The organism is Pseudarthrobacter sp. fls2-241-R2A-127 (assembly GCF_030209355.1).
GTDB lineage: Bacteria > Actinomycetota > Actinomycetes > Actinomycetales > Micrococcaceae > Arthrobacter.
In genome coordinates this window covers 113392-169544 of the sequence record NZ_JARVSF010000012.1, presented here as the reverse complement: position 1 = coordinate 169544, position 56153 = coordinate 113392, and the positions used below count along the sequence as shown (strand labels likewise).

Genomic DNA, 56153 nt, shown 5'->3' with positions numbered 1-56153 from the left:
TCCGTACCGTGCCGGTCACCGTGGTCAAGGATGCGGCCAGGTCCGCTTCGGCCTGTTCCATGGTTTCGAGCAGTTGCGCGGTGTGTGCCACGAGCACCTCGGCCTGGGGCGTGAGCTGCACGCGGCGACCGGTTTTCCGGAGCAGCTCGACGCCAACTTCCTTCTCCAGGAGCGCCAGCTGCTGAGACACCGACGACGGGCTGTACTGGAGTGCCTCGGCCACCTCCGCGAGGGTTCCGCGGATGCTCAATTCGCGCAGGAGCCGCAGCCGGCGGACGTCAAGCATAGCGGATTCCTAACTGAAACTAATGAATATTGGTTAGAAGGATTCACTTTATCTAATGCAAGTGCCCACGCATACTGTTGGAACCGAGTTACCCCCGTCACAGCCAATCACTTGGCGTGCCGCGGCGGGGTCGCCCCAAAGCAGGAGTTTCTGATGAGTAGAGACATGACCCAGTCGATTATGCGGCGCAAGCCCATCGACGACATCGAAGAAGAAAGCAAGCACAGCGGCCTTTTCAAGTCCCTCGGGCTGTGGCAGCTCACCGCCATCGGTGTTGGCGGCATTATCGGCGTCGGCATCTTCTCCCTCGCGGGACTGGTGGCGGCCGGCAGCGAAGGAACTCCCGGGGTGGGGCCCGCGGTACTGATCTCCTTCCTGATCGCAGGCCTCGCCTCCGCGGCTGCGGCACTCTCGTACGCGGAATTCGCCGGCATGATCCCCCGCGCCGGCTCCGCCTACACCTATGGGTATGTTGCCCTCGGCGAGGTCATTGGCTGGTTCATCGGCTGGGACCTGCTGCTGGAATACATCGCGATCGTCGCTGTGGTGGCCATCGGCATCTCCGGCTACCTGGACGCCTTCCTCGCCGGCATCGGCATCCACCTGCCGGCCTGGATGACCTCCACCTTTGACGAAGGCAAGGGCGGCATTATCAATGTCCCCGCCATTCTGGTCTGCCTCTTGGTCACCTGGATCCTGTCCCGCGGCACCAAGGCGTTCGGCCGGTTCGAACTCGTGGCTGTGGGCATCAAGGTGGTGCTGATCCTCTTCATCATCGGCCTGGGCGTGTTCTACATCGACACCAACAACTACAACCCGTTCATGCCCAGCGGGTTCGGCCCCGTGGTTGCCGGCTCCGCCACGGTCTTCTTCGCCGTGTTCGGCTATGACGCCATGAGCACCGCGGCCGAGGAAGCCAAGGACGGCAAGAAGCACATGCCCAAGGCCATCGTGCTCTCGCTCATCATTGCCATGCTGCTTTATGTCGCCGCCACGCTTGTCCTCACGGGCATGCAGAACTACAAGGACATCGACCCCAAGGCTGGCTTCGCGTCGGCCTTCACGTCCGTGGGGCTGCCGGTCATTGCCACGATCATTTCGGTGTTCGCCGTGCTGTCCATCCTCACCGTGATGCTCACCTTCCTCCTGGGCGTGACCCGCGTCTGGTTCTCCATGAGCCGCGACGGCCTGCTCCCGGGCTGGTTCGCGAAGACGGACCGCAACGGCACGCCCCAGCGCGTCACCTGGATCGGCGGCATCGCGTCCGCGTTCCTGGCCGGAGTCTTCCCCATCAAGGCGGTGGCCGACCTGACCAACATCGGCATCCTGGCCGCGTTCGTCGTCGTCTGCCTGTCCGTGATCATCTTCCGTTACAAGCGGCCCGATGCCCCCCGCACCTTCCGGCTGCCCCTGATGCCCGTGATCCCGGCGTTCGGTGTCCTGGCCTCGGCCTTCCTGATGCTGCAGTTGCACTGGGAAACCTGGCTGCGGTTCGTGGTGTGGCTCATCATCGGCTTGGTGATTTACTTCGGTTACGGCCGCAAGCACTCGCTGATGAACCCCAACAGCCCGCGCCACCAGGAACTCGCGGACATGCACCGCCCCCTCACCTGACCCCGCCCCCGACGCGCCATCACCTACCGCACGTTTCCCCCCCACGCCCCATCACCTACCGCACGTTTTCCTACAACGCGTTATCAGGTGACGCGGCGTCCTGCCGAACCCTCTCCCACATTCCGTGGGGGAGGGTTCGCTGCTTCCGATAGAAGGTGATGGCGCGTCGGGTGTTGGCTGGCGTCAGGTGATGGCGCGTTGGGTGTTTGTGCGCATCGGGTGGTGGGGCGTCGGGTGTTGGGTGGCGTCAGGTGATGGCGCGTCGGGTGTTTGGCGGCGTCAGGTGGTGGGGCGTTCGGCGACGCGAAAAGCATTGGTTTTTCTAACCTGTATACGTTGGAAAAGATCGCTTTATCTTATGTGATTCGAAGCTCATACTGGTGGAAAGACCTCCTCCCAACCCCAGGAAAGATCGGGAAAACCATGACCCACGTTGCAATGGAACCGGCAGTCTCAGTCCCTGCCACGCCGCAGACGGTCGACGTCGATGTCCCCCAGGCGAAGGCTCTCGCCGACGAAGCGGTCGCCTTGGTGCGCCGCTGGCTGACGGAAGCCTCAAAGGTTCCCGTTGACCCTTCTGCCGAGCAGCTCGCCGGCGTCCTGAAGGACCCCAACGGCCTGGAATTCACCGTCGGGTTCGTGGACGGCGTAGTCCGTCCCGAAGACCTGAACGTTGCCGCCCGGAACCTTGCCAAGCTGGCGCCGAAGGTTCCGGCCTTCCTGCCCTGGTACATGCGCAGCGCCGTGGCCCTCGGCGGCACCATGGCCCCCGCCCTGCCCCAGGTGGTCATTCCGATCGCCCGCAAGGTCCTGCGGGAAATGGTGGGCCACCTGATCGTTGACGCCACCGACGCCAAGCTGGGCCCCGCCATCGCCAAGATTAAGAAGGACGGCATCAAGCTCAACGTCAACCTCCTGGGCGAGGCCGTCCTCGGCGAGCACGAAGCCTCCCGCCGGCTCGAGGGCACGCACACGCTGCTGGCCCGCCCCGACGTCGACTACGTCTCCATCAAGGTTTCCTCCACCGTGGCACCGCATTCCGCCTGGGCCTTCGACGAGGCCGTGGAACACGTCGTCGAAAAGCTCACCCCGCTGTTCCAGCGCGCTGCCTCCTTCGCCGGCCCGGGCAAGAAGGCCAAATTCATCAACCTGGACATGGAGGAGTACAAGGACCTGGACATGACCATCGCGGTCTTCACCAGGATCCTGGACAAGCCGGAGTTCAAGGACCTCGAAGCCGGCATTGTGCTGCAGGCCTACCTCCCGGACGCCCTGTCCGCCATGATCCGCCTGCAGGACTGGGCCGCCGGGCGCCGCGCCAAGGGCGGGGCCGGCATCAAGGTCCGCGTGGTCAAGGGCGCCAACCTTCCCATGGAGCAGGTGGAATCGTCCCTCCACGACTGGCCGCTGGCCACTTGGGGCTCCAAGCAGGACTCGGACACCAGCTACAAGCGGGTCATCAACTACGCACTGCACCCGGACCGCATCAAGAACATCCGGATCGGCGTGGCCGGCCACAACCTGTTCGACATCGCCTTCGCCTGGTTGTTGGCCAAGCAGCGCGGCATTGCGGATACCGCACAGCAGAACATCGAGTTCGAAATGCTGCTGGGCATGGCGCAGGGCCAGGCCGAGGCCGTCAAGAAGGACGTCGGCTCCCTCCTGCTCTACACCCCGGTGGTGCACCCGGCCGAGTTCGACGTCGCCATCGCCTACCTGATCCGCCGCCTCGAAGAGGGCGCCAGCCAGGACAACTTCATGTCCGCCGTGTTCGAGCTCAGCGAGAACGAGGGGCTGTTCGAGCGCGAAAAGCAGCGCTTCCTCGCCTCGCTGGAGGCCCTGGACAACACCGTTCCGCTGCCGAACCGCCGCCAGGACCGCAGCCTGCCGCCGGTGCCGATGCCGCACACCGGTTTCGACAACACCCCGGACACCGACCCGTCCCTGCCGGCAAACCGCGACTGGGGCCGGGCCATCCTGGACCGGGTCCCGTCCTCCACCCTCGGCAACGCCTCGGTCAAGGCCGCGTTCATCAACGATGAAGCCAAGCTCAATGCGGCCATCGAAACCGCCGTCGAAAAGGGCAAGGCCTGGGGTGCGCTGTCCGGCGCCGAGCGGGCCGAGATCCTGCACCGGGCCGGCGACGCGCTGGAGGCCCGCCGCGCCGACCTGCTCGAGGTCATGGCCAGCGAGACCGGCAAGACCATCGACCAGGGCGATCCCGAGGTCAGCGAAGCCGTGGACTTCGCCCACTACTACGCCGAGTCCGCACGCAGGCTGGACACCATCGACGGCGCCACGTTCGTTCCTGCCAAGCTCACCGTGGTCACCCCGCCCTGGAACTTCCCGGTGGCCATCCCGGCAGGGTCCACCCTTGCGGCACTCGCCGCCGGCTCCGCCGTCGTGATCAAGCCCGCCAAGCAGGCGGCACGCAGCGGTGCCGTGATGGTCGAAGCGCTGTGGGAAGCCGGCGTCCCCAAGGACGTCCTGACCATGGTGCAGCTGGGGGAGCGCGAACTGGGAACGCAGCTGATCAGCCACCCGGCCGTGGACCGCGTGATCCTCACCGGCGGCTACGAGACCGCCGAGCTGTTCCGCTCCTTCCGCAAGGACCTGCCGCTGCTGGCCGAAACCAGCGGCAAGAACGCCATCATTGTTACCCCCAGCGCCGACCTGGACCTGGCCGCCAAGGACGTGGCCTACTCCGCGTTCGGCCACGCCGGCCAGAAGTGCTCCGCGGCCTCGCTGGTGATCCTGGTGGGCTCCGTGGCCACGTCCAAGCGCTTCCACAACCAGCTGATCGACGCAGTGACCTCACTCAAGGTGGGCTACCCGCAGGATCCCACCAGCCAGATGGGTCCGATCATCGAGCCCGCCAACGGCAAGCTCCTCAACGCCCTCACCACCCTGGGCGAAGGCGAAAGCTGGGCCGTGGAACCGACAAAGCTCGACGACACCGGCCGGCTCTGGAGCCCCGGCGTGCGCTACGGCGTCAAGCGCGGTTCCTACTTCCACCTCACCGAGTTCTTCGGGCCCGTCCTGGGCGTGATGACCGCCGCGACGCTGGAAGAAGCCATCGCCATCCAGAACCAGATCGAGTACGGCCTCACCGCGGGTTTGCACTCCCTCAACTCCGAGGAACTGGGCACCTGGCTGGACACCATCCAGGCCGGAAACCTCTACGTGAACCGCGGCATCACCGGCGCGATCGTGCAGCGGCAGCCGTTCGGCGGCTGGAAGAAATCCGCCGTGGGCGCCGGCACCAAGGCGGGGGGCCCCAACTACCTGGCCGGCCTGGGCGACTGGGTGCCTGCCACCAGCACCGCCACCGCTTCGGTGACCCACCCGGGTGTGCGCCGGATCCTCGATGCGGCGGGCAGCGCCATCGAGGCCACCGGGCTGGAGTCCCTCCAGCGGGCCTTGGCATCCGACGCCGCAGCCTGGGCTGAAGAGTTCGGCACCGCCAAGGACGTCTCGGGTTTGAGCGCGGAACGCAACATCTTCCGCTACCGGAACCTCCCGGTCACCATCCGCCTCTCCGAAGGTGCCCCGCTGGCGCACCTCATCCGGACCGTGGCGGCCGGCGTGCTGGCAGGCTCGGCACTCACCGTCTCCACCGCCGTCGAACTTCCGGCCCGGCTGCGCGCCGTGCTCACCGCGCAGGACATTGACGTGACGGTGGAGTCCGACGCCGGCTGGCTGGCTGCGGCAGGACGCCTCGCCTCCGCGGGCAAGCTGTCCGGCGGCCGGATCCGGCTGATCGGCGGCGACGCCTCCGCGCTTGCCGACGTGACGGGCGGACGGCCCGACCTTGCGGTGTACGCCCACCCGGTCACGGAAGCCGGGCGGGTGGAGCTGCTGCCGTTCCTGCACGAGCAGGCCGTGAGCATCACCGCGCACCGGTTCGGAACTCCTAACCACCTCTCCGACGCCCTGATCTAGGCCCGGCACAAAAAGACCGGTGGTGAGCTTGCTGCTGCAAGCTCACCACCGGTCTTTTAGTTTCGGGAAATGCCTGGGCTGCTACCCCAGGTACCAGCCGGGTGGAGACCAGGTGATCGGGACATTGTGGGCCGAGAATTCCTCGCAGTGGGTGCAGGTGTAGGCCACTTCGCCGAGTGTGGCCACGCTGCCATCGCGCCGGTACGTGGGCGGGATATAGGACTCAAGGTAAACGAATTCGTCAGTCCGGCACTTGTCGCAGGTGGGCTTTCCTACGTATCCGGTGTCAACAGAGGCCCGTCCGCTGCCCAGGGTGTTTTGGCGGGTAGCGGGGCGGGGTTCGGCGTACGGGCGGGCGTGCGCAGAGCTGAGATGGGTGTTCCTGGCTGTCGTCATTGGCTGCCTGTCCCAAACGCGGGTCGGCATGCGGCAGCGCGTTTGTGGTGAGTGAACGCGGCCTGCTGCTTGACCTTGGTAATAGAGCATAGGGGATGGCACCTCCCCTATCAATGGACACGGGCCCCCTAATTCGGCCAAATGCTGGAATTTGGGATGCTGCGGGGTTAAGTTTGGCGGTTAATGGTCCTGCCCACAATCGATTGGGTGAGGGCGTCAATCACCTCGGAGTTCGCCAACGGGTTCCGGATCAACGTGAAATCCACATCCCCCACAGCGGGAAGATCGAAGCGCCGGGTGATGATCTTCAGGTCTTCGGGGACCAGCGATGTGGGCATGACGGCAACGCCGATGCCCGCCCGGACCGCCGCGAGCACTCCGCTGATCTGGCGGGTGGTGCAGGTGATCCGCCAGGTCCGGCCGTGGGCTTCCAGCGCATCGATGGCCAGTTTCCGGCTGAGGCTCGGCGACGGGTAGGCGATCAATGGCACGGGTGTTCCGGGTTCAAGTGAGGTTTGTTCAAGGCCCACCCAAGAGAACGAATCATGCTGGACCACCGTGCCGTCCTTGGCCCCTGCCACCCACTTCACGAAGACCAGGTCCAGTTGGCCTGCATTGAGTTTGCGGTACAGCTGGTCGCTTTGGCCCACCGTGAGTTCCAGGTTGATCTGCGGGTAGATCTGCCGGAATTCGCGCAGGATCCGCGGCAGCCCGGTGATGGCGAGATCATCCGCCGTGCCGAACCGCAGCCGCCCCCGCATCGCGGAGCCCGAAAAATAGCGGGCGGCGGCGTCATGGGCAGCGAGGATATTCCGGGCAAATCCGGCCATGGCATCGCCGTTGTCGGTGAGCCGCACGTCCCGGGTATCCCTGGCGATCAGGCTCCGCTTGGCGGCCGTTTCAAGCTTGCGGATGTGCTGGCTGATGGTCGGCTGCGCCAGCCCCAGGCGTTCGGCGGCCTTGGTGAAGCTCAGGGTATCGGCCACCGCCAGGAAGGAGCGCAGCTGGGCTGGTTCAAACATGTCGTGGCTCCCGCGGCATCCAGGTTGGCGTGTATTGCGTTTTGCAATACGAGTTATAGGGACCATACCGCTCCATAATTGCCTCCGCCAGCCTAGCGTTAAGGACATCCCAGACCGCCCGCAATTTTGAGGACACACCTGTGGCACCCCCACCGCCTTCGTCGGCCTCCGTCACCCAGCCAGTTATCGACGCGGCGGGCTCAGCGCCGCCGGACAACCAGACCCAGCCGCTCGCCGTCGTCCCTGAAAAACTCCCTTGGCGGCACACCTTCATCTCGCTGAAAGTGCCCAACTTCCGGATCTTCGCCATGGGCCACTTCATCGCCGTCATCGCCATCTGGATGCAGCGCATCGCCCAGGACTGGTTGGTGCTGCAGCTCTCGGGATCCGTAACGGCCGTGGGGTTCACGGTGGCCCTGCAGTTCATGCCGTCCCTGGTTCTTGGCCCCTGGGGCGGGATGATGGCGGACCGGTTCGCCAAACGGAAGATCCTTATCCTGTGCCAGAGTGTGGCCGCCATCCTTGCGGCGGTGCTGGCCGTCCTGGCCCTGACCGGCGTGATCATGGTGTGGCACGTCTACGTCATCGCGTTTGTCCTGGGCCTGGTGACCGTCCTTGACCAGCCCGCCCGCCAGGTGTTCGTCAACGAGCTCGTGGGCCCGAAGTACTTGCGGAACGCCATCAGCGTCAACTCCACCACCTTCCAGCTGGGCGGCCTGATCGGTCCGGCCATCGCGGGCCTGCTCCTGACGGCAGTGGGGGCCGGCTGGGCGTTCGCGGCGAACGCGCTGGCCTGCTGCTCGACGGTGACCATGCTCCTGCTCCTGCGCAAGGACCAGCTCTTCGTCAGCGCCCCGACGCCCAAGAGCAAAGGGATGCTCCGGGAGGGACTGCGCTACGCCTTGAGCAAGCCCACCATCTACTGGCCATGGCTCATGGCCGGGTTCATCGCAGTGTTCGCCATGAGCCTGCCGGTGCTGCTTGCCGCCTTCGCGGACCACGTCTACCAGGTGGGAGCCGGCGGGTATGGACTCCTCAACGCCCTGGTGGCACTCGGAGCACTGTCCGGCGCCGTGGCGTCCACCCGGCGCCGGCAGCTCCGCCTGCGGTCCGTGGTGTTCTGCGCAGGGATGTACGGCCTGATGCTCTGCCTGGCTGCCCTGGCCCCGTCCATGGTGTCGTTCGGGGCCGTGATGGTCCTGTCCGGGTTCTGGTGCCTGATGTTCCTCACCGGGTCCAACCAACTGGTGCAGGTCAGTTCCAACATGGCCATCCGCGGCCGGGTCATGAGCCTGTACATCATGGTGCTGATCGGCGGGCAGGCGCTGGGCGGGCCCATGCTGGGCTGGATCGCCGAGCATCTGAACCCTCACGCCGCGCTGTTGGTGTCCGGTGGCGTACCCGCGCTGGCCGCGCTCTCGGTGGGGGCCGTGCTGGCCCGCAAGGGTGGCCTGCAGCTCCGGATGGACCTGAAGGGGCGCCGCCCGCTGCGGATCGTCAGCCGGCACGCCGGCGCCTAATACCGCCGGCGCCTAATACCGCCGGCGCCCAGGGAAGGCAAGCCGGCGCCGCCGGGGGCAACCGGGCGCGGTGCCGTGCACGGTTGCCCTTCGCGGGAGCTGCCTAAAGAGCTGCCAGGTGCAACGCCCGGTGCGGGTACTCCGCGGCGCGCTCCTGGAATTGCAGCACAGCCTCGTTTCGAATGACGCCGTCGCGGATCTCGATGGCCCGCGCTATGGTGTCGTTCGCGTCCCACGCGGCCGGTCCGCCCATGACTGTTTCGAGGAACGGCTGGAGCGCCTGGCTGATCTCCCAGCTTGAGGAGTTCCAGAGGTAGGACGGGCTGTGGTCCACAGCGTAGTAGTTGATGTGGTCGCCGACCGTGATCATCGGGGCCGCAAACGTGGTGGACTTGGCCCAGCTGAAGCCCATGCCGTCATCGCAGGAAACATCCACGATGAGGCTGCCCGGGCTGAACGCTGCCAGGTCCTCGGTCCGCAGGTACGTGAGCGGGCTGTTCGGGTCCTGCAGGGTGCAGTTGACCACGATGTCGCTCTCGGCGAGGAACGGTGCCAGCGGAACCCTGCCCCGTTCGGTGATGACCTGGCTCAGGAAGGGAGCCTCGTCGTCGTGGTCGAACTGAACGATGTTCACTGAATGGATGGGGGCGCCAACCGCTGCCACGCCGCGGTTGGTCAGCACCTGGACGTCGTGGATTCCGTGAGCGTTCAGCGCCGTCACCGCCCCGCGCGCCGTGGCGCCGAAGCCGATCACGACGGCGCTCAGCCGGCGGCCGTAGTCCCCGGTGGAACCTGTCAGCGCCAGCGCGTGCAGGACCGAGCAGTAGCCGGCCAGCTCATTGTTCTTGTGGAACACGTGCAGGCCGAACCCGCCGTCGCTGGCCCAGTGGTTCATGGCCTCAAACGCGATGAGGGTCAGTTTCTTGTCAATCGCCAGCTGGGTGATGGCCCGGTCCTGGACACAGTGCGGCCACCCCCAAAGGACCTGCCCGTCCCGCATGTCCGCCAGGTCTTCCGGCTGCGGTTTGGGCAGGAGGACGACGTCGGCCGCGGCCAACAGTTCTTTCCGGGCCGCCATGCGTCCCACCAGCGTGGAGAGGTGGCTGTCCGGGACGCCGAAGCGTTCGCCGTAGCCCTGCTCGAGGATGATGCGCTGCCGCAGTGCGGGGGCGATCCGTTCGACGTGCAGGGGGTGGATGGGTACGCGGCGCTCGTCCGGTTTGCGCGTGGAGGCCAGGACGCCCAGGCTCAGCCGGGGTTCGTGGCCGCTCACTTCTTCTTTGCGGCCTTGGTGGACGTGATGTCCAGGGAGCTGGCCGGCGCTGCGGCGGCCTTCTTGTCTGCGCGCTTTTCCTTGATGGATTTACCGGACTTTTTTGATGCCGTTTGACGCGGGGACTTATCAGCCATGATTGCTCCTGTAGCGGAACCGAAAAGGTTCCTGGCTACCGACCCTACACCCCTGCGCCTAATGGTCGCCGGGGAGTCTGTGACATGTGGGGGGAGGGGGTTCGAGAGCGGCTGACGGGAATCGAACCCGCGTATCAAGCTTGGGAAGCTAGCGCTCTACCATTGAGCTACAGCCGCAGTGCCGCCACTCGCGCGGGGCAGAACTTAGCTTAGCGCAGATCGAGGGGCTCCCCGGCAACCCGGCAAGCGGGCGTTTCCGTGTCCTGCAAACCCCCGGCGTCATCCAGTAACTCTTCAATAACGTCGGCCCTGCCGGCTAGGTCCGGCGGACCGGCGCTGGCTAACCTGATCCGGGTAGCGGCCACGTTGGGGGAGGCAGCTACTGCGGCAGCAGACGTCAACCACAGGAATAATCTTCATGGCAATCGCAGAATATGAGGTCCTCATTGGGCGCGACGCCATGGCCGTCTACCAGTACCTCCTCGACGCCACCAACCTGCCCTCCTGGCGGCACGACGTCCGCAGCGTCAAGCTCGTGCAGGGCCCAGCCGACAGCAAGGGGGCCGTTTACCGCAAGATGGTGGCCGGCCGGTCAGGACTGAGCATCCCGGCAGAGCTGGAAATCACCAACGTCCGGCCCGGCGCCGAAATCGAGTTCCACATCGTTTCCGGCCCCGCCACCCGGTGGGGCGGGTACTACCTCAGCACCGAAGGTGAGGGCACCCGCGTCCGGTTCGCCATGGAAGCCAAACGCGTGGGCCGGTTCGGCATCCTCAACCGGCTGGGGCTCCTGGACGGGATGCTCCAGCGCCGCGTCAGCTCCGACGTCGCGCAGCTGGAGCAATTGAAGGACGTCTTGGAACTCCAGCCCGCCCTCTGAAACCGGCGGTGGCCGGCACCGCTGACATCCCGGGACTATTGAGCCAACCGCTGGCCGGTCCACGTGCCGGCAATGTTCGACGGCGACGCGAGGCTTCCGGAGCCCAGGTCCCAGTACTGCACGGTGTCATTGGCCCGGCGGAGCGCCACCCCGGTGGAGTTCAGCCCGGTGACGTTGCGCAACGCGCGGATCCCCGTAACGTCCGTCCAGCCCGTGGCCACGGTGGGCCTTGCTTCGGCGCGAAGCGCGGTGGTGCCCCACCCGCGGTACAGGGTGACACTGCCGTCAGCCTTCAGCGCCAGGATGTCCTGGAAACCGTCGGCGTCGTAGTCCACCATGGCCAGCCGGGAAGCGGAGATACCTGTGGCAACAGTGACGCGGTCGGCGATGTCCCCGGTGCCCTTGTTGGGGTAGAGGAACAGGTTCCCGGAGCCGTCGAGGGCCAGGATCTGGGGCATCCTGTTGTTGGCGCACCAGCCTCCGACCGCCAGGGTCAAGGTGTTCCAGCCGCCGGTGCCCAGCGTGATGGGCGCCTGGAATCCACCGGTGGCGATGCCCCGGTAGAGGGCCAGGTTGCCGGTGGTCCACTGGACCAGGACATCATAGGTTCCGTCGCGGTCCCAGTCCGTCACGAAGACATCCTTGGCACCGGCGAACCCGGAACCGATCACCTTCGCTGCGCCATAGGTACGGGACCCTGTGGAGGCCCTGTTCAACAGTTGCCCTGCGGAATCGACCGACACGAGGTCGGCCGGGCCCGTGATGGCGGCGGCGGAAAGGTTCAAGGTGGGCGGCATATGCCGTACCGGGGCATCGCACAGGCTTGGCGGGGGTGCCGGGAACGCCCCGCCTGAGCCTGCACCGCCCGGGGAATCGAGGGTGCCGGCGGGCAGCGTGGTGTAACCGAAGAAGTTCACCACGCCCCAGATCTGGTAGGTGGAGTTGGTGTAGGAGATGCCGGCTCCCATGACGTTGAACCTGGGGTCCAGCAGCATGGCGTTGTGCCCCGGGGAGCCCTTCCACCATTCCACGAGCTGGGCGGCGTCGCGGTCGGTGCGGATGGCGATGATCTCGCCGGCACCGTTATTGGGGTTCAGCGCGCGCGGGTCGGTCCAGAAGGAGGCCCGGTGCTCCACCACCTCCCGCGTGGCGATGTTGTCCGACCACTCCTGGGACATGCTGGCCACGGTGGGGTTGTACTTCACCTTGTTCAGGCCGTTGGCCACCCGGTACTCGTTGATCCGGGTGAAGACAGTGAGGATGGCGGCCGCATTGCTGTCCGGGACCAGCGCCTCGGTGGACGGAAGCGCGCTGGCCGGTTCGGGTGCTGCCAGCGCGGCCGCGGACGGGTTGGCAAGTTCCTGGTCGGGCGCCCACAGCGGAGGGATGGACGGCACGCCGGCGGCCGTCGCTGCGGGAGTTGTGGCGGGGAGGGGCCCGGTGGATGGGGCCGATGTGGAGGCAGCCGCAGCTGTTGATGACGTTGCGGGGCCGGACGAAGCGGTGGTCCCCGGGGTGGGCGCGGGCAGCGGCGAAGCGGCACGGATGTCCGGATCCACGGCGGGGGTGAGGTTGCCGGTGCCTGCATCCGCGCCGGCGGACCTGCCGGCGTCGCGCACCAAAGGAGACGCGAGGGTGATGCTCGCCGTGCCGGCGGCCTGGCCCAACGGTGGCGCAGGAGGAGCTGTGGCGGACGATGAGACCAGCGCCAACGCACAGAGCATGCCAAGAAAAGACGGTGCCACCAATTTATTCACAACATCCCCAGCTCTGTCATGCCTACCCGGGAGACCATTCCGGCGGCTTTCATTCGCAACATTAGCCCCACGGGGCCACAGCAACAACGGGAAAGTGCGGGTGTGGATAACCGATACGGTAATTTGGGACCCGTGCTGATCTCTGACCGCGACATTCGTGCCGAAATTGATTCCCAGCGGATCGTGCTGGAACCTTATGACCCCGCCATGGTCCAGCCATCGTCCGTGGATGTCCGGATCGACAAATTCTTCAGGTTGTTCGACAACCACAAGTACGCGCACATCGACCCCGCTCTGGAGCAGCCTGAGCTGACGCGGCTGGTGGAGGTGGAGGAGGATGAAGCGTTCATCCTCCATCCGGGGGAGTTCGTCCTGGGGTCCACGTATGAAACCGTGACCCTGCCCGATGACGTCGCAGCCCGCCTGGAAGGCAAGTCATCCCTGGGCAGGCTCGGCCTGCTGACGCACTCCACCGCAGGTTTTATCGACCCCGGTTTCTCCGGGCACGTCACGCTGGAGCTGTCCAACATGGCAACGCTGCCCATCAAGCTGTGGCCCGGCATGAAGATCGGCCAGCTCTGCTTCTTCCGTCTCAGCTCTGCCGCGGAATACCCCTACGGCCAGGGGGAGTACGGCAACCGGTACCAGGGCCAGCGCGGTCCCACTGCCAGCCGCAGCCACCTGAACTTCCACCGCACCCGCATCTAGCACCGGTTTCCCGAAGCCCCGCAGCCGATCCCCCGGGCTGCGGGGCGGCAGCCTTAGACCTGCGGTGCGACGGCGGGCCGCCGGATGGCTGCCTTGGCAAGAGGCTCAACATAGCGGGCAGCCAGCGGGCCAAGCACCGCCATAAGCAATACATAGGCGGTGGCAAGTGCCGCCAGCTGGTGCGGCACCGCCCCGGACGCGACTGCCAGGCCGGCGATCACGATGGAGAATTCGCCGCGGGCGATCAGCGCGGCGCCGGCCCGGAAGCGGCCCGGGCGGGCGATCCCGGCCCGTTTGGCCGCCCAGATACCCGTCAGCATCTTGGTGGCCGCGGTAGCCGCCGCCAGGACCAGCGCCCAGCCCAGGACCGGCGGGATGGACGTGGGATCCGTATTGAGCCCGAACGCTACGAAGAAGATGGCGGCGAAGAGGTCGCGCAGCGGTTCGAGGATGCGGGTGGCGTTGTGGGCCGTGGCGCCGGAGATGGCGATGCCCAGCATGAAGGCGCCCACCGCCGCGGACACCTGCATGGCCGATGCGGCGCCGGCCACCAGCAGGGCGGCGCCCAGGACGTTGAGCAGGAAGACTTCGGAGTTTTCGCTGTGGACGGCTTTGGAGACGTGGTGCCCGTGCCGCAGCGCCACCATCAGGACCAGGCTTACCACCGCCAGGGCGATCCCCACGGTGGTGAGGCCGCCCAGGAAACTCACGCCGGCGAGCGTGGCCGTGAGGATGGGCAGGTAAACGGCCATGGCGAGGTCCTCGAAGACCAGGATGGACAGCACCACCGGGGTTTCGCGGTTTCCAAGCCGGCCCAGGTCCGTCATGACCTTGGCGGCAATACCGGATGAGGAAATGTAGGTCACGCCGCCCATCACCATGGCACCTACGCCGCCCCAGCCCAGGAGCAGCGCCAGCCCGGCACCGGGGAGGAAGTTCAGGACCAGGTCCAGGACACCGGCCTGCCATGATCGGCGGAGGCCGGTGAACAGCTCGGCGGCCGTATATTCCAATCCGAGCATAAGCAGCAGCAGGATGACGCCGATTTCGCCGGAAAGATGGGCGAACTCGTGCATTCCCTCCAGCTTGACGACGCCACCGGCCCCGAACGCGAGTCCGCCCAGCAGGTAGAACGGGATGGGGGACATTCCAATCCGGCCGGCCAGCCTGGCCAGCAGCCCGAGGCAGAACACAACGGCCCCCAGCTCAATGAGGGTCTGGGCCAACGGGTCCATTCGACTTAACCGTGGCGCAGGATATTGGCCGCCGAGTCCAGGCCTTTCTGGGTGCCCACTGCCACCAGCAGGTCGCCGGCGTGGAGGACGACGTCGGGCCCGGGCGAGGGCAGCACCTCACCTTCACGCATGATGGCCACGATGGAGACGCCGCACCGGGTGCGGATACAGGCCTTGCCCATGGGCTGGTTCTGGAACGGGGAGTCCGCGGCGATGGAGAACTGGCGGGTGACGATGCCCGGGACGTCCTTGTGTTCCTCGGCGAGCTTCATGGCCAGGTGCGTGCCGCCCAGGAGGTTGCCCAGGGTGGCGGCTTCATCGCTGGTCAGCGGAATCGAGGCCTGGCAGGTATCGGGATCGTCCCAGGTGGAAACGATGAGTTCGGTCTGGCCTTCGCGCAGCTCCACGACGCCGATGCGGCGTCCCGATGCCGTCATGAAATCCTTCCGGCGGCCCAGGCCGGGCAGGTTGGTTTCGTCCACGTTCATGGTTCAAGCCTAGTCTGCCTGGCAACACCTGGGCCGGGGCCCTGAGCGGTGCCGGAGGGCGCGTCAGGCCGCAGGGACCACGGCGATGGGGGCCTTGTCCGGAGACTTCACCGGCAGCAGGACCAGGAGTCCGGCCAAGAGCACCACCATGATGCCCAAGATGCCCCAGCGTTGGGCCTGCCCGGCGGGCACCAGCGGGGTGGCCACCGTGATGCACAAGGTGAAGAGGGCTGGCGCCAGGAAGCTGACGGCGCGTCCGGTGGTGGCGTACAGGCCGAAGAGCTCTCCCGATTCGCCGTGCGGCGCCAGCCTGGCCAGGTAGGCGCGGGACGAGGATTGGGCCGGCCCCACGAACAGGCAGAGGAACAGTCCGAACACCCAGAACGTGGTGCTCCCCGCCCAATCCATGCCGAAGAAGGAATAGTTTCCGTTACCCAGGACCAGGATGGCGGTCCCGGCGATCAGGAGCCCCACCAGGGAAGCCGTGATGACGGCCTTGGGCCCCACCTTGTCATCCAGGAAGCCGCCGATCACGGCGCCGATGGCCGCCACCACGTTTCCGAAGATGGCGAAGAAGATGACCTGGGACAAGGTGAAGCCGAACGTCCCGGCCGCGATGATGCCGCCAAAGGTGAAGACGGCGGCCAGGCCATCCCGGAAGACGGCGCTGGCGAGCAGGAAGTAGATGGTGTGCGGGCTGGTGGCGTAGATGGCCTTGATGCGCCGGAGCAGCAAACCGTAGCTGGCAAGGAAGCCCAGGCGTCCGGCCTGCGCGGTGCGGGGCAGTTCCGGGACGGCGAACAGCACCGGAAGGGCGAAGACGAAGAACCAGAGGGCTGAGAAGACGGCCACCAGCCGGATGTTGAGGCTGTCCGCGGTGGATGACCCGAACCAGTCGAAAGCCGGTTGGACGAACAGTTGCAGGACGATCAGGAGGGCCACGATTCCGCCGAGGTAGCCGGCGCCCCAGCCGAACCCGCTGACCTTCCCGATGTTCTGCGGCGTGGAGACCTGGGCGAGCATGGCGTTGTAGTTCACCCCGGCGAACTCGAAGAACACATTGCCCAGCGCAATCAGGCACGCGCCAAGGAGCAGGAATTCCGGGTGCGGAAACACGAAGAAGCACAGAGCGGTCAGGATGGCGACGGCGGCCGAGTTCACTCCCAGCCACAGCTTGCGGCGTCCGCCGGCATCCGAGCGCTGGCCGGTGACCGGCGCCAGCAGCGCGATGGCGAAGCCTCCCACGGACAGGGCGGCCCCCAGGACCGCGGAGGCACTGTCCTCTCCGCCGAAGGCCTTGGACGTCAGGTAGACGGTGAACACGAACGTGGTCATGACCGCGTTGAAGGCCGCCGAGCCCCAGTCCCAGGAGGCCCATGCCAGGATGCGGCGCTTGCTGGAGGTCCGGGTGCCGGTTTCAAGTTCCGAGGCAGGCCGCATTGCCCCCTGAGCGCTGGCGCTGTTCATACGTTGAATCGTATCCGCCCGTGGCGAACACCCGGCGGAGCACGGCCCTGTGACGTGGGGGAATTCGCCGTCAGCGCCCCCACCGATCAGAAAAGGGGGAGCCGGGGCCTTGGTAAACTGGAGCCTCCCGGATCTAACTAGTTTTGCCGCCTGCTCCAACTTTTGACAATCGAATCCCTGACGTTGCGGAGATACCAGTGATAACAGTCCTTGCCGTGCACTTTTCGGTGGCTGTCCTGGCGCCTTTCCTCTTCAGGGCCTGGGGCCGGAACGCGTTCTATGCACTGGCTGCCGTCCCGGCTGTTTCCTTCGCCTGGTTGGTCTCGCAGCACGGCGAGGTCTATTCCGGTCCCGGTGCGGTCTCCGAAGTCTTCGAATGGATTCCCGGCCTCCATCTTGAGTTTGCCTTCCGGATGGACGCGCTGGCGTGGGTGATGTCCCTGCTGGTCCTGGGCGTCGGTGCGCTGGTGTTGCTCTATTGCGCCCGGTACTTCAAGCAAAAAGACCAGGGCCTCGGGGCCTTCGGCGCGCAGCTGCTGGCGTTCGCGGGCGCCATGTTCGGCCTGGTGCTGGCCGATGACCTGCTGCTGTTGTTCATTTTCTGGGAACTCACCACCATCCTGTCCTACCTCCTGATCGGTTTTGCCAGGACCCGGCTCGCGGCCCGCCGGTCTGCGCTGCAGGCCCTCATGGTCACCACGGCCGGAGGCCTGGCCATGCTGGTGGGCCTGATCATGCTCGGCTTCACCGCAGGCACCTACCGTGTCTCCAGCATCCTGGAACAGGCAGCGGCGCTGGTTTCCGGACCCTCGGGCGCCACGGTGAGTGCCGCCGTCGTCCTCATCCTGGTGGGCGCCATCACCAAATCCGCGCTGGTCCCCTTCCACTTCTGGCTGCCTGGCGCCATGGCTGCCCCCACACCCGTCAGCGCCTACCTGCACGCCGCCGCGATGGTGAAGGCGGGCATCTACCTGGTGGCCCGCCTGGCCCCCGGCTTTGCCGAGACGGCGTACTGGCAGCCCGTGGTCCTGGGGCTGGGCCTGGCCACCATGCTGGTGGGAGGCTACCGTGCGCTCCGGCAGACCGACATCAAGCTGATCCTGGCGTACGGCACTGTCAGCCAGCTGGGCTTCCTCACCATGGTGGTGGGGCTGGGGACGCCCGACGCCGCCCTGGCCGGCCTGGCCATGCTGCTGGCGCACGGCCTGTTCAAGGCCACCCTCTTCCTGGTGGTGGGTATCATCGACCACCAGTCCGGTACCCGCGATGTGCGGAAACTCTCCGGCGTCTTCCGGTCCTCGCGCGCGCTGGCCGTCGTGGCAGGCATCGGCGCGGCCTCCATGGCCGGGGTGCCGCTGCTTGCCGGGTTCGTGGCCAAGGAATCGGTGCTCGAAGCGTTTGTGCACCACGCCACCGGCCCGCATGCCGGTCCTTGGGGAATGGTGGTGCTGGCCGGCCTGGTGGTCGGATCCATCCTGACGTTCGCCTACAGCGCCCGGTTTATGTGGGGCGCGTTCGCGGCAAAGCCCGGCGTTGAGCCCACCCCGTTCAAGGCCATCCGGCCTTCCTTCCTTGCCGCCCCCGCGGTCCTGAGCCTGCTGACCATCGCCTACGGGCTGTGGCCGGTTCCGGTGGATGCCTGGATCCAGCCCTACGCGGCACTGTTCGCGTCCACAGCGTCCGACGCCGGCACGCCCGCTGAGCAGGCCGGGCACCTGGCGCTGTGGCACGGTTTCACCCCGGCGCTTGGACTGACCGCCGTCACGTTTGTCCTCGGCCTGGCCATGTACTTCGGCCGCAACGCCGTGGCCAGGGCCCAGTCCCTGGTTCCTGCCTGGGTGGACGGCGACCGGGGCTACCAGCTCACCATCGGTGCCCTGGACGATGCCGCCGTCTGGATCACGGGCCGGACCCAGCGCGGTTCCCTCTACTTCTACCTCGCCGTGATCCTCAGCGTGGCATTCGTCCTTCCGCTCACGGCCATCCTGCTCAGCGGCAATGCGCTGCCGCAGGACATCTACCTCGTGGACCCGCACTCCCCGCTGCAACTGGTGGCCGGGGTGGGCATCGTGATTGGCGCCCTTGCTGCCGTCAAGGCCAACAAGCGCTTCCTGGCGGTACTCATGGTCTCCGTCACCGGGTACGGCATCGCCCTCATGTTCGCCCTGCAGGGCGCCCCCGACCTTGCCTTGACCCAGATGCTGGTGGAAACCATCATCCTGGTGGCATTCGTCCTGGCCATGCGCAGCCTACCCCCCGAGCTGCGTGACCGGACCGGCGGAAAATACCGGGTGCTGCGCGTCATCATCGGGCTGGGGTTCGGCGTGACCATGGTGTTCGCCGCGATCTTCGCCATGGGAGCCCGGACCGCCCTCCCGGTGTCCCTGCAGTTCCCGCAGCTCGCCTACGAGGGCGGCGGCGGCCTGAACGTGGTCAACGTGACCCTCGTGGACATCCGGGCCTGGGACACGTTCGGTGAGATCAGTGTCCTCGCCCTGGCCGCCACCGGCGTGGCCAGCCTGATCTTCGTGCGCGGCCGCGGCGACCGCCTGCAACGGTCCGCATCCGTTGCCGCGGGCACCGTGGGGCGGTACCACGGTGTGGACCCCGGGTCCCGCGACGGCGCGGCGCTTGCCATCAGCCGCAAGTTCGCCGCTTCCGCCCGGGATGCTTGGATCGTGGCCGGCAGGACCCTCGCCCCGGAGCGCCGTTCCATCATCTTCGAGGTGGTCACCCGCCTGATCTTCCACTCGATGATCATCTTCTCGCTCTACCTGCTCCTGGCGGGCCACAACCTGCCCGGCGGCGGCTTCGCCGGTGGCCTCACCGCCGGCCTGGCGCTGACCATCCGTTACCTGGCCGGCGGGCGGTTCGAACTGCGGGAAGCCGCACCGCTGAGCGCCGGTGCGTTGCTGGGCACGGGCCTGGCCCTTGCCGCCGCCTCCGGCGTGACACCCCTGCTGCTGGGCGGCCAGGTGTTCCAGTCCGCCATCATCGAGGTGTGGCTGCCCGTGTTTGGTGACATCAAGTTCGTCACCTCAACTATTTTCGATATCGGCGTGTACGTGGTGGTGGTGGGCCTGGTGCTCGACGTGCTGCGCAGCCTCGGCGCCGAGATCGACGAACACATGGAAGAACGGTCCGCGGCGGCCGGGCCCCAACCGGCACAGCAGGACCAGGAAGCGGAACGTATTCCTGCCGAGACCACCGCAAAGGGCAACGCATGAGCGTCAACCTGACCCTGCTGATCGTCATGGGCGCCCTCTATGCCTGCGGCATCTACCTGATCCTCGAACGCAGCCTGACGCGTGTCCTGCTGGGGCTGATGCTGCTGGCCAACGCCACCAACCTGCTGATCCTCTCCACCGGGGGATACGCCGGCCTGGCTCCCTTCTTCACCAAGGACACCCCGGCCGCAGACTACAACGACCCCCTCCCGCAGGCCCTGATCCTGACCTCGATCGTGATCTCCTTCGCCGTCACCGCGTTCATGCTCGGCATCATCTACCGCACCTGGGTGCTGGCACGCCAGGACGATATCCAGGACGACGTGGAGGACCTCCGGGTGGCGGAAACCCCCAGCTTCGACGCAGAGGACGACGCCGAAATCCCTGCCGAAACCTCCGAGTTTCCGCTCACCACCGTCACCGCGGGAGGACGGGAAATGCCGGCCGAACTCGCAGCTGCGGAAGAACAACCCGGCTCCCTCAACCTTGAATCCGGCCCGGAAGGCGGCACTAAGTGAACATCGCCAGCCTGGCCCCGCTCGCCGTCGTCCTTCCCATCCTGGGCGCCGCCCTCACCTTCCTCCTGATCCGGCACTCCCGGGCCCAGCGGGCGGTGAGCATCGGACTGTTGTCGCTCACCCTGGCCCTCGAATGCCTGCTGCTGGCATCCGCATGGAACAGCGGAACCGCTGCGGTAACCATCGGCGGCTGGCTGCCGCCGTGGGGCATCGTGATGGTGGTGGACCAGTTCTCGTCACTGATGCTGGTGGTGTCCTCCGCGGTCAGCCTTGCCGTGCTGGTGTACGCCACCGGGCAGGGCATGGCCGACGGCGACGAGGACGCCCCGGTTTCGATCTTCCACCCCACCTACCTGATCCTGGTGGCAGGAGTGTCCAACGCGTTCCTCTCCGGGGACCTCTTCAACCTCTACGTCGGCTTCGAAATCCTCCTGACCGCAAGCTACGTGCTGATGACCCTGGGCGGCACCGGGCCGCGGATCCGTGCGGGCGTCACCTACGTGGTGGTGTCCGTGGTGTCCTCGGTGCTGTTCCTGATCGCCATCGCCATGGTGTTCGGCGCAACGGGCACAGTGAACATGGCCGACCTCGCCCTCAAGCTGGGCGACCTGGACCAAGGCACCAGGACCTTGCTGCACGTCATGCTGCTGGTGGCCTTCGGCATCAAGGCCGCCGTCTTCCCGCTGTCCTTCTGGCTTCCCGACTCCTACCCCACGGCGCCGGCACCCGTCACGGCCGTGTTCGCCGGCCTGTTGACCAAGGTGGGTGTGTACGCGATGGTCAGGACCGAGACGCTGCTGTTCCCCGGCGACACCCTGAACACGCCCCTGATGGTGGTGGCGCTGCTGACCATGGTGGTGGGAATCCTTGGTGCCCTGGCGCAAAGCGACATCAAGCGTCTGCTTTCGTTCACCCTGGTCAGCCACATCGGCTACATGGTGTTCGGGCTGGCCATGTCCTCGGTGGCCGGGCTGGCCGCGGCGGTCTTCTACGTGGCCCACCACATCACCATCCAGACCAGCCTGTTCCTGGTGACCGGCCTCATTGAACGCCGCGGCGGCAGCTCCTCCGTGGACCGGCTAGGCGGCCTGGCCAAGCTCTCGCCCCTGCTGGCGCTGCTGTTCTTCATCCCCGGCATGAACCTGGCCGGCATCCCGCCGTTCTCCGGATTCCTCGGCAAGGTTGGCCTGCTCCAGGCCGGCATCGAGCTGGGGACCCCGCTGGCCTACGCGCTGGTGATCGGCGGGGTGGTCACCAGCCTCCTGACGCTGCTGGCCATTGCCCGCGTGTGGAACCGCGCCTTCTGGCGGAAGCCGGAAGACGCGGAACATCCGGACCCCGTGCTCCTGGCCGGCCCCTCGGGGCGGGCCGCCGGGCCGGGCGCCAAAATCAACACGGTCACGCTCCTGCCCCGCACCATGGTGGGATCAACCCTTGGCCTGGTGGTCCTCGGCGTGGCCCTCACCGTGTTCGCCGGGCCGCTGTTCGGACTCTCCGACCAGGCCGCACGGGACATGCTTGACCGGGCCCCGTACATCCAGTCGGTCCTGGGCAGCGATACCGCCGTCCCGGCCACCGTGACGGGAGGAGGACGATGAGCCGCAAACGGATTTCGCTGCGTCAGGAGCTTCCCCTCCTGGTGTGGCTGGTAATCGTGTGGGGTGCCCTGTGGCAGGACTTCAGCCCCGGGAACCTGCTCTTTGGCGCCCTGCTGGCGGTGGGCGTTGCCCGGTTGTTCTACCTTCCGCCGGTGGAACTCAGCGGCCGGTTCAACATCCTGTACGCCGTGCCCTTCGCCTTTGCCTTCCTGGGGAAAGTGGTGGTGGCCAGCGGCCAGGTCCTGTACCTGGCCATCGTCCGCGGACCCAAGGTGACCAACGCCGTCGTCGCGGTGAAGCTCCGGAGCCACCAGGACCTGATTGTCACCGCCACCGGGCACGTGATCTCCCTGATTCCCGGCTCCCTGGTGGTGGAGGTGGACCGCCCGGCCTCCACCTTGTACCTGCACGCACTCAACATCACCTCGAAGCAGGACATCGAGGGCCTGCGGAAAGAGGTGAGGTCCATCGAGGCCGGCCTGATCCGCATCATGGGCTCCGCCGAAGAACTCGAAGCCGTCCGAATGGAGGCATCCGCATGATGCCCGTTGTCCTGGCCGTCACGGCCGTCATCTTCTCGCTCGCTGCCGGCGGCGCCATCATCAGGATTGCCCGCGGACCTTCGCTGTTGGACCGGGTCCTCGCGGCCGATGTCCTGCTGGCCATCCTGGGCGGGGCCCTGTGCGTCGACATGGCGGTGAACCGGCACCTGAACAACCTGATGCTGGTGGTGGCCATCTCGATTATCGGATTCATCGGGTCGGTGACCGTGGCCCGGTTCGTCGCGGACCGGAGGGTGAACCCCCATGAATCCTGACTTCTCCGGCGGCGACGCGTGGATCGACCTGGCCTCCGCCGTGTTCATGGTGGTGGGCGCGCTGCTGTCCCTGGGGGCCGCCATCGGCCTGCTCCGCTTCCCGGACCTGATGAGCCGCATGCATGCCGCCACCAAGCCGCAGGTCCTGGGTTTGTTCCTGCTGCTGGCAGCCATTGGGCTCCAAATGCGCACCTGGTGGGTGTGGCCGGTCCTGGCGGTTGCCTGGATCTTCCAGTTGCTCACGGTGCCGGTGTCCGCGCACATGGTGGGCAGGGCCGGCTACCGCACCAAGCACCTGCACCGGGAACTGCTCGCAGCGGATGAGCTGGAGGCCGTGGTGCAGAAAGCCGCCGCCGAGGCTGCCCGGAGGGACAACCACGACGACGGCGAAAACCACCAGTAGCTAGACGATGTCCTCCGTCTTGGCGAACCGGGTGATGGCGCGCTGGGTGCCCCGGTTGGCCAGGACCTGGATGATCGCGCTGACGGAGGCGGAGATCAATGCGAAGGTCAACGCCGACCGCAGGCTGGTGGGCACGTCCTCGCCCTTGCCGCTGGGCGGCTTCTGCCCCGTGGTCTTCTCCCAGATGGTGTTGACCAGCTTGGTGCCGACCAGGCCTGCGCCCAGGCTCACCCCGGTACCGAGCAGCTTGATGAGAAGGTTCATTCCTAGTACTCCTTGCGCGCGGAAAACGAACTGCCTCCAGCCTAGCCGTACACCCGGTCACATCCGGTCCAGGAGCCGTCATGGCCGCCGTTCGGCCCCTGCCGGGTGTAAACTTGACCACGCCCAATCCGGGCAGTATTGACACGCTTTACCCACCGAAAAACAACACTTAAAAACGACAGGGGAGCGCCGCCGTCGGACCACCTGGCCATGCCGGGAGCCGCAGGTGGGCGCTGAGAGTGCGGGACAGCCGCAGACCCTCGAACCTGATCCGGTTAGTACCGGCGCAAGGGAGTCGAGTTCTCAAAGTGTCCGGCCGGACCGGCAACAGTCCGCCAGCCGGAGCCACTTTCCCCTCCTGTTACCCAGGAGGATCACATGAGTACTGCAGCAATCAAGAAGACCACCAACAGGTCCTGGCGCGTCGTCGACATCGTGGTGGCGGCCCTGGTGGCCATCGCCGGCGGAGTCATTTTCTGGGCCTGGGACCAGGGTGCCGCTGCCCTGTCCGCCCCCATGAACGCCGCCTACCCGCCCTTGACCGGGCTGCTGGCCGGCGGATGGATGATTCCCGGCGTACTGGGAATGCTCATCATCCGCAAACCCGGCGCCGCGCTGTTCTGCGAAACCGTGGCGGCGACTGGCGAGCTCCTGATGGGTTCCCAGTATGGCGCCTCCGTCCTGTTCTCCGGCTTCATCCAGGGCCTGGGCGCGGAAATCATCTTCGCGGTGTTCGTCTACCGCAAGTTCAACCTGCCCGTCTCCCTCCTGGCCGGTGCGGCTGCGGGCTTCTTCTGCGGCCTGAATGACTCGTTCGCGCCGTGGGGCTGGAACATCGCCTACTTGGGCGCGGACAAGCTTGCCTACATCGTCCTCACCACCGTGTCCGGTGCCGTGCTGGCAGGCGCCCTGTCCTGGCTCGCCACCCGCGGCCTGGCCCGCACCGGGGTGCTGAGCTCCTTCGCGTCCCGCAAGGCTGCAACGGAGCCTGTCTTCTCCTGATGGCCCCCTCCCAGGACGCCGCAGGAGGCGTACGCCCGGCCGCCGTCACGGCCCGCGGCTGGGGCTGGCGGCATGCCGGCAGGGCAAAACCTGCCGTCCATGCCCTGGACGTGGATATCAGCCCCGGCGAGCGGGTGCTCCTGCTCGGCCCCTCGGGTGCCGGGAAATCGACGCTCTTGCATGCCCTCGCCGGGGTGCTGGGCGATATCAACGACGACGGCGAGTCCGGCGACGCGGACGAGTCGGGCTCCTTGCTGGTTGATGGTGCCCCGCCCCGCGAGCGTCGCGGCCGGTCCGGCCTCATGCAGCAGGACCCGGAGACACAGGTGGTCCTCTCGCGGGTCGGGGACGACGTCGCCTTCGGCGCCGAGAACCTCGCCGTGCCCCGCGACGCCATCTGGGCGCGCGTGCACGAGGCGCTTGCCGACGTCGGCCTGTCCCACCTGCCGCTGGACCACCCGACGTCGGCCCTCTCCGGCGGGCAGAAACAGCGCCTGGCGCTGGCGGGCATCCTGGCGATGCGTCCTGGGCTGATCCTGCTGGACGAGCCCACCGCCAACCTGGACCCGGACGGCGTGCTGGAGGTCCGCGACGCCGTGGCGCGCTGCCTGGACAAGACCGGAGCCACCCTGGTGGTGGTGGAGCACCGGGTTTCCGTGTGGAAGGACCTGGTGGACCGGATCGTGGTCCTGCAGCCGGGCACCGCCTCAGATCCTGCCGTGCTCCTGGACGGCCCCCCGGACCGGGTCCTCAGCGAGGCCCGGGACATGTTGACGGCTGCCGGAGTCTGGGTGCCGGGATATGTGCCGGCCACCCGCCGCCGTGCCGATATCCGGGCTGCCGGGACCGGCAACCTCCTGCTGGCAGCCGAAGGACTGGGCGTGTCCCGCGAGCGTCCCCGCCGCAAGGGCTTCCGGAAGATCCCGCCGGTTCCAGTCCAGGAGGGTGTTGCCGCGCAGGTGCGGGCCGGCCGGGCGCTGGCCGTCACGGGCCCGAATGGCGCCGGGAAATCAACCTTTGCGCTGACCCTTGCGGGGCTCCTCGAGCCGGTGTCCGGGAAAGTGTCCGCCACGGTGGACCTCAGCCGCGGTGCCGGGATCGACCCCTACACGTGGAAGGCCGAGCAGCTGATCTCGCGGGTGGGAACGGTGTTCCAGGAGCCTGAGCACCAGTTCGTGACCGGCAAGGTGCTCGATGAGCTGCTGTTCGGACCCCGTCACCTGGGCCACGGCGAGGACCGGGTGGAGGAACTGCTGGAGCGGCTGCGGCTCACCCAGCTGGTGGACGCCAACCCCTACACATTGTCCGGCGGAGAGAAGCGGCGGCTGTCCGTGGCCACGGTCCTGGCCGCCAGTCCGCAGGTGCTGGTCCTGGACGAGCCCACGTTCGGGCAGGACGCCAACACCTGGGCGGAGCTGGCCTCGTTCCTGTCCGAGCTCCTGGACGCCGGCACGGCCGTGGTGTCCGTAACCCATGACGCCGAATTCACCGCTGCCCTGGGCGGGGCCGAGTTGCGGATGTCCGCAGCGGAAACGGTGGCGCCATGAGGCAGCAGCTGACCCTGGACGGCAACCGGGCACTCCTGGCCCGGGCCAATCCGCTGAGCAAATTCGCCGCCGTCGTGCTCATCACCGCGGTCCTGGCGCTGTCCATCGACTGGGTGTCCGCATCCGTGGCCCTGGTCTTCGAACTGATGCTGTTTCCCCTGGCGGGCCTCACCCTGTCCCTGCTCTGGCAGCGGGGCTGGCCGCTGATCCTCGCGGCCGCCATCGGCGGATGGAGCACCGCCATCCTGGCGCCGGACAGGGGAAGGATCCTGCTCGACGCCGGCATCTGGACCATGAGCGAGGGGTCCCTCCAGCTGGGCATCGGCTTCCTGCTGCGCGGCTTCGCGATCGCCCTCCCGGCGGTGCTGCTGATGAGCTGTACCGATCCCACCGACCTGGCGGATGCGCTGGCGCAGAAGGCGCGCCTGCCGCACCGGTTTGTCCTGGGAACCCTGGCGGCGATGCGCCTGGTGGGGCTTATGGCCGAGGAATGGCAGACGATCGGCATGGCCCGGCGTGCCCGCGGTGTGGGTTCGCGCGGAAACGTGGTCCAGCGGGTGAAGGCGACGCTGGGGCAGAGTTTTGGGCTCCTGGTGCAGGCGATCCGCCGGGCGTCGAGGCTTGCCGTGACCATGGAAGCGCGGGGCTTTGGCGGCGGGCAGCGGACCTGGGCCCGCGAATCCACGTTCAGTGTGCTGGACCTGTGGGTGGTGGGCGGCGGCCTCCTGATGGCCGGGCTTGCCCTTGGGGCGGCGCTCGCCACGGGCAGCTGGAATATGGTGTGGCTTGGCAGCTAGTGAGGTTACCGGCGGGTACTATCGCACGTAGCGGGTAGGGGAGACTAGAAGGGCCGCTTCCCCGCAAGCGCCCCGGTTCCCTAACTCATTTATGATATATTTGCGGTATGACCCAGGAAACCGCTGAACACGTTGCCGCCATGCTGAGGGACGCCCGGAGCGAGAAGGGGTGGACCCAGGGCCAACTGGCCTCCGAACTCGGCACCAGCCAAAGCGCCGTGGCCCGGATGGAACAGGGCAAGCAGAACCTGAGCCTGAAAATGATCCAGCGGCTGGAAAACATCTTTGACCGCAGCATCGTGAACGTGGGCAAGCCGAAGATGACGCACCTGCGGGTGGAGGGCGGCCGCACCCTCTCCGGCGCCGTGGACGTCAACAGCAGCAAGAACGCCGGTGTGGCCCTGCTGTGCGCCAGCCTGATCAATCGTGGCACCACCGTGCTCCGCCGGCTGGCCCGGATCGAGGAAGTCAACCGCATCGTCGAGGTGCTCACTAGCATCGGCGTGGAGTGCACCTGGCTTAACGACACCGATCTCCGCCTGCGCCGGCCCGCCGTCCTGGACCTGGATGCCATGGACGTGGACGCTGCCCGCCGGACCCGCAGCGTCATCATGCTGCTCGGCCCCCTGCTGGACGAGTCGCGGGAGTACCGCCTGCCCTACGCCGGCGGCTGCGATCTGGGCACCCGCACCGTGGAGCCCCACATGCAGGCTTTGCGTGAGTTCGGCCTGTCGGTGGAGGCCACTGCCGGTTTCTACACCGTCCAGGCCCCGCCCGCGGACGCCGAGGACCGTTCCTTCGTCCTCACCGAACGGGGGGACACCGTCACCGAGAACGCGATCATGGCGGCGGCACACCGGCCCGGAACAACCGTGATCCGCAACGCCAGCCCCAACTACATGGTGCAGGACCTTTGCTTCTACCTGCAGATGCTCGGCGTGACCATCGAGGGCGTGGGAACCACCACGCTCCGGATCACCGGCCGGCCCGTGATTGACGCCGAGATCGAGTACTTCCCCTCCGAGGACCCCATCGAGGCCATGAGCCTGATCACGGCCGGCATCGTCACCAACTCCGAGGTCGCAGTCCGCCGCGTCCCCATCGAGTTCATGGAAATCGAACTGGCCACGCTGGAACAGATGGGCCAGAAGCTCGAAATCTCCGGCGAGTACATGGCCCGCAACGGCCGCACCCGCCTGGTGGACGTCACCACCAAGCCCTCCGAGCTGCGCGCCCCGGAGGACAAGATCCACCCCATGCCGTTCCCCGGGCTGAACATCGACAACCTGCCGTTCTTCGCCGTCATCGCCGCGAACGCCCACGGGCAGACCATGATCCACGACTGGGTGTACGAGAACCGGGCCATCTACCTGACCGAGCTCAACCGGCTCGGCGCGCAGGTGCAGCTGCTGGACCCGCACCGGATCTACGTCAACGGGCCCACCAAGTGGCGTGCCGCGGAGGTGGGCTGCCCGCCGGCGCTCCGGCCCGCTGCCTGCCTGCTGCTGGCCATGCTTGCGGCGCGGGGCATCTCCGAGCTGCGCAACATCTACGTGATTGAGCGCGGCTACGAGGACCTGGCGGAGCGACTGAACACCATCGGCGCCAGGGTGGAGTACTTCCAGGACTAGGCGTTCATGCTTCGTCATGATCTGTGGCGGCGTCCGCAATTTCCGACCCCTGACGCAGAATGTTCGTATGCGTACTTTCGGCGTCGAGGAAGAACTCCTGATTGTTCATCCGGAGTCCGGCGAGCCGCTTGCCCTGGCTGACGCCCTCCTCGCCGGACACCGTGTGGTCGCGGACGATCTCCCAGTGGACCCGGACCTCCGCCACCCGGGGAAGCAGGCGGATCACGACGACGAGATGGGCTTGAGTGCCGAGCTGAAGCTTGAGCAGATCGAGACCCAGACCAAGCCCTGCCTGGAGTCCGAGGCCCTGCTCGAGCAGATCAGGGCCGGCCGGGCAATGGCCAACCAGGCGGCCGCCAAACACGGCGCCAGGGTGGCTGCCCTTGCCACGTCGCCGCTGGCATCCACCAGCCACACGACGCCGGACCCGCGCTACGCCAGGATGCTGGAGCGTTTTGGCCTCACGGCGCAGGAGCAGCTGACCTGCGGTTTCCACGTGCACACGTATATCGAATCACCGGAAGAAGGCGTGGCGGTCCTGGACCGGATCCGCGACAAGCTGGCGGTGCTGACGGCGCTGAGCGCCAATTCGCCGTACTGGAATGGCGTTCCCACCGGTTTCGAAAGCTACCGCACCCAGGCCTGGAACCGGTGGCCGACTGCGGGCCCGGCCGCGATCTACGGGACGTACCCCGCCTACCGGCGGGTGGTCACCCGGCTGCTGGACACGGGTGTGATGCTCGACGAGGGAATGCTGTATTTCGACGCCCGGCTTTCCCGCAACCACCCCACCGTGGAGGTGCGGGTGGCGGACGTGTGCCTCCGTGCCGAGGACGCAGCACTAATCGCCGTGCTTGTCCGTGCCCTGGTGGAGTCAGCCAGCAGGGAATGGAGCGAAGGCGTGGATCCGGCGCCCGTGCCCACGGTCCTGCTGCGGATGGCCTCGTGGCAGGCCAGCAGCTCGGGACTCAGTGGGGAACTCCTGGACTTTGGGAACTTCCGCCCGGCCCCGGCCGCGGACGTTGCCCGTTCCCTGGTGGATTACCTGGCGCCCGTCTTGCAGGAAAATGGCGAACTGGCCTTGGCCCGGCAGGGCGTGGAGCACATCATCGCCCGCGGTACGGGTGCCGCCGAGCAGCGCCGGGCCCGCGACAGGGCGCTGGCCGGACAGCCTCCGGAGGACATGGGTTTCGGCGCAGTGGTCCGGCACGCCGTGGATGTCACCATGCGCGGCGCAGTGGAGCTTTCAGACGTGGAGGACACCCCGGAACTCCTGCGGGTCCGGCAGGCCTGAGACGGCAGTCTCAGATGCATAATTTGCACGCGGGCATTTGCCTCTCGAACCTCAAGCGCTGAGGAGATCCAAAAGTGCTTCCTCCAGAAGACTTCGTTGCCCGGGCATGAGCCATTGTGGCCAGTGGGGTGGTTGGGGGTCTGGGTGTTCGGGTTTGTAGTGCCGGCCGGTGGGTGAGGTCCAGCCGGGTGGTTCATTGCGGGTTGCGGTGTCGGGGATCCACCGGGAGTTGTGTTTAAGCCGGTGATGTTTCGGGCAGAGCTGTGCCAGGTTGGCGACGTCTGTTGTGCCGCCGTGTTGCCAGGCGGTGAGGTGGTCGGTGTCGTTGTCGGGGGTGTGGTTGGTGCAGCCGGGGAAGGTGCATTTGGCGTCCCGCATCCGGATCCATTTCTTGATGGTCTCGGTGAGCCGGTAGCGGGTGCGGCCGATCTGAAGGGGTGCCCCGTCGCGGGGGTCGACCAGGACCCGGTAGAAGGATTCGGCGCCGTCGGTAACGAGCCTGCGGGCCATGGAGGCCGGGATCGGGCCGAACCCGTCCAGCACTGCTGGCTCGTCTGTGAGGCCAAGGAGGGAGAAGACCGGGACCGTGACCAGGACATCCGCCCGCGGGGCGGGAACTTTGCCAAGCTCAGCCGTGTTCCCGGCAGCCTCACCCGCAGGGTTTCCCGAAGCTGCGCCGGCGCCGGTGGTGTTTCCGCCACCCGCCAGCGCTCCGGCGCCCAGGAGGAGGCTCGCGGCGACGTCGGGGCGGAGTTGGGTGAGGGTGCGTGGTTCGTCCGGGCCTTGGAGGCCGCGGGCGCTGGCGGTGGTGCGGTTCCAGATGGCCGATGCGGTGTTCCCGGGCAGGTAGAGCGAGAGCCAGGCCATGCCGTCCCGGTCCGGAGTGTATTCCATCCGCCGGTCCGCGGCCCCCTTGGCATGGCGTTTCTCGATGGTGTCGGGGTGATGGCGTTCCCGCCAGGAACGGACCTTGGCCCGGAACCGGGAGGGTACGAGGTCGCCGGGGGCGGCTCCGCGGGCCGGGTTGGGGGCAGAAGGGTCGAAGAAGTGCGCCACCAACCCGGCGGCACCGGTCGCATCAAGGCCTTCGGTTTCGTCGGCGACAATTCTCGCGTGCTGCCAGGACACGGCACCCGCGGCCAGGGCCTCGATCACCGGCGGCAGGGAGCAGACCCGGCGGGACTGGTCCGCTAACGCGCTGGCCGCTGGGGAGCTGATGGTCAGGATCCCGGCGATTTCCTCCACGGCTGACATCTCCGCGTAGGTGTGCTCGTGCACCGGGGCGTCCGGGGCAAGCAGGGCGTGCTGGATGTCGAGGGCGTCGGCAACGTCGCGGGCCTTTACGGCGGCGAGCTGGGCCTCCAGCCGCTTCACCACCTCCAACCGGGTCAGCCGGAGCTCATACCGCCGCTGCAACACATCCACACCAGCGCCAACACAGGCACTCGATGCAAGGGCTGTGTCTTCCTGAACGAGCCTGCGGAAGGCAGACATGGAGGACTCAAGTCCCTCCACAACCGCTGTTCCGCCTGTCCCGATTTCCATACTCAAATCATCCAATGAGGGTCTGACAACGAGGCGCTGGCAGGCCGGCAGGCAGCGCGCGCAGGCCAACGGGCATGCATGGCAGACCTCGTTGTTCCCCGACAGCAGGAGCGCCTCATATCTGCTGCCCGTCAAAAAGGCGGTGAGGGAACAGGCGCGTCTCAGCGCCCGTGACTGGGTCCAGGTCCGGCTGGACGTCCAGCGCGGCTAGATCTGCTTGAGGGCCTGTTCCAGGTCGCGGATGAGGTCCTCCGGGTCCTCGAGCCCCACGGAGAGCCGGACCACGCCGTCGCTCAGGCCAATGGCGGCGCGGCCCTCCGGCCCCATGGCGCGGTGCGTGGTGGTGGCGGGGTGGGTGATGAGGGACTTCGAGTCGCCAAGGTTGTTGGAGATGTCGATGATCCGCAGCCCGTCCAGCAATGCGAAGGCAGCCTCCTTGCCGGAGCGTCCGCCGGATGGCGCCAGTTCAAGGGTGAGGACCGTGCCGCCGGCACTCATCTGCTTCGCTGCCAGCCCATACTGCGGGTGCGACTTCAGCAGCGGGTACTTCACCCAGCTCACGGCCGGCTGCTCTTCGAGCCATTCAGCGAGCCGCAGGGCGGTGGCCGAGGAGTGCCGGACGCGCAGGCTCATGGTTTCCAGGCCCTTGGTCAGGACCCAGGCGTTGAACGCGGACAGCGCCGGACCGGTGTGGCGCATCAGCTGCTTGACCGGCCCATCGATGAATTCCTTGGTGCCCAGGATGGCGCCGCCCAGGACCCGGCCCTGCCCGTCGATGTGCTTGGTGCCGGAGTACACGATCACGTCCGCGCCGAGGTCCCCGCAACGCTGCAGCAGGGGAGTGGCGAAGACGTTGTCCGCAACCACCTTGGCGCCGGCGGCATGCGCGAGTTCACTTACCGCCGCGATGTCCACGATTTCCTGCATCGGGTTGGACGGGGATTCGAAGAAGACGGCGGTGGTGGGCTTGGACAGGGCCTCACGCCATTGGTCCAGGTCCGGGCCGTCCACGAAGACGGTCTCCACGCCCCACCGGGGAAGGATTTCGTTCAGGATCACAAAGCACGAACCGAACAGCGAGCGGGCGGCCACCACGCGGTCGCCGGCGGCGAGCAGCGCGCCCAGGGCCGTGAACACCGCGGACATGCCCGACGCCGTCGCAAAGCACGCCTCGGTGCCTTCCAGCAGCCTGAGCCGTTCCTGGAACGTGGCCACGGACGGGTTGCCGTAGCGCGAGTACACAAAGCGCTCGTCCTCGCCGGTGAAGGCGCGTTCGGCCGCGGCCGCGGATTCGTAGACGAACCCCGAGTTCAGGAAGATGGCCTCGGAGGTTTCCTGGAAGTTGGTGCGGTCCAGCCCGCCGCGGACTGCCTGGGTATCGGGGTTCCAGCCGGGGGCGTCTTGATTGAAAGTCACTTAGTTCTTTCCGAGGTTGGTGGGCAGGCCGCGGTTTTTCCAGCCGTTGACGGTCCGTTCGCCATAGCGGTCCGGTTCTCCTTCGAAGCCCTCCAGGACGTTGTACGAGGTGAATCCGGCCTGGGTGGCTGCGATGGCGGCGGCGATGGAGCGCTGGCCCGAGCGGCACAGGAACACCAGTTCCGCGCCCGGGTCCTCGGGCGCCTGCTCCGTGAGGTCCTTCACGAAATCGGGGTTGGGGATGCCGCCGGGGAAGGTCCACTGGATGAAGAGGGGATCGTTGTCCGTTGCCTTGGTGTCCGGGATGCCGATGTGGGCCCATTCGCCTTCGGTGCGGACATCCACCAGGATGGCGCCCTGTTCCAGCTTCGCCCATGCTTCCTGCGGCGTCAGGTCTCCTGCGTAGCTCATGCGTGGCCCTCGCCCTCGAACTCGCCCTCAAGCTCGTCAACCGCAGTGGCCACGGCGGCATCCGCAGAGGCGATCGCGGCCGGAAGGACAATGGCCTGCGCCACGATCACCGTGGTGCCGTTGAAGGTTGCTGCCGGGCTCCCGTGCAGCACGTAGCCGTCTGCGAGGGCGGCCGAGATCCGCTCGCAGAATTCTCGGTTGTCCGCGCCGGTAATCAGGCGGTAGGACAATTTTTCGTCAGGGGCGGGTGCGTCAGACACGACGGATCTCCTTCTTTCACGCTTGCAGCTCGAATCGGTCGATATGCCGAGTATTCACCTGAGGCACCCCGCCGCGATAGGAGGGTTGCCGACCGGCCAGTCAGGGCTTGGCGCCGGTACTCATTACTCCCCAAAAAAGTAACACCTGCCGTGCCGAGCCGCACGGCCGGCGTCGTCATGTTCCGTAATTGAGAGCTTGCCCTCCCCGCGTCACGGGAACGCGGCAGGGCGGCCGGACCGATAAAGTCTCTACCGGAGGCACCGCCGTGCCGTCACAGTGGGAGTACCGGGGGGTCTTGCCAGCATGCGAGCAGCTACATCGCACCACCAGGCCGCCCGTCGTCGTGCCCGTCAACGTTCCTTCGGGGCCTTTCTGGCCGCCGTCGTGGTCCTCATGACTCTCCTGGCGCCTGCCGGTGCGGCGCTGGCGGACTCCGCCGTACCGGACCAGGGCAAGCCCTGGCTGGGGGCCGTCCTTGAATGGGGCGGGGACACGGCCGCGGGGTTCTCCGACCGGCTGGGGGCGGCCCCGGCCGTGTTTGGCCACGACATCGCCTTGCCGTTCCGCGACTCGGACCGCAACAACATTGAGGGCTTCCTTCAGCAGGCCGCCGCCAAGGGCGCCCACGCCATGCTCACCGTGAAGCCCACCGTGCCGCTTGACCAGATCGGCGGCACTGAAGCGGAAGCCTTCGCCGGCAAAGTCCGCGACTTGGCGTCCGGGTTCAAGGGCCAGCTGTTGATCCGTTTCGCCCCGGACATGAACGCAAGCTGGGTGGCCTGGGGCCAGCAGCCGGCTGCCTACCGGGAGGCTTTCAAGTCCGTCGCGGCGGCGGTCAGGAAGGACGACGGCGGCCGGGCCGCCATGGTCTGGGCGCCGTACCTGGGCAAGGACTACCCCTTTGACCGGAGCCGGAATGCGCCGCAGCCGGGAAGTGACGGCTTCGCGCTCCTGGACACCAATGGCGACGGCGCCTGGAACGGCTCCGATGCCGCCTACGCCCCGTATTACCCGGGCGACGACGCCGTGGACTGGGTGGGCCTGACTGCCTACCATGACGACACCGCCGGCGGGGCCGCCGTCAACACCGCGCCGCGCCCCGGTGAACTGCCGGAAATGCTGACCGGATCCGGCGGCGAAAACTTCTATGGCACCTACGCTGAGGGGCGCAAGAAGCCGTTCCTGCTCCAGACTTCGGCGTTCTACAGCCCTGCCGCGGGCGGACCGCCGGAGGCGGACATCAAGGTGGCATGGTGGGACCAAGTGGTGGGTACTGCCACCTCGTCCACTTTCGCCAGGACGGCTGCGGTGGTGTGGGATGAGCGCACCAGCACCAGGGATACGGGCGTGGCCAGCATCGACTGGCTGCTCACCGGGAACCCCGCCATCGCCAAGGCTGCGCATGACCGGCTTCAATCCTCTGCCATGGTGACCGGCCCGGTCACCGACGTTGCCGCGGATGGAGCATACGTCCGGGCCAACACCCTGTCCGGGGCGGCCGTCTGGACCGTGGCCGTGGCGATGGCCATCCTCCTGGCGGCGCTGTGGCAGGTTCCCCGCCGCTTCCCCGCTGCGACCGCCTGGAGCTACCAGGACCCGGGCGCCAGGGACTCACGCGTGGATTTGCTGCGCGGGATGGCCATTGTCTTCGTGGTGGTCAACCACCTGGGCCTGGTATCGCTGTTCCAGCTGCTCACCCAGGAAGCCGTGGGCTTCGTCTCGGGCGCCGAACTGTTCGTGCTGTTCTCCGGCCTGGTGGTGGGCATGGTCTACGGGCCCAAGGCCAGGACGGACTTTGGCAAGGTTGTGGACCTTACCTCCCGCCGTGCCGGGAAACTGTACGTGACCGCCCTGGCGGTGCTGATCGGCGTCTTCCTCATCGCCCAGCTTCCGTTCTTCCACACCGAGGCCCTGACCACGTTCGTGGACCAGGGGACCGGCGGCGCCGGGCACAACGGGGCCGGCCGGACGTACGACCTCTACGCCGGGATGTCGTCGCTGTTCCAGTTCCCGGTGCCGCCCCAGGTGCTGCCGGCCATCCTGCTGCTGCAGTTCGGGCCCTGGCAGTTCAACGTCATGGGCTTGTACGTGGTGCTTCTCCTGGCCAGCCCCCTGATCCTTGCGCTCCTGAACCGTGGGAAGGCCGTGTGGGTCCTGGCGGCATCGCTGGCGGTGTACGCCGTGGGCGCCGGAACCAGGTTCCGGATCCTGCCGTCCCAGTTCGAGGACTCGTTCCCGCTGCTGGTGTGGCAGGTCCTGTTCGTGCTCGGCCTGGTGGTGGGATACCACCGGCGCAGCATCATCGCGTGGTTGTCCGCGCATGCCTGGGTGGTGGCGGCCTGCACTGTCGCCGCATTCGCCCTGGCGTTCCTGTCCTGGGGCAACCCCTACCTGGCCAACAATTACGATGTCCGGCTGGCGCTGATGCCGGACGCCACCTACCGGGCCATGTATGACGCCCTCTTTGGCCGGACCTACCTGGCCCCCGGGCGGCTGCTCAACGTCGTTTTCCTGGTGGTGGCGGCGTACGCGTTCCTCAGTGCCTACTGGAAACCGGTGGAGCGGGTCCTGGGCTGGTTCCTGATCCCGCTCGGCCGGGCAACGCTCTATGTCTTCATCATGCATGTGGTGCTGATCGCCGTCGTGGCCAATATCCCGGCACTCCAGCAGGAGAGCATCTTCCTCAACACTGCGGCGTACGCCGTGGTGCTGGGACTGCTGTGGGTGATGGTGCGCACCAGGTTCCTGTTCCGGATCATTCCCACCTAGGCCCCGGTTGTCCGGGCAAGAAAAATGCTGCGGCACACTTGGTGCCACAGCATTTACGTCACGTGCCAGGTGATGACAGGAAAAGTCCCGCAGCCCCGGTGCCTTAGACCAGTTCGGGGTAGGACGACACAATGTAGTCGGCAGCTGCCGCACCCTTCATGCGCAGGCCCTTGCGGCTTCCCGGCAGCCGGTCCTTCATGGCTGCCCAGAACGTCGTTTCCGTTCCCGGCAGGTGCTGGTTGATAAAGCACCAGCTCATGTAGAGGCCGTAGAAGCGGTCGCGTTCCAGTGTGGAGTCGGATGTTTGGTCGAAGTAGGTGGCATCTTGGAGAAAGAGATCAAACTGGGAATGTGCCATGAGGGCGTCCCTTCGCTAAGTGCGTGGCGCCGCCGTTCGGCTACAGCAGCGGACTCGAAGCCCTGCACTGGTGGCAATCGCGTCCATAGATTGGATCCCGGCAAAAAGAACTGGGACCGTTAGCGCCGTCAACGCCCGTCTACACTGTAGACTTTACTCGTAGACTACATCAGGGGCAACCCTCTCGGAAAATTTCGGACAGGCGCCCCACGGCAAGGACAAATCAATGACCACCCCCAATCCCTCCGGCGCCGGCAAGTCCAAAACGAAGCTCAGCAGGGATATTGTGCTGGCGAAAGCGCTGGAAATGGTGGACGCAGAGGGCCTGGACGCGCTGACCATGCGCCGCCTGGGCCAGGAACTCGGGCGGGACCCGATGAGCCTTTACCGTTACGCGGAAAACCGGGCCGCCTTGCTGGACGGGGTGACGGAACTGGTGCTGGACCAGCTCACCATCCAACCGGAGGACCCGGACTGGAAAGCCCAGTTGCGGAAGATCGCGCACAACTTGCGGATGCTGGCGCTGCGCCACCCCAACGTCGTGCCGCTGCTGGTCACCCGGCCGCTGTCCACCCCCCTTGGCCTGCGCCCGCTGGGCACGTTGCGGCCGCTGGAGCAGATCCTGTCCCTGCTGGTGTCGGCCGGATTCGAGCCGTCGGACGCGCTGCACGTCTACCGCGTGTACTACGGCTTCCTGTATGGCCACATCCTCAACGAACTGCAGGAGTTCGTGGTGGACCCGGAAGAGAACGAGGTGCTGCTCCGCCTGGGGCTCCACCGCCTGCCCGCCAAGGAATTTCCCAAGCTGCGTGCGTTGGCGCCGGCACTTTCGGATTACGACGGCGCCAGCGAGCTTGACCAGGGGCTCACCATCCTCTTGTCCGGGCTGGAAGCGCAGCTTTCCCGGCAGGCGGCAGCAGCGCTCGGTTAGCGCGGAAGCAGCAATCAGCCCTACTCGAACGAGGCCCGGCGGCGGTCCTGCACACGGGTGTTCCAGACGTCGGGCCGGTTGACCTGGAACCTGCGGCCGGTCAGGGCCTTGGCGTTCAGCCGGACGTAGTTGGCCTTTTCGCCGGGCTGCCAAGGTTCCAGGCCGAGGCCGTCCACTTGGTCCTTTACCGCCTGGTCCTCGATGATCCCGGTATCGCCGCGAACCACGACGCTCCACGCCATTTCGGTGGCGGGGTCGTAGCCGTCGATCTCCAGTGCGGCCGGCCGCTCCATTTTGGCGCCCCAGAGCTTGGAGCCGGGCGCGGTGCGGAAGACGATGCTGCGCAGGTGGACGATGTAGTTCACGGGAAAGATTTCGGGATGCTCGTCCACCACAATGGCCAGCCTGCCCACGGTGTCATTGGCGAGGAGTTCCCAGCAGTCGTCAAAGGAAAGGTTTTCGACCGGCAGCTTGTGCGAGTCCATGATCCACACCTTACGGGTGAAGCCGGGAGGGCAAAAGAGGCCGGTGGCCCTGTTGCGCGGTTACTGGATTCCGGCGAATAAGCCGCTCAGCTCGGCGGTCAGCTCCTTTTGCAGGGCCGGCGTGCCGATCTCCTTGCCGTCGATCCGGTTCACGGGGGCCAGCAGGCGGACACTGGAGATCAGCCAGACCGCATCCGCGTCCAGCAGGTCCCGGGGCTCCAGGGGGCCGTACCCCAACTCCCAGCCCGCCGCCTTGGCTGCCGCGAACAGGGCACCCTGGGATGTTCCGGGCAGGATGCCGCTGTCCAGCTGCGGCGTGATGAGGCGCTTGACGGCTGTGCCGTCGTCGGACTTCTCTACGTGGGCCAGCAGCACGGTGGAGGTGGGGCCTTCCAGGACGCGGCCGTCGGAGGAGACGAAGATGACGTCGTCCGCGCCCTGCTTGTGGGCGTGCCGGAGGGCGGCCATGTTGACGGCGTAGGACAGCGTCTTGGCACCCAGGAGCAGCCACGGAGCCCGTTCGGCCACGTCGCTGTCGTAGCCCCGGTCCAGCAGGATCACATCGATGCCGGTTTCCCGCTGGCGGCGGCCCGCGGCTCCGGCAGGGGAGACCTGCACCCAGGCGGTGGGGGTGGGGGCGCCCTCGACGCCGCGTGTCACCACGAGCTTGACCACCAGTTCGTCGGCGTCGGCATCCGAGGGCGGGTTCCCGGCGCGGTGCCGGGCCACGGCGCCCGCAATGGCGCGCTGCCACGCGTCCTGTCCAGGGATGTCAAGGTCCAGCGCCTGGGCGGAGCCTGCGAGCCGGTCCAGGTGGGCCTGCATTTTCCGGACCGTTCCGCCGACGGCGAGCATGGTTTCGAAGATCCCGTCACCCCGGGTGACGCCCAGGTCCGTGACCAGGAGCTGCGGTTTGGCGGCGTCGGCCACCCTGCCGTCAGGGTAGGCAGGGTCAAGGAAGACGAGAACCACGGGGGCTGGAGAGCTCATGGCACCAGCTTAGTGCGGTGGCGCCGCTAAGCTGGGCGGAGTGCGCCGGCCGGAACCGTCCTCCGGAGCCCGACCTCCCCGGGAGTTATTGACGTGTTGTGGCCTTTTTCGCTTGCTGGCACCGCGCCGACGTGGGTTGTGGTGCTCCTGGGCTTTGCCGACCTGGTGATCAGGATCCTGGCCCTGGGCATCATCCCCGGCAACAGGCGCCCCACCACGGCCATGGCCTGGTTGCTGGGGATCTTCTTCATCCCGTTCCTGGGCATCGCCCTGTTCCTGTTGTTCGGCAACTTCCAGCTCTCCAGCCGCCGCCGGGCGCAGCAGCAGCTGGTGAACGACCGCGTGCGGGCCGGGATCACGGCGCTCTCGGACGTGGAAAGCGACTACCCCGGCCCGGAGTGGGTGAAGTCAGCCGCTGAGCTCAACCGCACCCTGGGCTCGCTGCCCATGGTGGACGGGAACTCCGTGGACCTCATCCCCGGCTACCCCGATTCCATCCTGGAAATGACGAAGGCCGTGCGGAAGGCGAAAAAATTCGTCAACGCCGAGTTCTACATCATGAGCTCGGACCACGTCACCAATGACCTGCTCACCGCCATGGAGCAAGCCGCCGAGCGGGGCGTGGAAGTGCGGCTCCTGTTCGACCACATCGGGACGCTCAGGATCAAGGGCTACCGGAAGCTGCTAAAGCGACTCCGGGCCGGGAAGATCCAGTGGAAGCGGATGCTGCCGTTGCTGCCCATCCACGGCCAGTGGCGCCGGCCGGACCTGCGCAACCACCGCAAGATCCTGGTGGTGGACGGTGAAATCGCGTTCACGGGCTCGCAGAACCTGATCGAGCCTTCCTACAACAACCCGCGCCACCGCAAGGCGGGCCGCGAGTGGGTGGAACTGATGGCATGCCTGCGCGGCCCCATCGTGACCACCCTGAACGTCGTGTTCGCCACCGACTGGCTGACCGAGACCGACGAGTCGCTGGAGCACCAGTTGCAGCTTCCGGCCAATCCGGAACCCGGCAACGTCACGGCCCAGGTGGTGCCCAGCGGTCCCGGGTTCATTACGGAAAACAACCTGCGGCTCTTCAACACGCTCATCTACTCGGCGCAACACCGGATTTCCATCTGCAGCCCGTACTTCGTCCCGGACGATTCCCTGCTGTACGCCATCACCACGGCGGCGCAGCGCGGCGTTGACGTGGAACTGTTCGTCTCGGAGAAGGGCGACCAGTTCCTGGTCCACCACGCGCAGCGGTCCTACTACGAGGCCCTCCTGGAGGCGGGCGTGCGCATCTACCTGTACAAGGCGCCGTTCGTGCTGCACGCCAAGCACTTCACCATCGACGACGAGGTGGCCGTCCTGGGCTCCAGCAACATGGACATGCGCTCGTTCTCGCTGAACCTCGAGGTCTCCGTGATGCTCCTGGGCGAGGACATCGTGAACAAGATGCGGGCGGTGGAAGACACCTACCGGGACATCTCCCACGAACTGAAGCTCGCTGACTGGCTCACCCGGCCGCTTGCCGCGCGCTACGTGGACAACGTGGCCCGGCTGACCGCAACGGTGCAGTAGCCCCGCCGGCACGCGGGGATCAGCGGTCCGGGAACTCCGCCCCCAAGGTTGACAGCACGCCGAAGGCTTTGGTGCGGATCTCGTCGTACTCGTCCTCCGCCACGGAGTCCGAGGTAATGGCCCCGCCGACGCCGAGGGTCAGGTCCGCGGCCCCGTCGCCGGAGGAATCGATCACCAGGGTCCGGATGGCCACGGCGAGGTCGGTCGCCGAGTTGAGCGAGAAGTAGCCGATGGCGCCCGAATAGAGTCCGCGAGGGCCTGCCTCCAACCGGTCCAGGATGGCCATGGTGCTGATCTTGGGGGCACCGGTCATGGAGCCTGCGGGGAAGCAGGCCGCCACCGCCTGTGCCCGCGACGCACCGGGGAGCAGCCTGGCGTCGATGGTGCTGACCATCTGGTGGACGGTGGCGTAGCTTTCGATCGCGCAGAGCCGGCTGACCGTCACGGAGCCGGGCACCGCAAAGTGGCTGAGGTCGTTGCGGAGCAGGTCAACGATCATGATGTTCTCGGCCCGGTCCTTCAGGGATGTGGCCAGGTCCTCGCGCAGTTGCGCGTCTTCCTGTGGATCGGCGGCCCGGCGGCGGGTGCCCTTGATCGGTTCGGCGCGCATTCCGCCGTCGGCCGCTATCTTCAGGAACCGTTCGGGGGAAGTGCTGGCGACGGCGAGGCCCCCCAGCCGCAGGTAGCTGGCGAACGGGGCCGGGTTGCGGCGGCGCAGCGCCAGGTAGGTTGCCCAGGGATCCAGGGTGTCCTCGGGGATCCGGGCTTCCAGGGTGGTGGTGAGGCAGACTTCGTAGGTGTTTCCCTGCGCGATTTCGTGCTGGGCGGCGGCGATCTTCTCCCGGTACTCCGACCCGGTGTCCCGGCTGCGGAAAACAGGAGGTGCAGGACGGACGACGCCGGTGCTGCCGCCGGGCTGCGGTGCGTCCGGGGCCCGATCCGCTGCTGCTTCCACGGCAGCCCGCGCCTGCGCCAGCCAGTCATCGGCGTCCGGCGCGTCAAGGGCCAGGAGCCAGGCGGCGCCTTCGTTATGGTCCAGCACCACGGCGCGGCCGGCGAAGATCAGCGCGGCGTCCGGGGTGGGCGCGGAAAGGTCGCTGCCGCCGGTTTCGCGCTTGAGCTCGTAGCCCAGGCAGCCCAGCCAACCCAGGGTGAACCCGCCGGGGTATCCCTCGGGGGTCCGGACAGCCCGCCGGCCCCAGACGGTATTGAGCCAGCGGAAAAACGGGCCCGGAACCTTGGCTACGGAAGAGCCGGCGCTGACCAGGCTCACCCCTGCGCGGTGCGTCACAAACTGCCCGAACGTTCCGGCGTCGTCCGCCATGATGCTGAACCGGCTGCGTTCGGCGGCAGAAGTTTCCTGACCGGTCACCTGCTGCCCGGAGCCGGCCGGTGCGTCCCGGTGGTTGGAGGAGTCCAGCCAGACGGCGTTGGCGGAGCGGCCATACAGGGACTCGAACAGGGCCGGTGCGTCCGGTGCCAGGTCCAGGCGTTCGGCGTGCAGGCGGAGCCCGCGGCGGGCAGACAGTTCGGGGGCGAGGACCGGGGCCAGCGCAGGGAGGTACGGAAGCAGCCGCAACAGGTCAATGGGCGCGGAGCCGTCGGCGAGGTTGTTGACGCGCAGGTCCGCGTGGCCCGGCACATCGTCGCCGGCCAGCCATTCTTCTTCCTGGGCCGCCCACTGGTCCCAGAACGGGGTGTAGGTGTCGCCGTCGCGGTCCAGCGCCCGGGTCCGGCGGACGTCGTCCGGTGACTCGGCCCAGATCACGGCGCCCAGGAACGGGCGGGCAGGCTCGGACGCCGCGCCCACCCCCTCCACGATGACGATCTCGGCGGGCAGCGTGACCCGGGCGTCGCCGTCGTAATGTTTGGCCCAGTCCCAGCTGGTCCAGGTGGCGGCCTCGCCCCGGCTCAGCGGCGTGAGGACCGTGGAGACATACCGTTCGACGCCGGCCGCGAGCCCGTCCCAGCCCGGGTAGATGTCCTCGAGGTGGAACAGGGACACCTTGTGGTGGGCGCGGAGCAGGGCTGCGAGTTCGACTGCGAGGGTGGTTTTCCCTGCGCCGGAGCGCCCGTCGATGGCGATGATGACGGGGGCTGGGCTCATGGACTAGAGCGTACCGTTTTCAGCGTGCCTGCCGCTGCAGTTCAGTGTTCCGCAGGGCTTCAGCCTTGATGTGGTCCACGATCCCGGGAAGGGCGGAATGAATCTGGTGCCAGACGGCGTCGAAATCGGCGTGGCCGCCGTACCACGGGTCCTCGATGCCCTGGTCCAGCCGGTCGCGGCCGGCCCTGGAGGGATCGAAGCTGCGGAGCATCCGGATCTTGTTCAGGGCGTCCTGGTCCGGTGCCGCCTCGGTGAGCCAGGCGTAGTGGTCGATGTCCAGGGCCAGGATCAGGTCGCGCTCGCTGAACCACCGGCGGTCCCATTCCCGGGCGACGTGGTTTTCGGAGGCCACCTGTGCTGCCGCAAGCCGGCGGGCCGCCCGGGGATCGATGGGCCTGCCGGCCTCGTATCCGGTGGTGCCGGCGGAGTCCACCTCCACCAGCCCGTCCAGTCCTTCGCGTTCCAGCGCCGCCGCGAGCATGAGCTCGGCCATGGGGGACCGGCAGATGTTGCCGGTGCAGACGGTGATGACACGGTATGGGCTCGACGTTGAGTTCATGATGCTAAGCATGCGCGCTGGTTGCCTCTCTTGGCTAGCGCACCGTTCACAATGCATTACTGATTTGTAAAGATGCATTACGGGCTGTCATACAGGTAGGCCTTGCGTTGCCGTTGAACCTGGTACCCGGCCGTTAGTGGATCAGGGCCAACAGGATTCCAACGCCAACGAACAGCGCGCCGAACACCCTGCTCAGGACCAGCTGGCCCCGCTCGGTGCTGGTGAACCGCTGGAAGGACCGGGCCGCCGCGGCGAAGAAGAACCACATCACCAGGATGTCGATCACCACGATCGTGGCGGTGAGCACCGCGTATTGCGTGAACAGGGGCTGCTCCGGCCGGATGAACTGTGGAGTGAACGCCAAGAAGAACACGATTGCCTTCGGGTTCAGCAGGTTGACCCAGAATCCGCGCCTGAAGATGGACCACGTCGGCTCATTGCGCAGGGCGGCGGCCTCTTCCCGGGCGGCCGTGGGCTTGCTCAGGAACTGGCGGATGCCCAGGTAGACCAGGTAGGCGGCGCCGGCGTAACGGATCACGTTGAAGGCCACGGGCGAGCTTGCCACCAGCACTCCAACCCCCAGGGCCACAATCAGCACGTGCACCACCAGGGCCGCCTGCTGGCCCAGGATTCCCCAAATGGACCGGCGGAACCCTGCATTCAGCGAGTTGCTCATGGTGTTGATGGCCCCGGCACCGGGGGTGAAGCTGATGAGGGCGCCGGCACCGGCAAGTGCCAGCCACAAGGAAAATTGCACTCATCAATCCTAGGACGCCCAGCGCGCCCCGGCTCCAGCGCTAGGCGCGGGCGATGACCTCCCCGTTGGGGATCAGGAACCAGCCGTCGTCCGTGGAGCCCCAGCGGTGCCAGCCGGCGGAAATCCTGGCCAGGTCCGCCGGGTTGGCGAATCCGTATTCCAGTGCCTGCTCGGCGAAGGCTGAATGCAGCACCCGCTCACCCCAGACCCGGGCCTGCCAGCGGCGCTGCTGGGCCGTGGCGTACAACCAGTTGCTGCTGCTGGGGGCGACGTCGCTGAATCCCGCGGACTGGGCCCAGCTGACCAGCCGGCGCCCGGCGTCGGGCTCTGCCCCGTTGCGGCGGGCGATCCGCTGGTACAGGTCCATCCATTCATCCAGCTCCGGGATGGCCGGGTACCAGCTCATCCCGTGGAAGTCCGCATCACGGACCGCCACGATCCCGCCGGGCTTGGCCACGCGGCGCATCTCGCGCAGGGCCTCCACCGGGTCCGTCAGGTGCTGGAGCACCTGGTGGGCGTGGACGAGGTCGAACGTTTCATCAGCGAAGTCAAGGTCGTAGATGTTGCCGGCTACGAATTCGACGTTGGGCACGCCGCGTTCGACGGCGAGGGCCTGGGCCTGGGCGATGATGTCCGGCGCGCGGTCCAGGCCCGTGACGTGCCCGGGGTTGACCAGTGCCGCAAAGTCGCAGGTGATGCTGCCCGGCCCGCAGCCGACGTCGAGCAGCGCTGTTCCCGGCGTGAGGTGCGGGAGGACGAACGCCGCGGAATTTTCGGCGGTCCTGGCGGCATGGGCGCGGACCACCGATTCGTGGTGGCCGTGCGTGTAGACGTCTTCCCCTGGCTGCTGCTCGCTCATAACCAAACGCTACTCCCAACCGGGCCGCGGTTGCCGCTTCTGCGGGGCGCCAACACTACTCGTCGTCGGACGCCGTCCGGGCCGCGGCGGTGGCCTCGATCATCGCGGTCATGAAGCGGGTGACCGTTTCCAGTTCCGCCGGGGAGAACTCCGCCATGGCGCCGCCCATGTGCTGAGCCAGGGGTGCGAAGATGGCGCCCCCGTCCCGGAAGGCTTTCGGCGTCATCTTCAGCTGGACCTGGCGGCGGTCCGTGGCGTGCCGTTCGCGGACCACGTGCCCGGAGTTGTCCAGCCTGTCGATCAGTGCCGTGGTGGCGGGCGAACTCAGGTTCAGTTCCTTCCGCAGGACGCCGGGGGTCACAATTTCGCCCCTGGCGGTGTGGCGCATGATCACCGCCAAGGCATTCATGTCCGTCCGGTGCATGTCCTTGCGGTCTCCGGCCGCGTCCACGTACCGGTTCGCCTCGATGGTGAACTCCTGCAAGAGCCGAATCAGGGGGTTCGGCGGCCCGAATTCCGGTCCGGCTTGGGGAAAGGGCGGTGGACCGGGTGCAGTCTGTCCTGCCATGCCCGCCTCCCTTCCGCCGTTAATGATCGCGTTCCTGCCGGAGCGTTTCCGCCCGACCGTACTGACGGATATTACTGCAGCCGCCTGAGCCCCTGCCTTGCCAGTTCGGTCCGGGCACGAGGGCGGATCTTCCAAAAAAAGCTCGACTGGCACTTATCTCTATTATGGAGATAATCTATGCTGGAACAAATTCTACTCGCGGCACCCTTGGATGGAAGGCATCATGAAACGAACAAAAGTCGCCAAAGAGCGCGTCCCGTTCTGGCTGCGGTGGCTCATCCCCGTCGTCCTGGTCGTGACCTGGCTGGGACTCGCCGGGGTGGGCGGCCCTACGTTCGGCCGCCTGAGCGAGGTCTCCAGCAATGACCAGGCCTCCTTCCTGCCCGCCAGCGCCGAAGCGACCGAGGCGCAGGACTGGCAGGCAAAGTTCCGGGACTCGAACGAGGTCCCCGGCATCATCGTCATCGAAAACACCACCGCGTTCACCCCTGCGCAACTGGGGGAGCTGGCCTCGCTCAAGACCAGCCTCGAGGGCCTCAAGCTGGGCAGCACCGTGATCGGCCCGATCCCCTCCAAAGACGCCAAGGCCGTCCAGTTCGTGGTCCCCGTCGGGTCCGCCAAGGAAATCAAAGACGCCGTCAAGGAACTCCGCGCCACGGTCTCCGCAGCGGCGCCGGCAGGAACACAAACCTTCGTGACCGGACCGGCAGGGCTGGCCGCCGACCTCACTGCAGCGTTCGGCGGCATTGACGGCATCCTGCTGCTCGTGGCCCTGTCTGCCGTGTTCGTGATCCTGCTGATCGTCTACCGGTCCCTGCTGCTGCCCATCATGGTGCTGCTGACCTCAGTCTTTGCCCTCTGCGCGGCCATTCTCCTGGTCTTCGGCATGGCCAAGGCCGGCTGGATCCAGCTCAACGGCCAGAGCCAGGGCATCCTCTCCATCCTGGTGATCGGCGCGGCCACGGACTACGCCCTGCTCTTCGTGGCCCGCTTCCGGGAAGCCCTCACCCACACCACCAACCGGACCGCGGCAGTCCTGACCGCCTGGAAGGCTTCGTTCGAGCCCATCCTGGCCTCCGGCGCCACAGTGATCATCGCCCTGCTGTGCCTGCTCTTCTCGGACCTCAACTCGAACAAGGCACTGGGCCCGGTGGCTGCCGCAGGCATTCTGTGCGCCCTGTTCGCCGCACTGACCCTGCTGCCCGCACTGATGGCGCTCCTGGGCCGGGCCGCGTTCTGGCCCTTCCGGCCCAAGCTCCTGCCCGCGGACCAGCGCGAACCCGAGCTGGTCACCGGGCTGGAAGGCCAGAAGGGCCTGTGGCGGGCCACCGGATCCCTGGTGTCACGCCGGCCCAGGACCGTATGGGTGGCTTCCGTCCTCCTGCTCCTGGTGGCGGCCAGTGGCCTGCTGCAGCTCAAAGCCAATGGCGTGCCGCAAACGGACGTCATCCTCACAGCCTCCAATGCCGTCGACGGCCAGGACGCCCTGGCGCGCCACTTCAACGCCGGCAGCGGCAGCCCCGCCGTCGTGGTCGCGGACCAGGCCAAGGCTGCCGAAGTGCTGGACCGGGTCAAAGCGGACGGCGGCGTGGGTGAGGCCTACCTCCTGGCGCCAGGCAGCGTGCCCATCACCGGAGCGCCGGGAGCTCCCAGCACCCCGGATGTGAGGGAGGGAAAGGTCCTCATCAACGCCACCTTGAATTATGCTGCGGATTCCCTGCAGGCCGAGGAAACCATCAAGGCCCTCCGCAGCGAGGTCAAGGCCGTTGATCCCGGTGCGCTGGTGGGCGGCGTGACGGCCACGGCCCTGGATACCAACACCACCGCCCAGCGCGACCTCCTGGTCATCATTCCGGTGGTGCTCGTGGTGATCCTGTTCATCCTGATGCTGCTGTTGCGCTCCATCGTGGCCCCGGTCCTGCTGGTGCTCTCCGTGGTGCTGTCCTATGCCGCCGCGCTCGGTGTGTCCGCGTTCGTCTTCAACAACATCTTCGGGTTCCCCGGCGCGGATGCCACGGTTCCGCTGTTCGGCTTCGTGTTCCTGGTTGCCCTGGGCGTGGATTACAACATCTTCCTGATGAGCCGCGTGCGGGAGGAATCGCTCAAGCACGGCACCAGGCCCGGCATCCTGCGCGGCCTGGTGGTGACCGGCGGTGTGATCACCTCCGCCGGCGTGGTCCTGGCCGCCACCTTCGCGGCCCTGGGCGTCATTCCCATCATGTTCCTGGTGCAGCTGGCCTTCATCGTGGCCTTCGGCGTCCTGCTGGACACCGTGCTGGTGCGCTCGCTGCTGGTACCGGCGCTGGCTTACGATATCGGCTCCAAGATCTGGTGGCCCGGAAAACTGGCCCGCGCCCAGTCCGGGACCGGCACCCAATCCCGGGAGCCCGGCGTCGAACCCCGCACGGAGGTCCCCACCCGCTGACGGTCAGCCCTGCCGCCGCCACCAGTCCACGGTGGCGGCGGCAGCCGCGTCCAGCGGGGTGGGCCGGACGCCCAGGGTGGCTTCCGACCGGGCCGAATCCATCACGAACGGGTGTTCGAACTGGTAGCCCATCTCCGCCACCTCGCGCATGCCGGTGGAAAAGAGTGCGGCCGCCCGCAGGACCCAGCCAGGCAGGACGCGAACCTTGGGGGCCGGCACGCCCGCTGCCCGGGCAAAGGCGTGGACCAGCTCCCGTTGCGTCAAAGCCGGCCCGGTGGGGGCATGCCAGACGGCGTTCCAGGCAGCTGGGTTGGCGGCCGCGGCGATCATCGCGGCGGCGAGGTCCGGGACATAGGTAAAGGAGTGCGGCTGGCCCGCGCTGCCCACCACGCTGACGTTCCGGCCGGCAAGCACGGGAACCACGATGCGCTCGCCGCCATGCGCCATCCGGACCCGCGGACCAAAGAAATCGCCGGCCACTACGCTGACGGTGGATGCCGGCGAGGCCTCCCTGGCCTGCAGCATCCGGGTGCGCACACCACGCTTGCCGCCGGCTGCCAGGCGCGGGCTGTCCTCGGTCATCACACGGCCAGGTTCGCTGTAGGAGTACAGGCTCTCCGGAAAGACGACGACGGCGCCGGCCTCCTGCGCCGCGTTCAACACCGCCTGCTCGGCCGCAGGCAGTTCCGCCTCCCAGGCCGCGGCAGTGTAGGACGAGCCGTGGATGCAGTGGAAGACCGCATCCACGCCGGCGAAAACCCCCAGCAGCGTTTCCGTATCCTTGGCGTCTCCCTTGATCCGTTCGACCAGCGGATGCTCGGGCCCGCTGCCGGACCGGGTGAGCACGCGGACGCGGTGACCGCCGGCCGCCAACTGTTCGGCAACCGTCCAGCCCACCGGCCCCGCACCGGTGACGACGTAATTCTTGACCATGGTTCCTCCTGGGAAAGTTCGTTGCGAGAGCGGTGCTCTCGGAATCAGCATGAACGGGTGTCGCGAGCTTGTCAAGAGCAGCGCTCTCTTTTGTTGCTGCCGCTCTCGGTTGTGGCATGCTGGAGCTTGTGACGGACACAGAGAAGAAGGACGCAACGAACCCGCCGGCGGCATCTGCCCCGGCCCTGACGCCCAGGCAGCGGGCACGGACGCAGACCGTGGCCGACATCATCCGGCTGGGACGGCGCCACCTGGCCCTGCACGGGGCCGCGGCACTGTCCCTCAGGGCGGTGGCCAGGGACCTGGGAGTGGTGTCCTCGGCGGTGTACCGCTACGTGGAAAGCCGGGATGAGCTGCTGACGCTGCTGCTGATTGATGCCTACAACGAGCTGGGGGACGAGGTGGACGCCGCCGTCGAAGCGGTTCCAGTCGATGACCATGCCGGCCGCTTCGCGGCCTTGGGCCGCGCGGTCCGAACCTGGGCGCTGCGGGAGCCTGCCAGCTATGCGCTCTTGTTCGGCAGTCCGGTCCCCGGCTACAACGCTCCCGCCGAGCGCACCACCGTCCCCGGTACCCGAGTGATCCTCGCCCTGGTCGGCATCCTGGAGTCTGCTTTCCAGGCCGGGGGGCTGGCCTCGGAGGACAAGGTGGGGGCCTGGATCCCGGCCGCGCTCCAGGCCGATCTGGAAGCCATTCGCGGGCAGTTTGGCCTCACAGTCTCCGAGGAACTCGTAGCCCGGGGAGTCCTGGTGTGGAGCGCACTGTTTGGCGCTGTCAGCTTCGAAGCCTTCAACCAATACGGGCCGGACACCTTCAGCGTTCCGGCGGAACTTTTCGACCACCACCTTGCCGTCCTGGCCGGCGTGGCGGGGCTGCAGCCGCGCCCGTCCCGCGATGACGGGTAGGCCTGGCCCTGTCGGCGGCCGGTGGGCCTCGGTAGACTGCCAGTGCGCCCGCACGGACGCGGAGCCTCGAAGGAGAGATGCACCATGACTGATAACCCTGGAGTTGAAGGCAAGGCACCCCGCAAGGGCAGCAGCGCCCCTGGCCTGGAGGGGGAAGGCGGACAGTATGTCGATGGGGACTACGGAACCGCGGGCACCATCAACGAGCCGGAACGGGAAGCGGACGGCGAATACGAGGACGGCAACTACGGCGACGCCGGAGCCACCGGAGGCGCGCGCACGGAGGAAGCGATCCGCGACGGATTGACCGACGGCCAGGTCCAGTCGACCACGGAAGAGCGCGGCCCGCTGCACGGGCGCCCGGACTCCGACCGGTAGATACCGAGGGGACGCTTACCGGACGGCGTCCGCCGGCTGGGCGTCGCCGGCCGGTTCGGCATCCTTGCTGCGGGCCCGGCTGATCGCCGCCACCGCGGCCAGGATCGTCACCAGGCCTCCGTATGCGTAGGTGGTGACCGGGAGGGACAGTACCGGGGCCAGCAGCCCGGCGAGCACTGCCGGAACACCGAAGGCCGTGTAGGCCACCACGAAGAGCGAGGCGAACGTGCCGGCGCGTTCGTGGTCCTCAATCAGGGGGCTGATGGACCGGATCACGCCCATGAATGCTGTGCCAAAGCCGGCACCGGCCACCACCACGGCAGCGAGGAACAGGCCGAACGAGTGCAGGCCGATTGCCAGCAGGGACAACGCCGTGCCAAGGGCCAGGGCCGTGGTGCCGAAAATGGTGATGGTGCGGGCGCCGAACCGGTGCAGGCAGGCAGCTGTGGCGGCCCCGGTGCCCGCCAGGATGGTGATCACCATGCCTTGCCAGAGGTGCTCCCGGATGCCGAATGTGGTGTGGACGATCGCGGCGCCCAGCGAGAGGTACAGTCCGCCCGTGGCCCAGCCGGCGAACACCGCCGGGGCGCCGGTGATGAATCCGCGGCGGGCGGCGGCCGGCAGGGCCAGGTGCGGCTTGAGCGAGGCCGCCGCCCCGGGGGTCCGCGGCGAGGTTTCGGGGGCGGCCCACACCAGCGCGGCGAACGCCACGTACAGGACGGTCAGCGATACGAACACCAAGGTGCGCGGCTCCGCCAGCAGATCCAGCAGCAGCCCGGATGCCAGGGCCCCCAGCGCCAGGCCGCCCAGCGGCGCAACGGTGTTCCAGGCGGCGCTGGAGCCCGGATCGTCCTCGGCTTCCAGGTCCGCAATGGCTGCTGAGAGTGTGGTCAGCAGGATGCCGCTGGCGATGCCCTGCAGGACGCGGGCCACCAGGAGCATGGCCAGTGAATCGGCCACCAGGAAGGCCGTGACGCTGCCTGCGAGCAGGATGAAGGCTGCGCTGATGACCGGCCTCCGTCCCAGGTGGTCCGAAATGGAGCCGAAGACGAGCAGGGCTGCCAGCAATGCCACGGCGTAGACCGCAAAGATCCCGGTGGTTGCCACGGGCAGCAGGTGCAGCTGCTCCTGAAGGGTGGGGTAGAAGGGCGACGGTGCGCTGGCTCCGGCCATCATTGCTGCCGTGGCCGCCGCGATCAGGACAAAGCCCAGCCGCCGGCGGGCCTCCCGGGGCCGGGCTGCGGGGGAGTGCGTCAAAACGTGCCGCCTTCTGCGTAGGGTGGGGGTTGGTTCGAAAATAATCGAAATCTCAGCTTACTGGCAGTGGCGTAGATGGTTCAACTAAAGTCGAACTGTGGCTACACCGGCGAACCTCACCCATCCCGACCGCGCGGACCTCAATTTGCCCAGTGTTCTTTTTGCCCTGAGCGATCCGGACCGCCTGGAGATCGCGCGCCAGCTGCGCGCCGGCCCCCTGGATATGGCCGAGTGCGCCCTGAGTAACCCGGATATGCCCAAGTCCACCAAGTCCCACCTGATGAAGGTGCTGCGGGAGGCCGGGGTGATCCGCAACGAGGCCAACGGCCGCAGCCGCCGCCTGACCCTGCGCACGGACGACCTGGAGGCGCGGTTCCCTGGGCTGCTCGCGGCAGTGCTGGACGCGCCCAGCCCGGACTGAAGCCCTCGCGCCCCGGTGCGGGCCGCCGTCGTGCGTCCCCATCTTGTACGCCGTGAGCAAAGTTGAGCGTAGTTCACTCAACTTGTGTTGACATCTGATGTCGCCTGAGTAAAGTTGAGTCCAGAACGCTCAATCATTGGGCGCCACCCAGTTTCCAAGGAAAGAAGGAAGCAACACATGTCACGTGCAGTAGGTATCGACCTCGGAACCACCAACTCCGTCGTCTCCGTTCTCGAAGGTGGCGAGCCCACCGTTATTGCCAACGCCGAGGGTGGCCGCACCACGCCGTCGGTCGTTGCGTTCTCCAAGTCCGGCGAAGTCCTGGTCGGCGAGATCGCCAAGCGCCAGGCCGTTAACAACATCGACCGCACCATCGCCTCCGTCAAGCGCCACATGGGCACCGACTGGACCATGGCCATCGATGACAAGAAGTACACCCCGCAGGAAATCTCCGCGCGTATCCTCATGAAGCTGAAGAACGACGCCGAGTCCTACCTGGGTGAAAAGGTCACCGACGCCGTCATCACCGTCCCGGCCTACTTCAACGACGCCGAGCGCCAGGCCACCAAGGAAGCCGGCGAAATCGCAGGCCTGAACGTCCTGCGCATCGTCAACGAGCCCACCGCCGCAGCCCTCGCCTACGGCCTGGACAAGGGCAAGGAAGACGAACTCATCCTGGTCTTCGACCTCGGCGGCGGTACGTTCGACGTCTCCCTGCTGGAAGTCGGCAAGGACGAAGACAACTTCTCCACCATCCAGGTCCGCGCCACCGCCGGCGACAACCGCCTCGGCGGCGACGACTGGGACCAGCGCGTCGTCGACTACCTGCTGAACCAGCTCAAGGTCAAGGGCATCGACCTGTCCAAGGACAAGATTGCCCTCCAGCGCCTCCGCGAGGCAGCCGAGCAGGCCAAGAAGGAACTCTCCTCCTCCTCCAGCACCAACGTCTCCCTCCAGTACCTCTCCGTCACCCCCGACGGCCCGGTCCACCTGGACGAGCAGCTGACCCGCGCCAAGTTCCAGGACCTCACCAAGGACCTGCTGGAGCGCACCAAGAAGCCGTTCCACGACGTCATCAAGGAAGCAGGCATCAAGCTTTCGGACATCAACCACATCGTGCTGGTCGGTGGTTCCACCCGTATGCCCGCCGTCTCCGAGCTCGTCAAGGAACTGGCCGGCGGCAAGGAACCCAACAAGGGTGTCAACCCGGATGAGGTCGTCGCCGTCGGTGCAGCCCTGCAGGCCGGCGTTCTGAAGGGTGAGCGCAAGGACGTCCTCCTGATCGACGTCACCCCGCTCTCCCTCGGCATCGAGACCAAGGGCGGCGTCATGACGCACCTGATCGAACGCAACACCGCCATCCCCACCAAGCGGTCCGAGACCTTCACCACGGCAGACGACAACCAGCCGTCCGTGGCCATCCAGGTCTTCCAGGGCGAACGCGAGTTCACCCGCGACAACAAGCCGCTGGGCACGTTCGAGCTGACCGGCATCGCCCCGGCTCCGCGCGGCGTTCCCCAGGTTGAGGTCACCTTCGACATCGACGCCAACGGCATCGTCCACGTCTCCGCGAAGGACAAGGGCACCGGCAAGGAACAGTCCATGACCATCACCGGTGGTTCCAGCCTCTCCAAGGAAGACATTGACCGCATGGTCAAGGACGCCGAGGAGCACGCAGCCGAGGACAAGGCCCGCCGCGAGGCGACCGACACCCGCAACACCGCCGAACAGCTCGCCTACTCCGTGGACAAGCTGATCGCCGACAACGCGGACAAGCTGCCCGAAGAGGTCAAGACCGAGGTCCAGGCCGACGTCGACGCCCTCAAGAAGGCGCTCGAAGGCACAGACGACGCCGCCGTCAAGACCGCGTTTGAGAAGCTCCAGGCTTCCCAGACCAAGCTCGGCGAAGCCATCTACTCGCAGGCCGGTTCGCCGGACGGTGCCGGAGCTCCCGGTGCCGAAGGTGCCGCCGGTGCCTCTGCGGGCAGCAAGGCCGATGAAGACATCGTCGACGCCGAGATCATCGACGAAGACGAAGCGAAGAAGTAGCCATGCCGCACCACGGTAACGAGGAAGAGCACAACTCATCCGCGAACCATGAGGCCAAGCAGGGCAACGGCGAACCGGTCATCCGGGACAACCGCAAGGTTGACCCGGTGACCGGGCAGGCCCGGCACCCCGAGGGCATTCACGCTGAAGGCGCGAACACTGCCCACGGGACCGGTTCCCCAGCGGATTCCGACGGCGACGCGCTGGCCCAGGCCGAGGAAATCCTCAACGGGGTGGACGTCCCCGCCGAGGACTCCGTAGCCCAGGGGGCGCCGGCAGCAGCCGGCAACGCCGAGGCCGCCGAACTGCGCAACGACCTGCTCCGCCTCCAGGCCGAGTACGTCAACTACCGCAAGCGGGTTGAACGCGACCGCGCCGTGGCAGGGGAGATGGCCGTCATCGGCGTCCTGAACTCCCTGCTCCCGGTCCTGGACGACGTCGACGCCGCCCGGCAGCACGGCGACCTCACCGACGGTCCCTTCGCCGCGATCGCCACCAAGTTGGAGAACGCGCTGAAGACCTACGGCCTGGTCCGGATCAACGAGACCGGCGTGGAGTTCGATCCCACGATCCACGAAGCCCTGATCCAGCAGCCCGGCGAAGACATCGAGGTTGACACCGTCAGCCAGGTCCTCCGCTCAGGCTACAAATCAGGAGAACGCGTCCTCCGCGCAGCCCAGGTCATCGTCGCGGTCCCTGCGTAGTCGGTCACCAGGCGCTACGCCGGATATGGGGCGGTGCCCGCTTCGCGGTGCCCTCCACACCGCCGCCCCATATCCGGCCTCCGCGCCAACGGTCATCTCGCCTAAGGTGAGGTAACCACGAAGCTCGCAGCGGTACAGGGGCCCCGGGAGTGGCATCGGGCCTGCCGGAGCGTGGTGGCTTGGTCCGTCAGGACCGAGCCACCACGCGTAGGGGCGGGGGCCCCTGTACCGCGGAGAGCTATTAGTTAAGAGACTTGAAAGGAAACGCCATTGGCTAGCCAGGATTGGGTGGACAAGGACTTTTACAAGATCCTTGGTGTTGCCAAGGACGCTTCCGAAGCCGATATCAAGAAGGCGTACCGGAAGCTTGCGCGGCAGCATCACCCTGATACCAATGCCGGGAACGCTGCTTCCGAGAAGAAGTTCAAGGACATCTCCGAGGCGTACTCGGTGCTGTCCGATCCCGACGAGCGGCAGCAGTATGACGCCATCCGTGCCATGGGCAGCGGAGCCCGTTTTGCTCCCGGCGGCGCCGGCGCCCCCAACGGCGGGTTCGAGGACATGTTCGGTGGCCTCTTCACCGGCAACACCGGGCGGCATTCCGGCGGGTTCAACCCGTCCGCCGGCGGCATTCCGCCCGAGTTCGCTGACCTCTTTGGCGGCTTCGGTGGTTCCCCAGGGTTCCAGCGCACCCCGCAGAAGGGCGCCGACCGTACTGCGTCCACCAGCATTTCGTTTGCAGGGTCCATCCGCGGCACCACCATCGGCCTGCGTGAACCCAGCGGTGAGGTGATCGATGTCCGCGTCCCCGCCGGCATCAAGGACGGCCAGAAGGTCCGCGTCCGCGGCAAGGGCCAGCCCGGTGCTGCCGGCAACGGTGACCTGGTGGTGTCCGTCGCGGTCCAGCAGCACGCTTTCTACACGCGCGACGGCGACAACCTCCGCATCCACGTCCCCGTCACCTTCCCCGAGGCCGCCCTGGGCGCGGACATCGAGGTTCCCACCATTGACGGTGAAACGGTGAAGGTCCGCGTCCCGGCCGGGACGCCGTCCGGCCGCACCCTGCGGGTGAAGGGCAAAGGCGTGAAGACGTCCAAGGCAACCGGTGACCTGCTGGTGACCATCGACGTCGCCATTCCCAAGAATCTCAACAAGGACGCCGAAGCTGCGGTCAAGGCGTTCGCCGAGGCGACGTCGTCGGCGGACGTCCGTGAGGGCCTGGCAGCCAAGGCCCGGCTCTAGGAGCGGAGGTGAGCCGTGGACATCAATGCTGACCAGCCGATCTTCGTGATCTCCGTGGCGGCCGAGCTTGCAGACATGCACCCGCAGACACTGCGGCAATACGACCGGCTCGGCATCGTCAAGCCCAGCCGTGCCCCCGGCAAGTCCCGGCGCTACTCGCAGCGCGACGTCAACATGCTGCGGGAAGTGCAGCGGCTGTCCCAGGAGGGCGTGTCGCTGGAGGGGATCAAGCGCATCCTGGAACTTGAAAACCAGGTGGCTGCCCTCCAGAGCCGGATCTCGGAACTGACCGAGGAACTGGGGCGCAGGCCCCGGGCAGTGGATTCGCGTATCTTTGCGGCCGGTGCCGCCGGCGACGTCGTGAGCCTCTCCCGCGGGCAGCGGCCCCGGCCACGCTCGCAGGCTGTCATGGTGTGGCGGCCGCGCGCCAT

Annotated in this window: 52 protein-coding genes, 1 tRNA gene and 2 riboswitches (2 of these 55 only partly in view); of the genes, 28 read left to right on the top strand and 25 right to left on the bottom strand. The window is 67.0% G+C overall.

Annotated elements, in window-relative coordinates; all coding sequences use genetic code 11:
- Positions 1-286: the 5' end (the start) of a LysR substrate-binding domain-containing protein gene (locus QRN53_RS10010; RefSeq protein ID WP_285243861.1), read on the bottom strand. The gene continues 629 nt to the left of window position 1, outside the view; 286 of the gene's 915 nt are visible here — the first part of the coding sequence; its start codon is at positions 284-286; the stop codon falls past the left edge of the window.
- Between the two features lie 165 nt (positions 287-451).
- On the opposite strand from QRN53_RS10010, the gene QRN53_RS10005 reads away from it, so the two are divergent.
- Both QRN53_RS10005 and QRN53_RS10000 read left to right on the top strand, forming a co-directional pair.
- On the top strand, positions 452-1900 hold the full coding sequence (locus tag QRN53_RS10005) for an amino acid permease (RefSeq protein WP_285243910.1): 1449 nt from the start codon (positions 452-454) through the stop codon (positions 1898-1900).
- A gap of 423 nt (positions 1901-2323) precedes the next feature.
- Positions 2324-5842 carry a bifunctional proline dehydrogenase/L-glutamate gamma-semialdehyde dehydrogenase gene (locus QRN53_RS10000; RefSeq protein WP_285243860.1) on the top strand — a complete coding sequence of 1173 codons (3519 nt, stop codon included), beginning with the start codon at positions 2324-2326 and terminating at the stop codon, positions 5840-5842.
- Positions 5843-5923: 81 nt separating this feature from the next.
- Here the strand turns inward: QRN53_RS10000 and QRN53_RS09995 are convergent, their stop codons facing one another.
- On the bottom strand, positions 5924-6238 hold the full coding sequence (locus QRN53_RS09995) for a hypothetical protein (protein WP_285243859.1): 315 nt from the start codon (positions 6236-6238) through the stop codon (positions 5924-5926).
- A 167-nt stretch (positions 6239-6405) separates the two neighbouring features.
- Positions 6406-7260 carry a LysR substrate-binding domain-containing protein gene (locus QRN53_RS09990; RefSeq protein ID WP_285243858.1) on the bottom strand — a complete coding sequence of 285 codons (855 nt, stop codon included), beginning with the start codon at positions 7258-7260 and terminating at the stop codon, positions 6406-6408.
- A 140-nt stretch (positions 7261-7400) separates the two neighbouring features.
- Here QRN53_RS09990 and QRN53_RS09985 point away from each other — a divergent pair, with 140 nt between their 5' ends.
- Positions 7401-8780, top strand: coding sequence for an MFS transporter (locus tag QRN53_RS09985; RefSeq protein WP_285243857.1), 1380 nt, complete (start codon positions 7401-7403; stop codon positions 8778-8780).
- 103 nt (positions 8781-8883) lie between these two features.
- On the opposite strand, the gene QRN53_RS09980 is transcribed toward QRN53_RS09985, so the two are convergent.
- From QRN53_RS09980 to QRN53_RS09970, 3 genes are all read right to left on the bottom strand, one after another.
- Positions 8884-10053, bottom strand: coding sequence for a N(5)-(carboxyethyl)ornithine synthase (locus QRN53_RS09980; RefSeq protein ID WP_285243856.1), 1170 nt, complete (start codon positions 10051-10053; stop codon positions 8884-8886).
- Complete coding sequence (locus QRN53_RS09975; protein ID WP_168223187.1) at positions 10050-10190, bottom strand: hypothetical protein; 141 nt, start codon at positions 10188-10190, stop codon at positions 10050-10052. The genes QRN53_RS09980 and QRN53_RS09975 overlap by 4 nt, the downstream gene beginning before the upstream one ends.
- A 106-nt stretch (positions 10191-10296) precedes the next feature.
- A tRNA-Gly gene (locus tag QRN53_RS09970) sits at positions 10297-10367 on the bottom strand.
- Positions 10368-10608: 241 nt separating this feature from the next.
- On the opposite strand from QRN53_RS09970, the gene QRN53_RS09965 reads away from it, so the two are divergent.
- Positions 10609-11070 carry an SRPBCC family protein gene (locus QRN53_RS09965; RefSeq protein WP_285243855.1) on the top strand — a complete coding sequence of 154 codons (462 nt, stop codon included), beginning with the start codon at positions 10609-10611 and terminating at the stop codon, positions 11068-11070.
- 35 nt (positions 11071-11105) lie between these two features.
- Here the strand turns inward: QRN53_RS09965 and QRN53_RS09960 are convergent, their stop codons facing one another.
- The gene (locus QRN53_RS09960) at positions 11106-12794 is read right to left on the bottom strand and encodes a CAP domain-containing protein (protein WP_285243909.1); all 1689 of its coding nucleotides are present in this window, start codon (positions 12792-12794) and stop codon (positions 11106-11108) included.
- A gap of 165 nt (positions 12795-12959) precedes the next feature.
- Here QRN53_RS09960 and dcd point away from each other — a divergent pair, with 165 nt between their 5' ends.
- Positions 12960-13535: a dCTP deaminase gene (gene dcd, locus QRN53_RS09955; protein WP_285243854.1), complete on the top strand. Its 576-nt coding sequence runs from the start codon at positions 12960-12962 to the stop codon at positions 13533-13535.
- Between the two features lie 53 nt (positions 13536-13588).
- Here the strand turns inward: dcd and QRN53_RS09950 are convergent, their stop codons facing one another.
- The 3 genes from QRN53_RS09950 to QRN53_RS09940 form a co-directional block, all read right to left on the bottom strand.
- Positions 13589-14770 (bottom strand): cation:proton antiporter, encoded by a 1182-nt coding sequence (locus QRN53_RS09950; protein ID WP_285243853.1) that lies wholly within the window; start codon positions 14768-14770, stop codon positions 13589-13591.
- A gap of 5 nt (positions 14771-14775) precedes the next feature.
- Positions 14776-15258 (bottom strand): cation:proton antiporter regulatory subunit, encoded by a 483-nt coding sequence (locus QRN53_RS09945; RefSeq protein ID WP_285243852.1) that lies wholly within the window; start codon positions 15256-15258, stop codon positions 14776-14778.
- Positions 15259-15321: 63 nt separating this feature from the next.
- The gene (locus QRN53_RS09940) at positions 15322-16725 is read right to left on the bottom strand and encodes an MFS transporter (RefSeq protein WP_285243851.1); all 1404 of its coding nucleotides are present in this window, start codon (positions 16723-16725) and stop codon (positions 15322-15324) included.
- Between the two features lie 197 nt (positions 16726-16922).
- Here QRN53_RS09940 and QRN53_RS09935 point away from each other — a divergent pair, with 197 nt between their 5' ends.
- The 6 genes from QRN53_RS09935 to mnhG are packed head-to-tail and all read left to right on the top strand — an operon-like array spanning position 16923 to position 23288.
- Entirely contained in the window at positions 16923-19952 is a 3030-nt protein-coding gene (locus QRN53_RS09935) for a Na+/H+ antiporter subunit A (RefSeq protein ID WP_285243850.1), read from the top strand.
- Positions 19949-20470: a Na(+)/H(+) antiporter subunit C gene (locus QRN53_RS09930; RefSeq protein WP_285243849.1), complete on the top strand. Its 522-nt coding sequence runs from the start codon at positions 19949-19951 to the stop codon at positions 20468-20470. The genes QRN53_RS09935 and QRN53_RS09930 overlap by 4 nt, the downstream gene beginning before the upstream one ends.
- Positions 20467-22068 (top strand): Na+/H+ antiporter subunit D, encoded by a 1602-nt coding sequence (locus tag QRN53_RS09925; protein WP_285243848.1) that lies wholly within the window; start codon positions 20467-20469, stop codon positions 22066-22068. Before QRN53_RS09930 ends, QRN53_RS09925 begins: the two co-directional genes overlap by 4 nt.
- On the top strand, positions 22065-22610 hold the full coding sequence (locus QRN53_RS09920) for a Na+/H+ antiporter subunit E (protein ID WP_285243847.1): 546 nt from the start codon (positions 22065-22067) through the stop codon (positions 22608-22610). Before QRN53_RS09925 ends, QRN53_RS09920 begins: the two co-directional genes overlap by 4 nt.
- Positions 22607-22885: an MrpF/PhaF family protein gene (locus QRN53_RS09915; RefSeq protein WP_018760725.1), complete on the top strand. Its 279-nt coding sequence runs from the start codon at positions 22607-22609 to the stop codon at positions 22883-22885. Before QRN53_RS09920 ends, QRN53_RS09915 begins: the two co-directional genes overlap by 4 nt.
- Positions 22875-23288: a monovalent cation/H(+) antiporter subunit G gene (gene mnhG / locus QRN53_RS09910; RefSeq protein ID WP_285243846.1), complete on the top strand. Its 414-nt coding sequence runs from the start codon at positions 22875-22877 to the stop codon at positions 23286-23288. Before QRN53_RS09915 ends, mnhG begins: the two co-directional genes overlap by 11 nt.
- Here mnhG and QRN53_RS09905 read toward each other — a convergent pair whose 3' ends face one another.
- A complete protein-coding gene (locus QRN53_RS09905) occupies positions 23289-23552 on the bottom strand; it encodes a DUF4235 domain-containing protein (RefSeq protein ID WP_285243845.1) in 264 nt (87 codons plus the stop codon).
- Between the two features lie 170 nt (positions 23553-23722).
- Positions 23723-23863: riboswitch (TPP riboswitch) on the top strand.
- A gap of 67 nt (positions 23864-23930) precedes the next feature.
- Here QRN53_RS09905 and QRN53_RS09900 point away from each other — a divergent pair.
- The 5 genes from QRN53_RS09900 to QRN53_RS09880 all read left to right on the top strand — a co-directional run bounded on the left by QRN53_RS09900 (position 23931) and on the right by QRN53_RS09880 (position 29823).
- On the top strand, positions 23931-24554 hold the full coding sequence (locus tag QRN53_RS09900; RefSeq protein ID WP_285243844.1) for an ECF transporter S component: 624 nt from the start codon (positions 23931-23933) through the stop codon (positions 24552-24554).
- Complete coding sequence (locus tag QRN53_RS09895) at positions 24554-26101, top strand: ABC transporter ATP-binding protein (protein ID WP_285243843.1); 1548 nt, start codon at positions 24554-24556, stop codon at positions 26099-26101. Before QRN53_RS09900 ends, QRN53_RS09895 begins: the two co-directional genes overlap by 1 nt.
- A complete protein-coding gene (locus QRN53_RS09890) occupies positions 26098-26898 on the top strand; it encodes an energy-coupling factor transporter transmembrane component T family protein (protein ID WP_285243842.1) in 801 nt (266 codons plus the stop codon). The genes QRN53_RS09895 and QRN53_RS09890 overlap by 4 nt, the downstream gene beginning before the upstream one ends.
- A 107-nt stretch (positions 26899-27005) precedes the next feature.
- Complete coding sequence (locus QRN53_RS09885; protein ID WP_285243841.1) at positions 27006-28529, top strand: UDP-N-acetylglucosamine 1-carboxyvinyltransferase; 1524 nt, start codon at positions 27006-27008, stop codon at positions 28527-28529.
- Positions 28530-28596: 67 nt separating this feature from the next.
- Positions 28597-29823, top strand: a complete 1227-nt coding sequence (locus QRN53_RS09880) for a glutamate--cysteine ligase 2 (protein ID WP_285243840.1) — start codon at positions 28597-28599, stop codon at positions 29821-29823.
- A 51-nt stretch (positions 29824-29874) separates the two neighbouring features.
- On the opposite strand, the gene QRN53_RS09875 is transcribed toward QRN53_RS09880, so the two are convergent.
- Positions 29875-31368, bottom strand: coding sequence for an HNH endonuclease signature motif containing protein (locus QRN53_RS09875; RefSeq protein WP_285243839.1), 1494 nt, complete (start codon positions 31366-31368; stop codon positions 29875-29877).
- On the opposite strand from QRN53_RS09875, the gene QRN53_RS09870 reads away from it, so the two are divergent.
- The gene (locus QRN53_RS09870) at positions 31316-31579 is read left to right on the top strand and encodes a DUF1905 domain-containing protein (protein ID WP_285243838.1); all 264 of its coding nucleotides are present in this window, start codon (positions 31316-31318) and stop codon (positions 31577-31579) included. The genes QRN53_RS09875 and QRN53_RS09870 overlap by 53 nt on opposite strands.
- Here the strand turns inward: QRN53_RS09870 and QRN53_RS09865 are convergent.
- The 3 genes from QRN53_RS09865 to QRN53_RS09855 are packed head-to-tail and all read right to left on the bottom strand — an operon-like array spanning position 31576 to position 33455.
- A complete protein-coding gene (locus QRN53_RS09865; RefSeq protein ID WP_285243837.1) occupies positions 31576-32784 on the bottom strand; it encodes an O-succinylhomoserine sulfhydrylase in 1209 nt (402 codons plus the stop codon). The two genes, QRN53_RS09870 and QRN53_RS09865, sit on opposite strands and share 4 nt — an antisense overlap.
- Positions 32785-33195, bottom strand: a complete 411-nt coding sequence (locus QRN53_RS09860) for a rhodanese-like domain-containing protein (protein ID WP_285243836.1) — start codon at positions 33193-33195, stop codon at positions 32785-32787.
- The gene (locus tag QRN53_RS09855) at positions 33192-33455 is read right to left on the bottom strand and encodes a DUF1737 domain-containing protein (RefSeq protein WP_285243835.1); all 264 of its coding nucleotides are present in this window, start codon (positions 33453-33455) and stop codon (positions 33192-33194) included. Before QRN53_RS09855 ends, QRN53_RS09860 begins: the two co-directional genes overlap by 4 nt.
- A 13-nt stretch (positions 33456-33468) precedes the next feature.
- Positions 33469-33583, bottom strand: a riboswitch (SAM riboswitch).
- Between the two features lie 176 nt (positions 33584-33759).
- Between QRN53_RS09855 and opgC the strand changes: the two genes are divergently transcribed.
- The gene (gene opgC / locus QRN53_RS09850; protein ID WP_285243834.1) at positions 33760-36225 is read left to right on the top strand and encodes an OpgC domain-containing protein; all 2466 of its coding nucleotides are present in this window, start codon (positions 33760-33762) and stop codon (positions 36223-36225) included.
- A gap of 103 nt (positions 36226-36328) precedes the next feature.
- On the opposite strand, the gene QRN53_RS09845 is transcribed toward opgC, so the two are convergent.
- Positions 36329-36583, bottom strand: coding sequence for a hypothetical protein (locus QRN53_RS09845; protein ID WP_285243833.1), 255 nt, complete (start codon positions 36581-36583; stop codon positions 36329-36331).
- 226 nt (positions 36584-36809) lie between these two features.
- Here QRN53_RS09845 and QRN53_RS09840 point away from each other — a divergent pair, with 226 nt between their 5' ends.
- The gene (locus tag QRN53_RS09840; RefSeq protein ID WP_285243832.1) at positions 36810-37514 is read left to right on the top strand and encodes a TetR/AcrR family transcriptional regulator C-terminal domain-containing protein; all 705 of its coding nucleotides are present in this window, start codon (positions 36810-36812) and stop codon (positions 37512-37514) included.
- Positions 37515-37534: 20 nt separating this feature from the next.
- Here QRN53_RS09840 and QRN53_RS09835 read toward each other — a convergent pair whose 3' ends face one another.
- On the bottom strand, positions 37535-37999 hold the full coding sequence (locus tag QRN53_RS09835) for a pyridoxamine 5'-phosphate oxidase family protein (RefSeq protein ID WP_285243831.1): 465 nt from the start codon (positions 37997-37999) through the stop codon (positions 37535-37537).
- Positions 38000-38059: 60 nt separating this feature from the next.
- Positions 38060-38989, bottom strand: a complete 930-nt coding sequence (locus tag QRN53_RS09830) for an aminodeoxychorismate lyase (RefSeq protein ID WP_285243830.1) — start codon at positions 38987-38989, stop codon at positions 38060-38062.
- Between the two features lie 93 nt (positions 38990-39082).
- Here QRN53_RS09830 and cls point away from each other — a divergent pair, with 93 nt between their 5' ends.
- Positions 39083-40558, top strand: a complete 1476-nt coding sequence (cls, locus tag QRN53_RS09825) for a cardiolipin synthase (protein ID WP_502934837.1) — start codon at positions 39083-39085, stop codon at positions 40556-40558.
- 19 nt (positions 40559-40577) lie between these two features.
- Here cls and pabB read toward each other — a convergent pair whose 3' ends face one another.
- The 5 genes from pabB to QRN53_RS09800 form a co-directional block, all read right to left on the bottom strand.
- Positions 40578-42665 (bottom strand): aminodeoxychorismate synthase component I, encoded by a 2088-nt coding sequence (gene pabB / locus QRN53_RS09820; RefSeq protein ID WP_285243829.1) that lies wholly within the window; start codon positions 42663-42665, stop codon positions 40578-40580.
- A gap of 19 nt (positions 42666-42684) precedes the next feature.
- Positions 42685-43224: a low molecular weight protein-tyrosine-phosphatase gene (locus QRN53_RS09815; RefSeq protein ID WP_285243828.1), complete on the bottom strand. Its 540-nt coding sequence runs from the start codon at positions 43222-43224 to the stop codon at positions 42685-42687.
- A gap of 133 nt (positions 43225-43357) precedes the next feature.
- The gene (locus QRN53_RS09810; RefSeq protein ID WP_285243827.1) at positions 43358-43981 is read right to left on the bottom strand and encodes a LysE family transporter; all 624 of its coding nucleotides are present in this window, start codon (positions 43979-43981) and stop codon (positions 43358-43360) included.
- A 40-nt stretch (positions 43982-44021) separates the two neighbouring features.
- A complete protein-coding gene (locus tag QRN53_RS09805) occupies positions 44022-44840 on the bottom strand; it encodes a methyltransferase domain-containing protein (RefSeq protein ID WP_285243826.1) in 819 nt (272 codons plus the stop codon).
- Between the two features lie 55 nt (positions 44841-44895).
- The gene (locus QRN53_RS09800; protein WP_285243825.1) at positions 44896-45408 is read right to left on the bottom strand and encodes a MarR family winged helix-turn-helix transcriptional regulator; all 513 of its coding nucleotides are present in this window, start codon (positions 45406-45408) and stop codon (positions 44896-44898) included.
- Positions 45409-45631: 223 nt separating this feature from the next.
- Between QRN53_RS09800 and QRN53_RS09795 the strand changes: the two genes are divergently transcribed.
- On the top strand, positions 45632-47833 hold the full coding sequence (locus QRN53_RS09795; protein ID WP_285243824.1) for an MMPL family transporter: 2202 nt from the start codon (positions 45632-45634) through the stop codon (positions 47831-47833).
- A 3-nt stretch (positions 47834-47836) separates the two neighbouring features.
- On the opposite strand, the gene QRN53_RS09790 is transcribed toward QRN53_RS09795, so the two are convergent.
- Complete coding sequence (locus QRN53_RS09790; RefSeq protein WP_285243823.1) at positions 47837-48766, bottom strand: NAD-dependent epimerase/dehydratase family protein; 930 nt, start codon at positions 48764-48766, stop codon at positions 47837-47839.
- 128 nt (positions 48767-48894) lie between these two features.
- On the opposite strand from QRN53_RS09790, the gene QRN53_RS09785 reads away from it, so the two are divergent.
- Both QRN53_RS09785 and QRN53_RS09780 read left to right on the top strand, forming a co-directional pair.
- Complete coding sequence (locus tag QRN53_RS09785; protein WP_285243822.1) at positions 48895-49671, top strand: TetR/AcrR family transcriptional regulator; 777 nt, start codon at positions 48895-48897, stop codon at positions 49669-49671.
- A gap of 84 nt (positions 49672-49755) precedes the next feature.
- Positions 49756-50049 (top strand): hypothetical protein, encoded by a 294-nt coding sequence (locus tag QRN53_RS09780; protein WP_285243821.1) that lies wholly within the window; start codon positions 49756-49758, stop codon positions 50047-50049.
- A 15-nt stretch (positions 50050-50064) separates the two neighbouring features.
- Here the strand turns inward: QRN53_RS09780 and QRN53_RS09775 are convergent, their stop codons facing one another.
- Entirely contained in the window at positions 50065-51306 is a 1242-nt protein-coding gene (locus QRN53_RS09775) for an MFS transporter (RefSeq protein WP_285243820.1), read from the bottom strand.
- 97 nt (positions 51307-51403) lie between these two features.
- On the opposite strand from QRN53_RS09775, the gene QRN53_RS09770 reads away from it, so the two are divergent.
- The 5 genes from QRN53_RS09770 to QRN53_RS09750 all read left to right on the top strand — a co-directional run.
- A complete protein-coding gene (locus tag QRN53_RS09770; RefSeq protein WP_285243819.1) occupies positions 51404-51727 on the top strand; it encodes an ArsR/SmtB family transcription factor in 324 nt (107 codons plus the stop codon).
- A 177-nt stretch (positions 51728-51904) separates the two neighbouring features.
- A complete protein-coding gene (dnaK, locus tag QRN53_RS09765) occupies positions 51905-53776 on the top strand; it encodes a molecular chaperone DnaK (protein ID WP_285243818.1) in 1872 nt (623 codons plus the stop codon).
- A gap of 2 nt (positions 53777-53778) precedes the next feature.
- Entirely contained in the window at positions 53779-54480 is a 702-nt protein-coding gene (locus tag QRN53_RS09760; protein WP_285243817.1) for a nucleotide exchange factor GrpE, read from the top strand.
- Between the two features lie 270 nt (positions 54481-54750).
- A complete protein-coding gene (locus tag QRN53_RS09755; RefSeq protein WP_285243816.1) occupies positions 54751-55722 on the top strand; it encodes a DnaJ C-terminal domain-containing protein in 972 nt (323 codons plus the stop codon).
- 15 nt (positions 55723-55737) lie between these two features.
- Positions 55738-56153, top strand: partial view of a heat shock protein transcriptional repressor HspR gene (locus QRN53_RS09750; RefSeq protein WP_285243815.1) — the 5' portion only. 10 nt of this gene lie beyond the right edge of the window; the window shows 416 of its 426 coding nt (coding positions 1-416); it begins with the start codon at positions 55738-55740; its stop codon lies off the right edge, out of view.

Bases quoted from the DNA above. Each gene is read 5' to 3' on its own strand.
- QRN53_RS10005 (WP_285243910.1), top strand. From the start codon at position 452: ATGACCCAGTCGATTATGCGGCGCAAGCCCATCGACGACATCGAAGAA.
- QRN53_RS10000 (WP_285243860.1), top strand. From the start codon at position 2,324: ATGACCCACGTTGCAATGGAACCGGCAGTCTCAGTCCCTGCCACGCCG.
- QRN53_RS09995 (WP_285243859.1), bottom strand. From the start codon at position 6,238: ATGACGACAGCCAGGAACACCCATCTCAGCTCTGCGCACGCCCGCCCG.
- QRN53_RS09990 (WP_285243858.1), bottom strand. From the start codon at position 7,260: ATGTTTGAACCAGCCCAGCTGCGCTCCTTCCTGGCGGTGGCCGATACC.
- QRN53_RS09975 (WP_168223187.1), bottom strand. From the start codon at position 10,190: ATGGCTGATAAGTCCCCGCGTCAAACGGCATCAAAAAAGTCCGGTAAA.
- QRN53_RS09965 (WP_285243855.1), top strand. From the start codon at position 10,609: ATGGCAATCGCAGAATATGAGGTCCTCATTGGGCGCGACGCCATGGCC.
- QRN53_RS09960 (WP_285243909.1), bottom strand. From the start codon at position 12,794: ATGCTCTGTGCGTTGGCGCTGGTCTCATCGTCCGCCACAGCTCCTCCT.
- QRN53_RS09950 (WP_285243853.1), bottom strand. From the start codon at position 14,770: ATGGACCCGTTGGCCCAGACCCTCATTGAGCTGGGGGCCGTTGTGTTC.
- QRN53_RS09945 (WP_285243852.1), bottom strand. From the start codon at position 15,258: ATGAACGTGGACGAAACCAACCTGCCCGGCCTGGGCCGCCGGAAGGAT.
- QRN53_RS09940 (WP_285243851.1), bottom strand. From the start codon at position 16,725: ATGAACAGCGCCAGCGCTCAGGGGGCAATGCGGCCTGCCTCGGAACTT.
- QRN53_RS09930 (WP_285243849.1), top strand. From the start codon at position 19,949: ATGAGCGTCAACCTGACCCTGCTGATCGTCATGGGCGCCCTCTATGCC.
- QRN53_RS09920 (WP_285243847.1), top strand. From the start codon at position 22,065: ATGAGCCGCAAACGGATTTCGCTGCGTCAGGAGCTTCCCCTCCTGGTG.
- QRN53_RS09915 (WP_018760725.1), top strand. From the start codon at position 22,607: ATGATGCCCGTTGTCCTGGCCGTCACGGCCGTCATCTTCTCGCTCGCT.
- mnhG (WP_285243846.1), top strand. From the start codon at position 22,875: ATGAATCCTGACTTCTCCGGCGGCGACGCGTGGATCGACCTGGCCTCC.
- QRN53_RS09905 (WP_285243845.1), bottom strand. From the start codon at position 23,552: ATGAACCTTCTCATCAAGCTGCTCGGTACCGGGGTGAGCCTGGGCGCA.
- QRN53_RS09900 (WP_285243844.1), top strand. From the start codon at position 23,931: ATGAGTACTGCAGCAATCAAGAAGACCACCAACAGGTCCTGGCGCGTC.
- QRN53_RS09895 (WP_285243843.1), top strand. From the start codon at position 24,554: ATGGCCCCCTCCCAGGACGCCGCAGGAGGCGTACGCCCGGCCGCCGTC.
- QRN53_RS09890 (WP_285243842.1), top strand. From the start codon at position 26,098: ATGAGGCAGCAGCTGACCCTGGACGGCAACCGGGCACTCCTGGCCCGG.
- QRN53_RS09885 (WP_285243841.1), top strand. From the start codon at position 27,006: ATGACCCAGGAAACCGCTGAACACGTTGCCGCCATGCTGAGGGACGCC.
- QRN53_RS09880 (WP_285243840.1), top strand. From the start codon at position 28,597: ATGCGTACTTTCGGCGTCGAGGAAGAACTCCTGATTGTTCATCCGGAG.
- QRN53_RS09870 (WP_285243838.1), top strand. From the start codon at position 31,316: ATGGAGGACTCAAGTCCCTCCACAACCGCTGTTCCGCCTGTCCCGATT.
- QRN53_RS09875 (WP_285243839.1), bottom strand. From the start codon at position 31,368: ATGGAAATCGGGACAGGCGGAACAGCGGTTGTGGAGGGACTTGAGTCC.
- QRN53_RS09860 (WP_285243836.1), bottom strand. From the start codon at position 33,195: ATGAGCTACGCAGGAGACCTGACGCCGCAGGAAGCATGGGCGAAGCTG.
- opgC (WP_285243834.1), top strand. From the start codon at position 33,760: ATGCGAGCAGCTACATCGCACCACCAGGCCGCCCGTCGTCGTGCCCGT.
- QRN53_RS09845 (WP_285243833.1), bottom strand. From the start codon at position 36,583: ATGGCACATTCCCAGTTTGATCTCTTTCTCCAAGATGCCACCTACTTC.
- QRN53_RS09840 (WP_285243832.1), top strand. From the start codon at position 36,810: ATGACCACCCCCAATCCCTCCGGCGCCGGCAAGTCCAAAACGAAGCTC.
- QRN53_RS09835 (WP_285243831.1), bottom strand. From the start codon at position 37,999: ATGGACTCGCACAAGCTGCCGGTCGAAAACCTTTCCTTTGACGACTGC.
- QRN53_RS09830 (WP_285243830.1), bottom strand. From the start codon at position 38,989: ATGAGCTCTCCAGCCCCCGTGGTTCTCGTCTTCCTTGACCCTGCCTAC.
- pabB (WP_285243829.1), bottom strand. From the start codon at position 42,665: ATGAGCCCAGCCCCCGTCATCATCGCCATCGACGGGCGCTCCGGCGCA.
- QRN53_RS09815 (WP_285243828.1), bottom strand. From the start codon at position 43,224: ATGAACTCAACGTCGAGCCCATACCGTGTCATCACCGTCTGCACCGGC.
- QRN53_RS09805 (WP_285243826.1), bottom strand. From the start codon at position 44,840: ATGAGCGAGCAGCAGCCAGGGGAAGACGTCTACACGCACGGCCACCAC.
- QRN53_RS09800 (WP_285243825.1), bottom strand. From the start codon at position 45,408: ATGGCAGGACAGACTGCACCCGGTCCACCGCCCTTTCCCCAAGCCGGA.
- QRN53_RS09795 (WP_285243824.1), top strand. From the start codon at position 45,632: ATGAAACGAACAAAAGTCGCCAAAGAGCGCGTCCCGTTCTGGCTGCGG.
- QRN53_RS09790 (WP_285243823.1), bottom strand. From the start codon at position 48,766: ATGGTCAAGAATTACGTCGTCACCGGTGCGGGGCCGGTGGGCTGGACG.
- QRN53_RS09780 (WP_285243821.1), top strand. From the start codon at position 49,756: ATGACTGATAACCCTGGAGTTGAAGGCAAGGCACCCCGCAAGGGCAGC.
- dnaK (WP_285243818.1), top strand. From the start codon at position 51,905: ATGTCACGTGCAGTAGGTATCGACCTCGGAACCACCAACTCCGTCGTC.
- QRN53_RS09760 (WP_285243817.1), top strand. From the start codon at position 53,779: ATGCCGCACCACGGTAACGAGGAAGAGCACAACTCATCCGCGAACCAT.